The following is a 57,671-nucleotide window of genomic DNA, read 5'->3' on the forward strand; positions in this document are numbered from 1 at the left end:
AAGGCTTATTTGCTGCTAGCTGAGAAGATGGAGGAAAAAGGGCTGGCGGGAGAAGCCTTTAACTTTAGTAACGAGATTCAGCTGACAGTGCTAGAGCTTGTGGATAAGATTTTAAAGGCAATGGGAAGTGAACTGAAGCCTCGTATTCTCAACCAAGGAACACATGAAATTAAGCATCAATATTTGTCAGCAGAGAAAGCGAGAAAGCTGCTTGATTGGAAGCCTGATTACTCCATTGATGAAGGCTTAGAGAAGACGATTGAATGGTACCGCGAATTCTTTCAAAAATAGAGGTGTAAAAAGATGAACAGCATATATTGTACGGTTCTTTCAAGTGGAAGACTTTATCAAGCCATTGCGTTTTTCTTATCGTTGAAGCAAGTAGAAGATGATGCTGTCATCAAGACGTTATGCATGGATGATGCTGCATTTGATTTGCTTCATCAAATGAATTTTCCGCATGTGGATCTTGTTCATGTACGGGAGCTCGAAACACCAGAGCTGCTGAAGAAAAAAGAGGAACGGGATGCATCGGAATATTGCTGGACCTTAAAGCCGATTTGGATTGAGTGGTTATTTGAACAGGAGCAGGCAGAGAGCGTGACCTATCTTGATGCGGATTTGTTCTTTTATGAGAGCCCACAGGTGATTTTTCAACATCAGCCGAATGCTTCTGTTTTAATTTCGAGAGGGGATATTGTCATTCCAAGCTTTGATGCAGAGGAAGTGAAGATGCTTCAGAAGCTTTTAGGACGCTATAACTCAGGCTTTCTGCATTTTAAAGGAGATGAAGCCGGACGAAAATGCCTCAGCTGGTGGAAAGAAGAATGCTTAAAAGAATGTAAAAATGCACCGGGAGAAGGCAAGTTTGGCGATCAAGGATATCTAGATCATATGCCGAGACTGTTTGACAAAGTAGAAGATATTGAGACAAAAGGCGTGAATATTGGTCATTGGAACTATGGGCAGCATTCTTATCGGGAGGAGAATGGACGTATTCTTCTGGAGGATGGGCACCCGCTCATTTGCTATCATTACAGCGGCTTTCGGATTGTGAGCAAGGATGAGATGCAGCAAATTCATGAAAAAGGACGAAATGACCTGCCGTTTTTCCAAGAAGCCTATCGGCAAGTGCTTCGCCATGTGATTGAATCTGTGGAGCAGGTCGATCCGCTGTTTAACGGCTATGCCAAACGGGAGGAGGATGACGCATGAACGAAAAGCCAAAGGTAAGCGTCATTATTCCAAGCTATAATGCCAAAGAGCGTTTAGAAGGAAGCCTTTTTTCATTAACGCTTCAGGAAACAGATATTCCATTTGAGGTCATTGTTGCCGATAATGGCTCAACGGATGGCACGATGGAAATGCTCGAGAATATTGAGGTGAACTTCCCATTTAAAAAGGTGCGTATTCCTGTCAATCAAGGGATTGCAAAGGGGCGTAATCATGCCATTCGCGAGGCGGAGGGAGATCTGCTCATTTTTCATGACAGTGATATGCTGGCAGAACCGAGATTTATTCAAAAGCATGCAGAGGCTCATGCTGACAGGGAGGATCTTGTCATTTGCGGTGTGTGCTGGAAGCGGATTTATCGCTATTTTTACAAAGCGTTTGATAAGGATCATATGAAGCGGTTGAAAAAGCAAGGACTGTATAAACGGAAAATGGAGGACAAAACACCTCTTTTATCATTGGAAGAAGTCGAAAATGGTGCGTTTTTAGAGAAAAGCTTCGATTTGCAGTCTGAGTTTATTGATATTCTGAAAGACATTTTGGAAACGTACCACTATGATTTAGGTTCTTATGAGCTGCCATGGCGATTTTTTATTACAAATAACTCCTCTGTTAAACGTAAGCATGTCACGGCATTAGGGATGTTTGATGAAAATATCGTTCGGTACGGATTTGAGGATTATGATTTAGGGATTCGATTGAATCAGCTTGGTCTCTCCTTTGAATTGCGAGAGGATATCATGAGTGTGCATCAAGAGCATCCAAGTAATTTAACGTCATTTGATGACATCAAATACAACATTTTGTATATGTGTGAGAAGTATAACAATATTGATTCCATTGATGTCCACTTGGCTTTCTCTGGTCCGTTTTCTCACACTGTGACAAATGATATTGTGAAAGAAGTTCGGCAGCTGCGTGAGAATCCAGCATTTGATGACCTGTTATCCTATTTTTTAGAGCTGCTTCATTTGATCACAGAACGGAATGTAGGCATCAAGCGGGATAAAAAAGATATGTTGACAGCCAAGCATGTTCCTTTGAAAAAGCTGGCAGAAGCGGCGCAGCTTGCACGTGAGGAGTATGGCTGCATGGTGCTTGTAGAAGCCATTCAAGGGCTGACGAAAGAGCTGTTGCGCGTTGATTTGTTCCAAGTGGATGTGTTGTAAATGGCGTCTTATCACTTTACAACCATTGTGTCGAATACCCATGTATTTAAGCTTTTGGCGCTGATTCATTCGCTTGAACAAAACGCGCATGCCTTCAAGCTGTCCGTTTTATGTGCAGACCCTTTGGCTTATAAGGTATTAAAGGAGTTCCCTCACCCGCATGTTCAATATGAACAGCTTGAGGACATTGAAGATGATACGCTGCGGAAGGCAAAAGAAGATCGAACGTTTCATGAGTATTGCTGGACATTAAAGCCTGCTTTTCTGCTCAAAATTCTTGAGTCCTCAGATGCAGATTATCTGGCCCATCTGGATACGGATTTGTATTTTTATCATGATCCGGAGGCGATTTTTGCAGAAAATCCAAGCGCTCATTTATTTTTGACGGATCATATGAATTCCAAGCGGTTCTATCATTTTTATGAGCTGTCTGGCCGCTTTAATACAGGGTTTGTAGGCTGTCGTAACACAGATGTTGCCAAACAGGCAGTCACGCAATGGAAAGAAAACTGTCTTGCCCATTGTACAGTAGAAATGGATACAGAAAAAAAGACATACGGAGATCAGCGGTATGTGGAAAGATGGGTTGATGATTTTGAAGGGGTTCATATCGTTGCATCTAAAGGAGCCAATGCGGCGATTTGGAACATTGAAAACTACAAGCTTTCAGTTGTAAAAGGAGATATGTATCTCGACGAATGTCCACTCTTGTTCTATCATTTTTCTGCCTTTACGATCATTGACGAGAATACCTTTAACCTTAATTGGTATTACTATATGAAAGAACAGAAGCTTGTGGATCATTTGTATATTCCGTATGCCGACTTGGTTCATCAAAAGATTAAGCAAGTGCAAAAGGTATTTCCAGAATTTAAGCAAGGATTTATTGCAAGGAAGCATGTTCCTGACACGCATTTTTATGAGAGATGAAAAAACCGCTCATTATTGAGCGGTTTTCTTTTTATGATTCATTCCATTTGGAGATGGTTTGGTCGCTAGGAAGTAAGAAGGCTAGGATGCCTAATATCGGTAAAAAGGCAACACCGATCATGGTAGGCGTTAAGCCAAAGGCATCAATGAATGAGCCGAGGGCAACCGATCCGATTGCGCCCATACCAAACGCAAGCCCAACAGTTAAACCAGACATTGTGCCAATTTTCCCGGGAAATAGTTCTTGGGCATAAACCACGGTGACAGAGAAGCTTGATGTCAAAATGAGCCCAATCAGCCCGAGTAAAACATAAGCAAAAACCGGTCCGGCAAATGGCAGCAGCAGGGCAAGCGGGAAGGATGCCAATAAGGAAACTAAAATGACGTTTTTCTTGCCAAAGCGGTCTGCAAGCGGCCCGCCTAAAAATGTCCCAATTGCACCTAGAATAAGAAATAAGAAGATATAAGTCTGTGATTCTTTAATCGTCAAACCGTATTGTTCAATCGCATAAAATGCATAGAAATTCGAAATGGCATTTCCATACCAAGAGCGGGCGAAGATGAGAAAGACGATAATGCCAAGTGCAATGAGTGCTGATTTACGATGAATATCAGATCTAGCAGCTTTTGCAGGTGTTTTTTTCGCTTGGGCCCGAATGGTTTGAAGCCTTCCTGCGTACCATCTTGAAATATAAAGAAGGAAACCAACCGCCAACATTCCAACAATCGTAAACCAAGCCACGCCTGTCTGACCGAGCGGGACGAGCATTAATGCAGCGATAAGCGGAGCAAAGGCTTGACCTGTATTCCCGCCTACTTGATAGATGGACTGGGCAAGACCTCGTCTTGAACCGGCTGCCATGTTGGCAACACGGGAGCCCTCTGGATGGAAGATCGCAGAGCCGAGTCCGATGAAGACAACGCAAAGCAGAATGGTGGCAAACGACGGAGCAAACGCGAGTCCGAATATACCGACAGCACTTGAAAATAAAGCAATCGGAAGTGCATAAGGCATCGGCCGTTTATCTGTGTACCACCCAATAGCTGGCTGCATCACGGAGGAGACCATATTTAATGTAAAAGCAATCAGCCCTAATTGTGTAAAGGTCAGCCCCATTGAGCGTTCCAAAATAGGGAACATCGCAGGAATAACGGCTTGTAATGTGTCGTTCAGCATATGACAAATACCAATAATCAATAAGATGGGATAAACCGTTGAGCCGGTAACAGAATGTTGAGGTTTATCCTTTGTACGAGCAGCAATGGCCAATGAGACTTCCTCCCTTCATTTATCTGTTTTCTGATTTTTTCATTCTTCTCATTTTATTCATAAGGTGAACTATAAAACAATAGCAAATTGTCATGATTTAGAAAAAAAGAGACACAAGCATTTGATTGAGCTTGTGTCTCTAAAGAGTTATTTGTAAAAAGAAGCAATGACAGGCTTCATTTTTTGAACGACGAGTCCGCTGCCGCCGCGGTTTTTCACCCCTTCGATCATGCCGACGAGGACGTAATCTTCTTTTTTAGGATTAAACGCAAGTAAAAATCCATTTTCAGTGCCGTCTGTTGCACCTTGTTTGCTTTTTAATTCTGCCGTTCCCGTTTTAGCGGCAATATCCGCTCCTTCGATTTGTAAGGAGTGGGCTGTTCCGTTTGGACTGGTCACGACCTTAGTCAATGCGTCTTTCACTGTGTTTGCCGAGCCTTCTTTGATGATTTGTTTTGGTGATGCTGTTTTTTCATCTTGAATCACTCGAGGGTAGACAAGCTTGCCTCCTGTAGCAAATGGAGAATAGGCATGTACTTGTTCAATCGGTGACATGAGTAATTCGCCTTGGCCATACGCCGAGTCAGCCAGTAAGATATCCGATTGAATACCATCGTTCGATACTTGTGCAGGCTTCATTGTAAATGGCATGTGTAAGTCTTCGCCAAACCCAAATGCTTTCACTTTTTTCTCGTAAGTGTCTTTGCCGATTTCGAGTGCTTCCTGTCCAAAATAAATATTGTCTGAGTACACAAGGGCATCGACCATATTTACTTTTTCTTTATCGTGAACACGTGTGATGCGATAATTTCCCCAGGATTGATCCTTTTGCCATTTCAGTCCGTGAATGGTGCGCACTTTGTCAGGCTTTGTGACACCTGTTTCCAGCCCAATGGCGGCTGTAATGGTTTTGAATGTGGATCCTGGTGCATACCGGCTCGCATATCGAGCTTGGAATGGAAGGTCTGGATTTTCACTGTATGCCTGATATTGCTTAGGTGTAATCCCGTTTGTCATGAGATTGACATCGTAGGAAGGGGCGCTGACAAGCGCTAATAGATCACCTGTTGATGGATTCATGATTGTGACGGCCCCTTTTTCACCTTTCAGCTGATCATAGGCTTTTTTCTGTAAAGAAGCATCAATCGTCAGCTTCACTGTTTTTCCATCTTTTCGAGCTGATTTTTGTAATGTTTCTTCAATGCCTGTTTCATCATGGACGATGAGAATGCTTCCGCCATCTTGTCCCCGTAAGTTTTTGTCAAATGTGAATTCAAGGCCGGTTTTGCCGATGATTTGATCCGCCTTTAATGCTGGATTTCTTTTGATATCATCCGCATTTGCTTTTCCGACATATCCGGTGAGATGAGCGGCGGCTTTGTTATATGGATAGTAGCGCATTTCCTTCGTTTGATAGGTAACGCCATTTACGTCCTTTGGAATTGGCTTTTGTTTTAACATCGATTTGAGCGGGACAAACGTGTCGTCTGTGACCCATGCTTGTTTCAACTGATTGTTGATTAGTTCTTCCTCTATATCAAAAGCTTTGCTGATCTTTTTGATATTGCGTTCTTTTTCTTCTCCTGTTCCGAGCTTACCTGGGATGATGCCAAGTGCGTTTCCACCAGTTGTTTCTGCGAGCGTACGTCCTTTTCGGTCGACAATGTTTCCGCGGACAGCAGGGTCAGATTTGACCTTGATGGTATCTCCTTTTTCCATTTGCGGGAAGATGAGATTTGGTTTCCAGTCCACTTTCCACTTGTCATCTTCTTCGGAAAGAACGCCCTTGTAAGACAGCTTGTGCAGCTTGCCAAGAGACGTTTTCATCGTTACATCATAGGAAAATTGATACCCATTTCCTTTGTCCTGTTTTTCAACGTTGAGCTTTGATATGTTCAGGTCATAAGCACCAATACCGTTGAAAATATTGTCGTATTTTTCGGCTAGTTGTTTTTTTGAAAAGTCATTGGCTTTCAAAGATGCACTTGTCACCTCATCTGCCAGCTTCGTAAAGTCTTTCTTCTCCATATGTTTCGTAAAGCTTTGAGCGGCTTTTAAAGCCTCTTTTTCTTTTGAGAAAAGAGTATCTTTTAATAAAAAGAAAGCAGCAGCAACGACGATGATGCTAAGGAGAGGGATGATGACTTTTTTCTGTTTCCAAAATGATTTTTTTTGATCCGTATACAATGAAAACACCTCAATTTTTTGATTAGATCCTCTATATTTTACAGTGATTGGTCGTGATTTGTATAGTTTCTCCTATGAAAATAGACCAAGGGATCATGTCATGGTTTGGGTAACGGGAGTAAAATAACAGCTATTCATCATGAAAGATATCTTCATTTTTTCTTATGATTTAAAGGATTTCTTAAAAGATCATCGAATGTTAGAAAAAATATGACAAGCGCTTTCAATAGGGGGGAATTGTTATCGTTTATAAAAAGGTGAATTTGATTGGACTTGTTCTTGGACCGACACTCTTTTTGCTCGTTCTTTTTCTCATACCTGAAGATGAATTGACCTATGCTGCGAGGGTAGTCTTGGGTATTACGGCTTGGACGGCCACATGGTGGGTGACTGAAGCACTGCCCATTCCTGCTACATCTTTATTGCCCATCATCTTGCTGCCGACACTTGGCGGGCTTTCTATGGAACAGGCATCAAGGTCTTATGGAGATCCGATCGTCTTTATGTACATGGGAGGATTTATGATCGCAATTGCCATTGAAAAATGGAAATTACATAGAAGAATGGCTTTACACATTTTAAGGGTGATTGGCACAAGAAGTGACCGCATTGTCTTAGGTGTCATGATTGCGACTGCATTTTTATCTATGTGGATTTCGAATGCAGCGACAGCACTCATGATGCTGCCAGTGGCCCTTGCAGTGATTAAAGAGGTCAAGACAAATGAAATCTTATCTGGTCCATCTCTTGATCGATTTAGTAAAAGCATTTTATTGTCGGTAGCGTATTCTGCGTCAATTGGAGGTTTGGCGACACTTGTCGGGTCTGTGCCGAATGCGGTGTTTGCTGCGATGTCAAAAAAACTGCTAGATCGAGAGATTATGTTTTTCGAATGGTTTTTGTTTGGTTTTCCTGTTGCGATGATTTTGCTTATTCTCTTATTTTTGTATTTGACGAGGGTACAGTTCAAGGTAGAACACAAAGGTGAAATGAGTGCAGCGTTCATTCAAAAGGGATTAGAGGATTTAGGAAAAATGAAAAGAGAGGAAAAATGGGTATTTGTTGTTTTTCTCATGACGGCGTTCTTATGGATTTTTAAGCTCTTTTTGTTTGGAGGGGTGACCGTATCTGATACGTCTATCGCCATTTTCGGTGCCATGCTGTTATTTCTCATCCCAGCAACAAATGGAGAGAGAATATTAGAATGGCAGGATATGAAAGAACTGCCGTGGGGGCTTTTGCTTTTGTTTGGAGGAGGGCTTTCGCTCGCTACGGGATTTGCAGAAACCAATCTAACAGGATGGATCGGAGAAAATTTACAGCATTTAAACGGGCTTTCGTATATCATGCTGTTGATTATTTTAACGGGAGCGATTCTGTTTATGACTGAAATTATGTCTAATACGGCTGTCGCCAATATGATTATTCCGATAACGGTAGGGCTTGGTCTTGCGATTGGAATCGAGCCATATGGGTTAATGGCCGCGGCTGCTTTGGCTTCCTCCTGTGCGTTTATGCTGCCGATTTCCACACCGCCAAACGCCGCTGTCTTTAGTGCGGACGTGCTGAAAATATCTGATATGGTCAGGGCGGGTTTTTGGTTAAATATCATCAGTATTGTGGTGATTGTTCTTGCGGTCTATTTCTGGCTGCCGGTCGTGCTGAAAAGCTGAGCGCTTTAAGAAGATGAAGGCTTTGATCGAATCGAGACAACCGGTGTTTTTGTTTCTTTTGGCTTCGGTGTTTGTGCGGATTTTTTGATGCATGTGTCCTTTGGCGTGTAATAGGTTGCCCCAATATTGAGCCTGCCTTGAAGCTGGTCAATAGAAAGCTCCCCAAATTCTAAATGATAATCAATTTTGTCCACGCGCAGGGATTCAATATGGATGTGTGTATCCTCTGAGACAGGAGCAGCTGGTGCAGACATTTTTTGCTCAAGAGCGGCGAGCCTTTTTTCTAGCTCAATGACAGATGGGGATGGATTGGATTCAGTTTTTTTTAAGAGTGATTGAATGAAATGTTTCAAGTAGACCACAACCTTTTCTTCCGCCTTACTCTAGTCTATGGAAAAGCTATCTGATATATACTTATAGAGATGACAAGAAAGGGGAGACGCACATGCTGCCTACTCAGATTCACATTGCTCATATGAAAACGAATTCGATTGGCACAGGATCATCTATGACGTTTGGCTCGACGTTTGTTCGCAATCATTGCAGTACGATCAAACGAAACAATGGCTTTGGGGAACAGAATGCTGATGGCGTGATCACGATCCTGCCAATTGAAACAATTGATGATCGTGATCAAATAGACGCAGTGAGTATCAATATTCGTCATCTATGATGATAGCCGTTGCTTTTCCTTCATCTTTTTGCAGGCGGATGTAAAGTACACCGTCTTTAAAGGCAGCATTCATTTGACCAAGAATCATTTCTGGAAGGCGGATTTTCTTTTCAAACGGCCCATACTTCCCTTGCTTTTGGCGAAAGTCCTGCTCGTTAAAAAAGGAAAAACGCTGTCCTTTCACAACCAAATATTCACCATATGATAACACCTGAACATCTTCCTTTCGGTAGCCAGGCAAGTAAATTAAGTATTGAATTTCTGCATGGGTTTCCACCATGTCGATTGGAGGAAACGACGCATCTGATCCCCGCTGATCCTGCTGTGTGAATGTAAATGGAGATGGACCGTTTGCCATAAAGGGGGATCTTTGCTCATCATCGAAGATCATTTTCCAAAAATCATCTCCATGCATTTGCTGGGCAATATCCATCCACTGCTTCATTTTTTCGAAGTCCATGTGAAGACCTCCCGTTAACATACTTGATGGGTGCTTGCATATACCTATAAAAAGGAGGTTTATCTGTGGTTCAACCAACTCCGTATATCAATATTAATATTTTCATGTTAAAAATTAATTCCTTTGAAAATGCGTCGGCGGTGAATGTCGGACAAAATTTGTTAGCAGAGTGGCAAAACTCAGATAAAAAAAATCAGGGTTACGGACAGAATTTTGGAGATGCCAGCGGTTTTGTCGGTACAAAAAGCCATGTAGATGATCGAGATCAAGTGGACTCACCTGCCTCTTTTTCGCCAGCAGCTAAACCCATTCAAAGGAAGTGACGTGTGATGTTATTCTCACCCTCAGTCGTCAATGTCGGTGCTTTTAAAATCAATGCAATGGATCGGGGTGCATCACTGACGCTAGGACCTTATCAGCAGATTGATTATTTTCTCTCGATGAAATTGAATCAAGGTTTTGGTGAGGACAATGGAGATTGTTCACCGCTTGTCATTCCGATTTCAAACGTGTTAGATCCAGATATGGTTGACTCAAATTCAGTCAAAAACAGCGTGATTTAAGCAAAAAAAAAGAGACCGGGAACCCCGTGTCTCTTTTCTAATGTGTTTCATTAAGATGGCTTTTTCGTCTTGCATAGGTGAAATAGACAACAACACCGATGACGATCCAGATGAGGAAGGCTCTCCATGTTTCCCATTTCAGTGTGAAAGCCAAGATCATACAAATGACCGCACTAATTATAGGAAGGACAGGGACAAAGGGTACTTTAAACGCTGTATTCATATTCGGATGTTTTTTCCGGAGTACGATCACAGCGATAGAGATCACCGTAAAGGCCGCAAGTGTACCGATGCTGACTAAATTAGCAAGTGTTGATAAGTTGACGAATCCAACGATACATGACGCAACAGCGCCTGTCAGCCAAGTGTTGGCAACCGGTGTCTTAGATTTTGGATGAACGTTTGAAAAGATTTTCGGCATAAGTCCATCTCGGCTCATGGCAAAGGTTAAACGAACCTGAGCGTAGACAAGTGCAATTAACACTGTCGTAATCCCGATAATAGCACCTGCGGATATAATGCCAGCGACACTATTCAGGCCAACCACTTGAAGAGCAAAAGCGACAGGATCACTGACATTCAGCTTCGTATAGTGAACCATGCCTGTTAAGACGAATGAAACCCCGATGTATAAAATCGTACAAACACCGAGCGCACCGATGATTCCAATTGGCATCGCTTTTTGCGGGTTTTTGACTTCTTCAGAAGCATTAGCGATTGCATCAAATCCAAGGTAAGCAAAAAAGACAGTTGCCGCTCCAGCAATCACGCCATGGAAGCCCATTGGCATAAACGGTGTCCAGTTTTCAGGTTTGACGTAAGCAAAGCCTGAGATGATAAAGAGCAGGACGATGGCAATTTTGATCAGCACAATAATGTTATTCAGCTTTGTGCTTTCTTTGACGCCTCTTGAGACGATAAAGGTGATGAGCAAAATAATGAGTGCGCCTGGAAGGTTAAAGACGGCCCCGTCAGCGGCTCCAGGTGCAGCTGATAAAGCCTTCGGTATGTGCAGGCCAAATCCGCTGAGCAGTGATTGAAAATAGGACGACCATCCACTTGCTACAGCAGAGAGCGCAATAACATATTCCAGCATGAGATCCCAGCCCATTAAGAAGGCGAGAAATTCCCCAAGTGTTGCGTAGGAATACGTATAGACGCTTCCTGACACAGGAATGGATGAGGAGAATTCAGCGTAGCAAAAAGCAGCAAGGGCGCATGCGATCGCAGCCAAAATAAAAGATATAATAATCGCAGGTCCCGCATCATTTGCCGCAGCAACCCCCGTAATGACAAAGATTCCAGTCCCGACCACACAGCCAATGCCAAGCAAGATTAAATCAAACGTATTCAACGAACGGCTGAGCCGCTTTGTTTGACTTTCAAGCATGAGCTGGTCGAGAGATTTTTTTCGAAATAAAGAACTCATGTTGACCTCCTAATGGATAAATCTTTTCGTAAGACGAATGTTAGTATATGCGCAAATGACAATTTAGTCAATTGGTTGAAAAACGCTTTAAATCACTAAAGTGTTAAACGTCACAACCGAATAAGTGTATAAAAAGAGACATCCGCCGGGAAATCGAAGGCGGATGTGGTGACAGACGATCTATGTCTGTTCAGCAAATATTTTTTCATTGTACAGCACACTTGGATGAGTGGGATGATGGGCGAAGGAGGCATGGTGATGTATTTTGGCTTTTTCCAGGTCGCCGAGCTGATAATAACAGTAGCAAAGCTGAAGGTGAGGATACCACGTTTTATATTGTGTAAGTGTGAAGGCTGTTTCGTTTTCAGGCGCCTTCAGCGCCTGCTCATACCAAAAGATGGCCGCCTGATGTTTATTTTGTATTTTTAGATGATCTCCGATCCGGCAGCAAAACTCTGGCCGGGGCTGATCATATAAGAAGGATCGTAATAATGAGGATAAGGCCGATTCCTCGAAACCTACCGCATAATAGCAGTCCGCTAAATATTGGCATGTGCGAATTTCGTCCTCAATCCAGCACTGTTTTGTGTTTAAAAATTCATGATAAAAACGAATCGCCCTGACATGCTGCCCGTTGTCTCTTAATTCATTGGCAAAATAAAAGAGATCACGGGGTGTCATATCCTCTCCTTTTGCCAGCATGTCTTCATAAATTCGCAAGTTGCGCCCAGGCTCACCAGCAGTTGTTTTCTTGCGCTTTTGATGTGTGACAGCGATATCGGCTGAGAAAATGTTTCCATACACTTGAAGAAACTCATGAACGGCCCCGTACCACTGAAAGTTCAACGAACGCTTCACAAGGCGATTTCTTCTATATTTGAAATTGACTTGACCGTTTTCATCGAATCCCACATGATAAAACATTGAGACAGCATCCACCGAAGGATCAAGTGTTTTCTTAAGCTGAAGCAATTTTTGGCGGTCTTCTTCAAGCAGAACATCGTCAGCATCGAGCCATAAAACATACTCTTTCGCTGCATGTGAGAAAGCAAAGTTGCGTGCTTTTGCAAAATGCTGCACCCATTCAAAATCCAGTACCTTTGCTGAAAAAGAATGAGCGATCTCCTTCGTTTGATCTGTTGATCCCGTATCAACGATAATCATCTCATCGACAATGTCTTGAACAGAAGAAAGACAGTCCGCCAGCACTTCCTCTTCATTTTTCACAATCATACATAAGCTAATGGTTATCATCTTTAGATCACCTCTTCATAGTGTATCGAGCATCAAAAGGAAACATTCTTTTCAGCATCGGGTTTTTTAAAACTAGTTTTCTGCTACTGGCTGATTTAAAATAAAGGAAGAATCTATGTAAGGGCTGATAAAATGAGTTTATTGAATGTTGAAGGATTATATAAAACCTATGGCGAGAAAACGCTGTTTGATCATATTTCGTTTCATATAGAACCGAAGGAGCGCATCGGATTGATTGGACCAAATGGTACAGGGAAGTCAACGCTTCTAAAAGTCATCGCGGGACTTGAATCGTTTGAGGAAGGTGACATCACGAAAGCAGGGACACTTGATATCGAATTTCTTGAGCAAGATCCTGAAATGAGCGGAACTGAAACGATTCTTGACTACATTTTTTCTGGAACGGCACCAATGATTCAAACGATGAAGGCGTATGAACAGGCACTCGCTGATTTAGACCATGACCCGCAAAATGAGGCAAAACAAGAGGCGCTGATGCGCATGCAAAACCGAATGGATCAGGAAGACGCTTGGGATGCGAACCTTTCAGCAAAAATGATTTTGACAAAACTTGGCGTGAAAGATGTGAGCCGCTCTGTCCATGCATTATCAGGCGGACAGAAAAAACGTGTCGCCATTGCTAAAAATTTAATTCAGCCTGCAGGTTTGTTGATTTTAGATGAGCCAACCAACCATCTTGATAATGCCACCATTGAATGGCTTGAAGGATATTTAAGCCAATATAGCGGTGCTGTCATTCTCGTGACGCACGATCGTTATTTCTTAAACCGGGTGGCCAATCGGATTTATGAGTTAAATCAAGGTCAGCTTTATACGTATAAAGGAAATTATGAAGTCTTTTTAGAAAAAAGAGCGGAGCGGGAAGCAGAAGCTCAGGTGAAAGAAACGAAGCGTCAAAACTTGCTTAGACGAGAGCTTGCATGGCTGAGACGAGGGGCAAAAGCAAGAACGACAAAGCAGAAAGCACGTATCGGCAGAGTCGAAGAGCTGAAAGATCAAAAAGGACCTGATGAGAAGGGAGAGCTTGATTTTGCCATCGGCTCGCACCGCTTGGGAAAACAAGTGATCGAGGCAGAAGACTTATCGATTTCATTTGCTGGCCAGACCCTTGTGGAGCGGTTTACAGATTTAGTCGTGCCGGGAGATCGTATCGGATTCATCGGACCGAATGGAGTCGGCAAAACCACTCTGCTGAACTGTCTAGCGGGTAAAATCGAACCGACTTCTGGACAATTGACCATTGGACAAACCGTTCGTATTGGCTATTACACGCAGGATCACAAGGAAATGAATGATGAGCTGACCATCATTGAGTATATCAAGGAAACAGCGGAGATCGTCAAGACGTCTGAGGGCGCCATTGTCACAGCAGAGCAGATGCTGGAGCGCTTCCTTTTCCCAAGATCGATGCAGCGGACGTTTATCCGTAAGCTGTCAGGGGGAGAACGCCGCAGATTGTATTTATTGAAGGTCTTAATGGAAGAACCGAATGTTCTCTTTTTAGATGAGCCGACGAACGACCTTGATACAGAAACCCTCAGTATTTTAGAGGATTATTTAGAACAGTTCCCTGGCGTCGTCATCACTGTGTCTCATGATCGTTATTTCTTAGACCGAGTGGTTCACCGCCTGCTTGTCTTTGAAGGAAATGGCCGCATTTCACACTTCCAAGGTGCTTACAGCGATTATATGGAACAGGAAAAAGAGCAGAAACGGACAGAGACAAAGCCTGCTGAAAAACAAGTAGAAGCTGCGCCGAAAAAGAGAAAAAAACTTTCTTATAAAGACCAGCTTGAATGGGACGGGATTGAAGACCGGATACAGGCATTAGAAGAAAAACATCAGCAGCTCGAAGCCGGCATTGCGGAAGCAGGCAGTGATTTTGGGAAAATTCAAGAGCTGATGGACGAACAAAAAGCCGTTGCGGAAGAACTAGAACAAGCAATGGACCGCTGGACAGAACTGTCGCTTATGATTGAGGAATTAAATGAATAAAGAAAAAAACCTGTAGAGCGATCTACAGGTTTTTTTCATAGGAGCATTTGGCATACGCATCATGCTGGTGAATGGATTCCTCATTACGGCACTCGATTTGAAAGCTTTTAATCCATGGCTGCTCATATAGTTCGATGGCAATTAATCTTGTGATATCTTCTACAAAGCGCGGATTTTCATAAGCCTTTTCCGTCACTTTCTTTTCATCAGGTCTTTTGAGCACGGGATAAAGCGGTGCGCTCGCATTGGACTCAATGATATGTAAAAGAGCGGCCTTGATGTCGTCAGGATGCGATGCTTGTTCAAACAACCCTACTTGAATGGAAACAGATCCGCGCTGATTATGTGCACCATATTCACTGATTTCCTTGGAACAGGGACACAATGTCGTGACCTGTGCATCACAGCCGACGTAACAGGTCCATCCGTCCTTTTCATGAAAATGGACGTCATATTTGATAGTCGCATGCATCAAGCCTGACTGACCGGTGACTGGGCTCTGTTTTTCCATGTACCATGGAAAGGCAACTTGAACGGAAGCAGAGGGCTGATTCATTTCCCGGGCGAGCGCTGCTGTCAATTCTTTTAGGCTATTCACATCAAGCGGCTTGCTGCTCTCATAAAACGAGTGCAACTGTTCAGTGAGCCGGCTCATATGAATGCCTTTTTGATGAGCTGGCAGGGATGTACTTAGTGAAAATTCAGCTGTAGTTGACTGGCGCTGTGGTGCTGTTTTAGATACGATATGCACCGGATAGGACATGCGGCAGATCCCGACTTGTTCAAGATGAAAATAAAAGTCCTGCTCTGTTTTTTGAATGTCCGTCATGTTCTCTTTTTGCCAAGGCTTTGTGCCAAGACTTGGCGGTACAGATCCGAATAGCTGGTGCCGTTCTTCTTTAGATAGAAATGAGCGCATATAGTACCTCCTTTAAATCGTAATAATTACTATTTATTTTGCGATAAAACAGGAAGGAAATCAAGGGTTAAAACTTTAACGTTTACGTTAAGGTTATAAAGGTGTATAATAAAACATGAATTGATGAGCAGGAGGCACTGGTGATGGAATGGATGAAAATTGATCAAGTGGCGAAAAGAAGCGGACTGACAAAACGGACGATTCGTTTCTATGAAGAGATTGGTTTATTATCAGCACCAAAGCGGACAGAGGGCGGAGTCAGACTTTATTCAGAGGACGACATGGAAGAGCTAGAGAAAGTCATGCAGGCAAAAGAGGTACTCGGCTTTTCTTTACAGGAGCTTCAATCGTTTATGGAAATCGGAAAGCAGCTAGAGCTGAATAAAGAAGGCTACTTGCTGTCGCTTGATCCGAAGGAACGATTAGAGAAGCTGTTAGATATTGAGGCGCAGCTGACTGTGCAGCATCAATTGATTTCAAAAAAGCTTGAAACCATTCAATCCTTTAAAAAGGATCTTGAAGCGATGAAAGAAAGAGCGGCTCATGCAATTGAGCAATTACAAAAATAAACACCTCTGCGTGTTTATTTTATTTTGTCAACATTTGAAGGAAAGGTTCTGATGGAATGAAGGAAGAAGAAGTGTTGAAACAGCGTACAAGTCTGCTTAGGCAGCCAAAAGCCGTTTGGGCTGTTGCCTTTGCGTGTGTGATTTCGTTTATGGGAATAGGACTCGTGGATCCGATTCTGCCAGCCATTGCATCGCAATTACATGCATCTCCAAGCCAGGTGTCTCTTTTATTTACAAGCTACTTACTTGTCACCGGCTTTGTGATGTTTTTCACCGGCTTTATTTCTAGCCGGATTGGTGCGAAATGGACATTATTAGTAGGACTCATTTTTATTATTGTTTTTTCTGCTTTAGGAGGTACTTCTTCAACGATTAATGAATTGATTGGCTTTAGAGGCGGATGGGGCATTGGGAATGCTTTATTTATTTCAACTGCACTCTCTGTCATTGTCGGTGTATCTGTTGGAGGAAGTGCGAAGGCCATTATTTTATACGAGGCAGCATTAGGTCTTGGGATATCGGTTGGACCGCTGCTTGGCGGTGAGCTTGGAACAATTTCTTGGCGCGGGCCTTTCTTTGGCGTTGCCGTGTTAATGCTCATTGCTCTTTTAGCGATTACCTTTATGCTTCCACCTATGCAAAAGCCGCAGAAAAAAGTGAAATTTTTCGAGGCTGTCGGGGCGTTAAAATATAAAGGACTTTTAACGATGGCATCTGCCGCTTTCTTATACAATTTCGGTTTCTTTGTGCTTTTAGCGTATTCACCATTTGTGCTCCATCTTGATGAGCATGGACTTGGTTATGTCTTTTTTGGTTGGGGGCTATTTTTGGCTGTGACCTCCGTCTTCTCAGCGCCGGTCATTCATCGCAAACTTGGGACATTGACCTCACTTGTGGTTCTGTTTGCTTCGTTTGCTGTAATCTTATTCGGCATTGGGGTATGGACGGCTCATGTTGTGGTCGTGATCTGCGGAATTGTCATTGCTGGGGGAATTCTCGGTATGATCAATACAGTGCTCACAACAGCAGTGATGGGGTCAGCACCGGTTGAACGTTCAATTGCTTCATCCTCTTACAGTGCTGTACGGTTTATTGGGGGCGCGATCGCTCCTTGGATTGCCGGAGTTCTCGCTGAATCGTATACAGCAAGTACACCTTATTATGTCGGGGCTGCTGTTGTTCTTCTAGGCATGATTATTCTGCTCCTTGGACGTAAGCATTTGGTGAATATCCAAGCAGGTCATTAATTAGAAAAAAGCCTTATATCTGCAAAAGATATAAGGCTTTTTTGTCGTTATAATACTTTTGTCGTCCAAGATTCGCAATTCCAAGTTTCGGTTGCCACATCTTGATAAAATTCAGGTTCGTGAGAAATCAATAAGACGCTGCCTTTATATTCTTTTAACGCGCGTTTTAGTTCTTCTTTTGCATCGACATCTAAATGGTTTGTCGGCTCATCGAGAACAAGTAAGTTGGTTTCTTCGTTGATCAGCTTGCAAAGACGGACCTTTGCTTTTTCTCCTCCGCTTAATACAGACACACGGCTTTCAATATGTTTTGTCGTTAATCCGCATTTTGCAAGAGCGGCTCTGACTTCATATTGCGTGTAAGAAGGGAAGGTGCTCCATACTTCTTCAATACAAGTATTGCTGTTTTGCTCTTTAACTTCTTGCTCAAAGTAGCCAATATGCAAGAATTCTCCACGTTCCACCTCACCAGAAATAGGTGTGATTTCCCCAAGAAGACTTCGGAGCAGCGTCGTTTTTCCGATACCGTTAGCACCGTACAACGCAATTTTTTGCCCGCGTTCCATTTTCAAATTCAATGGGCGAGAGAGCGGTTCATCATAACCGATGACCAAATCTTTCGTTTCAAAAATCAGTTTCCCAGACGTACGTGCCGGTTTAAAGTGGAATTCTGGTTTTGGTTTTTCTGCTGCCAGTTCAATCATATCCATCTTATCCAGTTTCTTTTGACGGGACATCGCCATATTTCTTGTGCTGACACGTGCTTTGTTTCTTGCGACAAAATCCTTTAGTTCAGCCACTTCCTGCTGCTGTCTTTTATAGGCTGCTTCAAGCTGCTGCTTCTTAACTTCGTACACTTGTTTAAATTGATCATAATCACCAACATAGCGCGTGAGCTCTTGATTTTCAACATGATAAATCAAGTTGATGACACTGTTTAAAAACGGAATATCATGTGAAATGAGGATAAACGCATTTTCATATTCCTGTAAATAACGCTTCAGCCATTCAATATGCTGCTCATCCAAATAGTTGGTCGGCTCATCGAGAAGGAGAATTTCTGGCTTCTCTAACAGCAATTTCGCTAGCAGGACCTTCGTACGCTGACCGCCGCTGAGCTCCGTCACATCACGGTCCAGCCCAAGATCCGTTAAGCCAAGACCTCTTGCAATCTCCTCGACCTTAGAATCAATGATATAGAAATCATTGTTTGTCAGTGCGTCCTGAATGACGCCAACTTCCTCTAACAGCTTTTCCAGCTCATCAGGATCGGCTTCACCCATTTTGCCATAAATGTCATTCATCGCGGCTTCCATTGAAAATAAATAATGGAATGCATCCTGAAGGACTTCACGGATCGTTCTTCCTTTTTCTAGCACGGTATGCTGATCAAGGTAGCCGACACGGACATTTTTCGCCCATTCGACTTTTCCTGCATCTGGCTCCAGCTTGCCAGTAATAATATTCATAAACGTTGACTTTCCTTCACCGTTGGCGCCGATTAAGCCGACATGCTCGCCTTTTAATAAACGGAAGGACACTTCGTGGAAAATGGCTCTGTCGCCAAAGCCATGACTTAAATCTTTAACAGATAATATCATTTTTTACACCTCAAATAGATTCAAAACGGCTAGTGCCTCTCATGATTATATCGAACTGTCCGGCTCGATAAAAGCATCAAAAGAAAAATTGCGTTTCAAAGCTGATTTTGAGATACTAAAGGATAGATTGAATGAGGATAAAGGAGATCGACATGACGGAAAATTGGGCATTTTTGAAAGAAGCAAAGCCATTTATTCAGGAAAATTTTCAAGCGGCTGGCTTCGAAAAACCAACAGCTATACAAGAAAAAACAGCAGAGTGGATTACGGAGAAGCGTGATGTGATCGCAGAATCGCCAACTGGGACGGGGAAGACACTTGCGTATGTACTGCCGCTTTTAAATAAAATTGATGTCAATATCAAGCATCCCCAAGTCTTAATCTTGGCACCTTCAAGAGAGCTTGTGATGCAAATCTTTGATGTCGTGCAAGAGTTCAAACAAGGATCAGACATCAAAGCGGTTTCCTTGATTGGTGGAGCGAACATCAAGAAGCAGCAAGAAAAACTAAAGAAACATCCGAACATCGTTGTGGCGACACCGGGCCGAGTACAAGAATTAATCAAAATCAAGAAACTGAAAATGCATGAAGTCAAAACGATTGTATTAGACGAAGCAGATCAGCTTCTTGTGCCAGAGCATATGAAAACGATCCAAGGGATCATTAAGTCCACATTAAAAGAAAGACAAATCCTTTGTTTTTCTGCAACGTTGAAAGAAGAAACCGTTCAGCTGATCAAAGAAATGACATCTGAACCAGAAGTATTGAAAATTGCTAGAAGCGAGGAAGAAGCGCAGAAAGTGGGTCACTATTATCTGTTATGTGATCAGCGTGACAAAGTGAAACTGCTGCAAAAGCTATCACGGCTTGAGGACATGCAGGCGCTCGTTTTTGTGCGTGACATTACGAACTTAAGCATTTATGCAGAGAAATTAGCGTACCATCATGTCGACCTTGGTGTCCTTCATAGTGAAGCAAAAAAAGCTGAACGTGCTGTGATTTTAAAATCATTTGAACAGCGTGAATTCCCGCTCCTCCTTGCAACAGATATTGCAGCAAGAGGAATCGATATTGATGATCTCCCATATGTGATTCATGCAGATATGCCAAATGAAGAGGGCTACATCCACCGTTCAGGCAGAACCGGGCGCGCAGGAAAAGAAGGCGCAGTCATCAGTCTTGTCACACCTCAAGAGCAATCAATGCTGAAAAAAATGGCGAAAAAGCTGAATCTTTCGCTTGACGAAATTGTGTATAAGCAAGGTAGAATTTTTTCTATATAAAAAAATACAGGAAAAAACGATTACTTAAGATCAATGATCTCGGAATCGTTTTTTTTTTTTTTTTGGTTAAAAATAATTTTTTTGGAATATATATTGATATGTAGAAAAAAATGTATTAATCTATAAATGTATAAAATATAGGAGGTAGGAAAATTGAAAAAACATTTTAAAAAAATAACTGCACTTGTGGTAATTGGATTTGTTACTATTTTTAGTTTTGCTCATCTAGGAGAAGCAAGTAGCCAAAGGTTTGTTATAGGAGGAAAAAACGATATAGTAAGAGCAGAAGTAAAAGGACCAGTAAAATATAAGCTTAAAAATAAAGCTACAAAGATTTATTCAAATGCTAGAATATATAATAAAATCACAGGGAATTACAGTAATAGCGTACACCGTTATAGTGTGGCTGTTCAGAAAAAGAATTTTATTGGTTTCGGTAAGAAATACATTGCTGAAAACTTTAAAACCCCTAATAAAAGTACAAAATCAATTGGCAAGGTTCAAGAAGGAAATTATAGAGTTATTGTAACGAAACATACTCAAACAAAAGATGGAGTTGGCCTAAATGGGTCTGGAGAAATTAGACAGTAATTTCTAAAGAAGTGAGTATATTAGGCATAACAAAAGAAGCATGGGTTCGCCTCAATTTATTGATTGAGAAGATCTCTCGCTTCTTTTCATTTGTATGTATAATTTATTAGCTTAATAACAAGAAGCTCAATTTATAAACTAGTTATATATTCATACTTTAAATGTAAGAGATTACATTTAAAGTATGAATGTGATAAGGTATGAATGATTGTTTTTATACTATAACTAATATAGTATTTCATTGACATGATGTTATTTATTCGAGGTGCATAGAATGATATTCAAGCTAGCTTTTAAAGCAATTTTATCGAGAAAATGGTTTTCAGCGTCGGTAATCATTTTAATGACATTATCTATGTTTATAATAACCTTCGGTGAGGCAGAAGCAAATAAATTAATTGAAAAGTTGGAAAGGAATACAACTAATAAGTATGGAGCCTTTCATGCAGTGGTCAATGGTATTAAACAAAATGAAGAAGATTATATAAAATCTCAAAAGAGTATTAAGCATTACGGTATTATAAAAAACATGGGCTATACAAATTCTTTTAACAATACTAAATTGCCTGCAACTTTCGGTACCATGGATTTTCAGGCTAAAGAAATGGGCCATATAATAATTGAAAAGGGAAGATATCCAGAAAGGAATAACGAAGTAACTATTGAATCATATCTACAAGAGGCGTTTAATGGAAATGCAATTGGAGAAAAAGTTAAAATAAAAATAAACAACTCAGAAAAATACTATAAAATAGTAGGCGTTATAAAAAATTACTCCTCAAATTGGACAACTCCAAATAACTATAAAATAGGAAAAACAAGCTATCCTAATGTTATATTTAACAATAATTTAATGAATAAAACGCAGCTTAACACTAGTGCACTGATAGAGCTAAATGAATATCATGACTTTGATGAAGCAGTTAAGGTTATAAATGATCTTTTTGATAAGTCAGAAAATGTGTATCTGAATACTAAATTTTTTGAGGAAGAATTTATTTATAAACAATCCATCCCTACTTTGCGACTTTCCTTTATTATAATTTCATTATTTATAATTTTAATTAGTTTAATTTATACGAAGAGTGTTCATTTTAGGAAGCAAGAGAATGAAATTGAAGAAATATTTAAATCATATGGCTTTAACAAAAAAAAGATTATATTTTATTTATTAAGCCAAGCTATTCTATTAACAGGTTTTGGTGCTATTATATTCTTTTTGACAAATATTTTTATTAATGGTTTTTTTCAAGTCGATTTTTTAGGTATCTTATCTTGGTTAATAATATTATTCTGTGTTGATATTATTTATATTATGAAACAATCTACTTCTTTCTTCAATAGGAAATATGGTGGTAAAGAAAGTGTCAATATTCCAAAGAAGTTTGTAGAAGATAATACATTTTCCTGGAAAGGAAATTTAATAATTATTGTTATTGTGGCGATTTTTATACCGGTATATTATATTTCGAACCTAATAGTAGAAGAAAACACTCCTAAAAAACTTAAAAATGAGCCGGACTTTAGTCTTTTTGCAAAACAAACAGTAGCATATGATTTAGTTAACAATTACGTTATTGAAGATCAAAAAGCAAACACGTTTAAATTTAGAGATGTTGAAAAGTTAGAGAAGGATGATACCATAAATTATATAGAAAAGGTTCCTTATACAATTGGAACTTCTCTATCTGTAAATGAGAGAAATCTATCTCGATATTTAAAAAGTTGGGTTAGTAATATGAGTGAAAAAGATGATACATATCAAACACCTATTGACCTCGAAAATAAAATAAAAAAATTACCGATAAAAAAGAAGCTGACGCAAATACCTAATGTGAACTACTATGTTTTAAATAAAAAAGAGTGGACTAGTTTAACAAGTAAATATAAGTTGAAAAATAAGTATCAAAGTGACTCCATTCTTATGTTCTTCCCTTCAATTAATGGAATGAAAGAGGACAAAATTAAAGATGGAGATAGTATAAAGTTAGAGAGAATAGATTTAGATGAAAAAAACGAAATTAAATATAAAGATTGGGATTTGAAAGTTGGAAAAGTTATTAATAAAAGTTATACTTTAAACTTTAATGGTATACATATAGAGAACAGTGGTTTGTCTATTGCTATACCGGAAAGGCTAGTGAAAAAGGAAAAGATATTCGAAGGTTATTTAGAATTATACATTTATCTAAAAGAAAAAGTAAGTGCCAAAGCATATGAAAAGACACAATTATCTATTAAGAAAATGTATGATAATAATCAGGAGAGTAACCACGAAAATAAACATGAACAAATTGAAAAACAACTTTCACTACTAAGTTTTATTAATAAACTGAATAACATTCTAATTTTCAGTATTATTGTTAATCTAGTTATCGTGTTAATGACTAAATTGTATTTCAAATTAAGAGAAAAACAACAATTCAATTCTGTGAATAAACCATCATCATTGAAACCACCTAATTGGACATTATGGGGTTTATTTAAAGAATTAATTATATGTTTCATGTATTCTTTTTTTATAGGTTTGCTCTTTATATATCTGATTGAAGTGAATTATAGTTCAGATTTGCTGCTTTCTACAAAAATATCCTTTTTGTTGGAAAGTTATGCCATTGTCAGCGCAATTCTAGTTGGTTTAGCTTTTCTTTTATTTTTTCAAGATAAGAAATCCAAAAAAAATACCGGTTGTTAATAAATGTATATGGAATAAAAAAAGACCCCGCCAAATGGCAGGGTCCTTTTTTATTATGAAATTTTGACAAGCTGTTTTCCGACATTTTCCCCTTTGAATAGTCCAAGGAATGCGTCAGGAATGTTGTCAAAGCCTTCTATGATTGTTTCTTTATATGTGAGTTTGTCTTCTTTTACCCATTGTGCGAGATCCTTCGCTGCCTCTCCAAAACGATCTGAATAGTTGGCAACGATGAAGCCTTGCATCAATGCGCTTGTTTTGATGAGTTTTGTTTGCACACGCGGCCCGATGTCCTCGCTTGTGCTAATATTATAAGAAGAAATGGCGCCGCACACTGGAATGCGTGCAAAACGGTTTAAATGATTCATCACCGCATCTGAAATCTCGCCGCCAACATTGTCAAAGTACACATCAACGCCGTTAGGGCAGGCTTTTTCAATGGCATCATTTAAATCATTTGTTGTTTTATAATTAATCGTTTCATCAAAGCCCAATTCTTTTAAATAAGCGAGTTTATCATCAGATCCGGCAATTCCAACGACGTGTGCGCCTTTGATCTTAGCGATTTGTCCTACAACAGAACCAACAGCTCCTGCGGCTCCAGAGATGACAACTGTCTCGCCTTCTTTTGGCTGGCCAATCGCAAGCAGGCCGAAGTAAGCGGTTTGCCCTGGCATGCCCAAAATCCCTAAATAATAGGACAATGGCGCAATGGACGGATCAATTTTAGTCAGAGATTCAGCTTTGGCAGTGGAATATTCTTGCCATCCAAGGAATCCAAGGACAAAATCACCTTTTTCAAATTGAGGCGATTTCGACTCAACGACTTCTCCGACAACACCGCCCTGAATCACTTCATTTAGCTTGAACGGAGGTGTATAGGATTTTGTATCCTGCATTCGCCCTCTCATATAAGGATCTACAGAAACATATTTCGTTTGAATCAAGACCTCTCCATCTTGCGGCACAGGTATATCTACTGTTTCAAAATGAAAAACATCTTTTGTAGGTAATCCTTTTGGACGTTTAGCTAATTGAATTTGCTTTTGTTGACTCATGTCAAATCCTCCCTTTCACTTACTGCCTAGATTTACATTAACATGATGCTTCTTTTCGTTCAAAACATACGGTCTTTTCAAAACCCACATAAAAAAGCAGCCGCCATCTTATCGAAGGGACTACTTTTTCTGAAAAGATACAGAGAGGAGCGGCGGGAGACAGCCAAACAGCTGATACACATCCGCATCACGTTCTTTTAACAAATATTCGTTTGCATTTTGCATGGAGGCTTTCATCATATCGCGCGTCACAAAAGGGAAAAGGATATTCAAGTATGAGGACAACAGGTCTTGTGGATCTTGTTCAATTGACTCGATATCTCCAATGTTAATAATGATGGAAAAGAGATAATCAATGGAGATGTGAAAGTGCTGTTCGGCAAACAATGTAAGCGGCTTTGTATTTGCTTCTTCAGGATTCCACTTTTGAAAAAGCTGTTTCACCAAATCACTGACAACCCAAGCATTAAACTGCTGCTCCGCTGAAAAGTAATACATCAGCTCTCCCTCATTTCTAGCCTCCAGTATAAGAATTGTACAACAAATCAACAGGATTGAACATAATAATTCAGAAAATTTAGTCATTTTTACAGGCTTTTTGTCAAAAATAAGTCGATAGACATGGTACGTCGATCAAGCAAATTGGATGTGCTCGTGGAAGGTTTAATGTCAAAAGTGACGGGTAAAAGATTCGTAAGACGTTAAAGGAGGAATATAAAATGAAACCTGTTGTAAGAGAGTATTCAAATGATGAAACACTTCAAAAAGATGTAGAGCAATTAAAGGCACTCGGTGTTGCAAGAGAGGACATTTATGTTCTGTCCCATGACGATGATCGAACAGAGCGTATTGCAAATAATGCAGATGCCAATACGATTGGCTCAAGAGAAGTTGGACTCAAACATGCGGTTGGGAACATCTTTAGTAAAAAGGGCGATGAGCTCCGCAATAAAATTCATGAAATTGGTTTCTCAAAAGAAGAAGCTGAGACATTTGAAGAACATTTAGACGAAGGGAAAGTCCTTCTCTTTGTCACAGATCATGAAAAAGTGAAAAACTGGGCGTAATCGCCAACCGAAAAAGCCTCTTACTTTTGTAAGGGGCTTTTTTTCATGCTTCCATGTCTGAAAGAGAGACATATATCTTTTTTACGATAATAAGTAAATACAGAAGTATGGAATAAATAGTAAACTCTCTAATTGAAAATGCCGTTATACCAATGAAAATCATGAAGAATCAGAAAAAATAGTCGAAATATCACAAAAAATCATTCGGGAAATAATTATTGTATCTTTCTATTTTGATTTAAAATTAAATAAAAAACTTGTGTAATTTAGTAGATAAATTTCTTAGTTCTATTGGTTTAAGTTGTATTTTTGTGTAGAAATAAGTGTTTTAAGGTCAAAAAACCACGAAAACTACCTGTATTTTCAATTAGAAAATTCATTTTAATGTTTAGGAAATAATTTGTTGACAAAATAAACTAAAAACAATATATTTGGCTTAATCCAGTCATTATGGAATTAGTTGTTAAATTTCCGGCGGGTTTATTCGAAGCATAATCTAGTGAAAGGGGGTGGCAAGAACCAAAGCGTAAGCGCCTCTTAGATATAAAAATGTCTACTAGAACTGAACAAATCGTCGTTTACTTGAAGAAAAAATGATCGCCATTCTAAACAGTAGATTGATCTTTCTACTAAAAGCACAGTGTAAGAGATTGTTCAAAAGACGTTAAGTCCTTATAAAAAAGAGAAAGCGGTTTCAATAAGAAATGTGAGTTGATCGAACGGTAAAGGAGGTGAACTCATATGAAAAAAAGAGAGAACAAGCTGAGGCGATGCGGCCTTCGAATGGCTGCATATGAGGATGAATGCTGAAAAAGAAGAGTGAACATGTGGGGTGCTTCTCTCCTTTTTCAGAAAAACAGATTTTCCTAAAAAATCCATCTTTCATTTTAACATAAGGTTTTTGGCTTGAAAACCACCTTTGCCCGAAAAGAAGATTGTGAATTGAAGGAGGTTTCATGATGAAAAAGGCTTTGTACCATGAAGACAGTGGATTGTATTTAGAAAAGATGCGCATGGCATTCCAAGAGCATTATGAGCAAAGAACAGATATGTGGTCTACTGATCCATCCTTAACAGACGCAGCAGTGATGTCATTAAAGGCATGGCGTTCAAGGGAAAAGAATGCACTTGCTTCTGTGCTGGATATCGGGTGCGGCAACGGCCGTGCACTAGAACATTTAAGCGGGCTTTCCGCATATGTCGGTATCGACCTGTATGAGCATGAGGAGTGGGAAGGGTTACAGAAAAGAGAAACAGTTCCTGTTCATTTTGTTCATCAAGATTTTATGTCATGGTCCATGGATCAGGGACGCGGGATGCAGTTTGATTTAATTTTAGATCATGGCTGCTTTCATCATCAACATCCTGATGATCATGAACGTTATTTAAAACAGGTCTCTTCTTTACTTCATGAAGGCGGTGTCTTTTCACTTGTTGTCTGGGGAGAACAGTGGAAAACAGGATTAATCGGAGAAGATGGCCGTTTCCATTTTTCATTTTCAGATTCTCAGCTTGGCGAAAAAATTTGTACATCAGGCCTTGAGCTTGTATCCATATCACCGTTACAAGCGAAGGCTGGAATAAGCCAGCACCATGTCATTGCCGTCAAAATCTAGTACAAAGGTGAGTGATTCAAAGCTAGCAGAGGAGTTCATGGGAAGAAAGAGAGTCTGCCAAACAAGAGCGTTTGCTGCTCTGACAGAAATAAAGCATATGAACCAAAATTTCTGCTCCTTTGTACTGGAAAAGGACAAGGTCTAAAGCGATGAGAGACATCGCACATCCATTTCCTTCTGCGTGAGCACACAAGCTGAGGAGTGCGTACACATATTCATCACTCCATCACTGCGCTGTGGGATTCGATTTGGGTGCAGTGATGAATAGGGGGGAGACTAATGAACAAGTTTGTAGATGAATTACAATCAATGATTCATCATTTTACCTTTCAAGATAAACACTATTTGCTCGTGGGGCCTGTGAATCTGCCAATTTCCATTCAACATGAAGAAGTGCCATTTAAGTGGTATGCCTTCGCACCTGTTGAACGGGATACAAAACCAACGATCGAATCTATTGTCCAAATGAGTACCGCGCAGCAAACCTTTTCCTCTTGTCTCTTATTTGGCGACTTTGAAAATGAACGGCCGCCGCTTGTGCGAATCCATAGTGTCTGCCAAACAGGGGATGTGTTTGGGTCACTGAAATGTGATTGTGGTCCACAGCTTGCATTATCGCTGAAGAAAATCACTGATTACGGAAAAGGCATGCTTGTGTATATGGCCAATCAAGAAGGTCGGTCTATTGGGCTGATGGCAAAAGCGTTGACGTATAAATTACAGGAGATGCAGCTGGATACTTTTGAAGCCAACCGCCTGATCGGCTGCGGGGATGATGATCGGCATTACGAGGAAGCAGCAGCTGTTTTGCACTATTTAAACAAAGGGAAACCATTGCATTTACTAACGAACAATCCAGATAAAGTCGATTCTATTGCAGCTTATGGTCTTCCTGTTTTGCGGTTTGATCATACGGTCGAAGCCTCTCTCTACAATGAAGCCTATTTAAAGGCAAAAGCAGCCTCAGGGCATATGGTCGATGAGAAGAAATTAATTAATCAATAGACGAGTATATTGAAAGAAGGCGGGAGAAAAGCGTGAAACCTGATATCAATTGGATTCAAATCCCAAGCGGCTATGCAACGATTGGAAGTAATGAAGAAGATATGAAAAAGGCAGCAGAATTCTGGAAGGACAAGCTGCTCAATCCAACCTACGGCCGTGAGAAAAAATTTCAAAAGTGGCTGTACAAAGAATTTCCATCCTATCAGCCGTATATCAACGAATTTTTTATCTCAGATACGGTCGTCAGCAATGAACTGTATCAAAGCTATTGTGATGAAACAGGCCAGACATACCCGGAGAGTTTAACGAACGAAGAGCTTGGCGGGGGAAAAGATCATCCAGCTTGGGGCATGGACATTGAGGATGCCTTCTCGTTCTGTCAGTGGCTGAGCGGGAAACTTGGGATTGATGTTTCGATTCCTACTGAAGAAGAATGGGAGTATGCTGCCCGGGGAAACACGAGAAATCAATACCCGTGGGGAGATGAGTTTGATCCTTCTTACTGCAATACGCACGAATCAAATATTGAAAAAACGACGCCTGTCCGTCATTACGAAAAGGGCCGATCCTTATTTGGTCTTTATGATATGGGGGGCAACGTCGAGGAATGGGTCAACACCAAATATCACGTTTATGAAGGCGGCATCGAGGTCGTCGATGATTTAACGGAAACACTCGGAAATGATTACTATATTTTAAAAGGCGGCTCTTTCGCAAGAGGTGGAGATTTATGCAGAGTCGCAAGAAGACACGGGAAGCACCCAGATCCCGTTTTTCGATTTACTGGTTTTCGTTTAGTGACTCGTCAAAAACAACATATAAAGGTGGGAGTGTAAAACTATGCATAGAGGACCAATTACATCTGTTTTATCAACTCAGCACGACCAAATTGTTTACACTGGCGGCTATGACCGCTGTATTTATCAGTGGAACCGGGCGACGGGAGAAGGAACGTTTATTGGCAGTCACGAGCATATCATTAACTCTTTATCTCTTTCTGAAAACGGAAAGTATTTAGCGAGTGCATCGTCAGACTATACGATTCAATTGTATGATACAGGCACAAATACCCGAATCCGCACGTTGTTTGGTCATGCAGATGATGTAGAAGCCGTCGCTTTTGCGAAGCAGGATACTTTGCTTGTATCCGTGTCCAGAGATAGAAGATGCTTAGTCTGGGATATCGAAACGGGTGCTATTTTAAGAGAATTCCATGGCCATAGCAAAGATGTATTAGCTGTATGGATACATGGTGATAAAGCTTATACAACAGGTGATGATGGATATGTCCTTGTATGGCTGTATGAAACCGGAGAAATTGTAGGGGAAATCGGCCCGTTTGATTATGAGCTCGATACAATCAGCGGCAGCAATCAAAAAGAAGTATTCGCACTTGGCAGAGATGATGGCACCGTTATTATTTACGATGCAGCGACTTTACAGGAGAAGAAAATCATCAAAGCCCATTTACAGGGCGTCAAGCGCGTGAATTTTTCTCCAAGCGGCAATTACTTGCTGACAGCAGGCTACGACCATTTAATTAAGCTGTGGAATTATGAAACAGGTGATTTAGTCGATACACTGCTGCCTCATAAATATCAGTGGGAGCGCTCGCTTGTCTGGACAGAGGATGAGAAGTCAATACTAGGAGCCAGCTTTGGAAAAACATATTGTGAATGGTCGATCGAAAAGGGCAAAGTCATATCAGATGAGATCGAAATGGCGACACCATCTATCAATGATATTGCGCTGACTGATGCGGGTGATATTATTACCGCATCAGATGATGGAAAATTCAGAAAAAATGGGATTGAAATTGCCAAATCGACGGGCGTTTTAACAAATGGAGTAGCTGTTGCACGGGATGGAAGCTATTATGCGTGGGGAGACCATGCAAGTCAAGTGCATATTGTTCATGAGTCATTACAGCAAATGGTTTCGTTTGATCTTAACACAGGTCCGGTCAACAGCGTGTATTTTCACGAGGAGGATCGTCAATTTTATATTGGAACTTACGGCGGTTATGTCCATGTCATTTCGACAGAACACTTAAAAGAAATCGGCCGTTCCAAAGCACACGATTGTGCAGTTAAAGCATTAAAGGTAGAAGGAGATCTTATCATCACAGCAGCAGTTGAAGGAACCATCTGTCTTTTAGATAAAAAGAGTTTGTCCTTAAAAGCGGAATACATTGGTGCGACAGAGCTGTTAAATGATGTCTTTATTGATAGTAAACGAGACCGTATCGCCATTGTCAGCCGCGACAAGAATGTGAGATTGTTTGATTTGCATACAGGAAGAATTTTAGACCAGCATAACGAACACCAGTATTCGATTAAATCGGTCACAGTCACAGACTCAGGCTATATTGTAAGCGGTGATTATTGGGGCTATATCGTTGTGTGGAATCCAGAGCTGGATGTCAACACCGGCCCAATTAGAATTGCCCAAAATGGGATTAGTGCCATCAGACAATTAGGCAATGATGTATATGCAAGCTCATATGACGGCGGGATTTATCACGTTCGAGAAGATGGGACGCATACCGAAGTATTACGCTTATTTGAACAATTTCCGAAAGAAGTAATCTCTCATTAAGAAAAAGAATGTAAGCGGGGGATTCTCATGATAAGTGTTTGCAAGGAACATATGAAAAAAGGTCTGTCTGTACTCAATTGTCCGCATGTGCTCCTCATTAATAAATATGAATGTCGCAAATGCTGTTTTTGTAAACAACGAGCATCTTATAAACTTTTTTATTCCTTGCCTTACTATGATCGATCTGAAAAGAAACGGATGGAAAAAATATAGCACATGAGAATAGAACTCCTTCATTCCCTGAAGGAGTTCTTTCCCTTGAAAGAGAGGAAAGGAGACTTACATGAAAGACGATGTTTTTTATATGAAGCTAGCGATTGCCAACGCAAAGGCCATGAAAGGACAAACCTCGCCAAATCCGCTTGTCGGGGCAGTGGTAGTCAAAAAAGGAGAGATCGTTGGAATTGGTGCTCACATGAAGGCGGGCGAGCCGCATGCTGAAATTCATGCGCTGCAAATGGCAGGAGATAAGGCGAAGGGGGCTCATATGTATGTGACGCTCGAACCTTGTTCGCATCATGGAAAAACAGGTCCTTGCTCAGAAGCCATTATAAAGAGCGGGGTGAAACGTGTGGTCATTGCCACTGGGGACCCAAATCCACTTGTAGCAGGTAAAGGGGTCACGATGTTGAAACAAGCAGGGATAGAAGTAGAAGAAGGGATATGTAAGCGGGAAGCGGACAGCTTAAATCTTCCTTTTTTTCATTCGATACAATCAGACCTCCCGTATGTCATATTAAAAACAGCCATTTCATTAGATGGGAAAATTGCAACAGCTCATCAAGAAAGCAAATGGATTACAGGGACAGAAGCGAGGAATGAAGTGCAGCAATTACGTCAAGAAGCAGATGCTGTCATAACAGGCGTCGAAACCATTATTCAAGATGATGCAGGTCTTATTGTAAAAGATTCATTCGTGACACAGCCCATTCGTGTCATTTTAGATTCCACCTTAAGGATTCCTCTTCATGCGAAATGTTTAAATGATCATATGGCAGAAACCATCATTTGTACCTCAAACAAGTACGATCAAAAAAAATACCATCAACTGGTGCAAAAAGGACATCAAGTGTTTGTCACAAGCGGAGAAAATCGGACAGATCTTCATGCGGTGTTACGTATGCTGAAAAGGCGCTCTGTGATGTCGGTGCTTGTAGAGGCGGGAGGCAGTGTGAGCGCATCCTTTTTAGAAGCGTCCCTTGTGAACGAAGTCATTATTTATATGGCACCATTATTAATTGGGGGGAAAGATGCACCTACTTTCTTTGAAGGAGAAGGTACGAAAACATTAAAAGAAGCCATCCGGCCGGTAGATATGGATTATAGTATGGTAGGAAAAGATTTGAAAATGACGATGAGACTTTAATGAAAGAAGGACCTTGTGCATAAAGTGCAAGGTCTTTTGATTATTTTAAAAAAATAAAAGTGTACATACACCTTTCCCAGTCATGATGAATACGATGGATGGGGGTGATTCCATGAAAAGATGTAGGCAATGTGGTAAGACATATCCAACTCATTCGACAGACCACTACCAAAAAGGAAGCTGGTATGATGCGTATAAGGATGATGGCTGGGAATGTGATAGTTGTAAAAAAGGGATATCAGAAAAGCCAAGGAAACCAGTGAAAAATCCTTGCTGCGGAAAAGATCCTTGTGTTTGTGTGATTCAAGGTCCGCCAGGCGGGAGAGGAAGAAGAGGCCCAGCAGGTCCAGCGGGTGCAGTGGGTCCAGCGGGTCCGGCAGGCCCAGCAGGTCCAGCAGGTCCAATCGGTCCAACAGGCGTAGGTTTAACAGGCATCTTGGTATTTGATCCAGCAGTAGCACCAACCTACCCAGTAGGGCAAGTGGTGACATACGATGGCAGTACGTACGTCGTCAATTCAGTACCGCCATTAGGTACACCGGATACGTCGGCAGATTATACATTATTAGCTGCAGCGGGGGAAACAGGTACAGGGCCAACAGGTGTCACAGGAGATCCAGGTCCAACGGGAGCCACAGGAGCCACCGGTGTGGGTTTAACTGGGGTTGTACCGTATGATGCTGCAGCAGCACCAGGATATCCATTGGGGCAAGTGGTGACATATGAAGGAGGAACTTACCTCGTCAATACGGCGCCGCCAACAGGTACACCAGATACATCACCAGATTATACGTTATTAGCCGCTGTAGGCGCGACTGGCGTTACAGGCGCTACCGGTACGGGTGCAACAGGAGCAACGGGAGCAACCGGCGTCACGGGTGCAACAGGAGAAATTGGTCCAACCGGAGCCACCGGCGTCACGGGTGCAACCGGTGCAACTGGAGATACAGGAGCCACCGGCGTCACGGGAGCAACAGGAGAAATTGGCCCAACCGGAGCCACTGGTGTTACGGGAGCGACGGGAGAAATTGGCCCAACCGGAACTACTGGTGTTACGGGAGCGACGGGAGAAATTGGCCCAACCGGAACTACTGGCACAGGAGTCACAGGAGCAACGGGTACTACCGGTGCAACAGGAGCAACTGGTAATACGGGAGCAACCGGTGCCACAGGGATTACAGGAGCGACGGGAGTAGGTCTAGCCGGCGTCACAGCGTTTGATCCAGCGGCAGCGCCGACATATCCAGTAGGTCAAGTGGTGACATATGAAGGAGGAACTTACCTCGTCAATACGGCGCCGCCAACAGGTACACCTGATACGTCACCAGATTATACGTTATTGGCCGCTGCAGGAGCGACTGGCGTTACGGGTGCAACCGGTACAGGAGTCACGGGTTCCACCGGCGCAACAGGAGTGACAGGACCAACCGGGGAAGTTGGCCCAACCGGAGCTACCGGAGCCACTGGAGTTACGGGAGAAATTGGCCCAACCGGAGCCACTGGTGTTACGGGAGCGACCGGGGAAATTGGCCCAACCGGAGCTACTGGCACAGGAGCAACAGGGATCACAGGAGCGACAGGAGAAACTGGTGCAACCGGCGTCACAGGACCAACAGGTGCAACTGGGGTAACTGGTGAAACAGGGGCAACAGGAGTAACCGGAGCGACGGGAGTCGGTTTATCCGGAGTCGCAGCGTTTGATCCAGCAGTAGCGCCAACCTATCCAGTAGGTCAAGTAGTGACATATGAAGGAGGAACATATCTGGTCAATACAGCGCCGCCAACAGGCACACCGGATACTTCTCCAGACTATACGTTATTAGCAGCCGCAGGCGCGACAGGTGTCACGGGAGCGACAGGAGCAACCGGCGTCACAGGAGTAACCGGCGTCACAGGAGTAACTGGAGCAACCGGGGTAACAGGAGATACGGGTGCAACTGGAGATACAGGAGCAACCGGTGCGACTGGAGTCACAGGAGCTACAGGTCTCACCGGAGCAACTGGATTAACCGGAGCCACGGGAGAAACCGGAGTCACCGGAGCTACAGGAGTGACAGGAGCCACGGGAGAGACCGGTGCAACTGGAGTAACCGGAGCGACAGGAGTGACAGGAGCCACGGGAGAGACCGGCACAACTGGATTAACAGGAGTCACCGGTGTCACAGGAGCCACAGGCTTAACCGGCGCAACCGGAGCAACTGGATTAACAGGAGCCACCGGAGCCACAGGTCTAACCGGAGCCACCGGAGCAACTGGATTAACTGGAGTCACCGGAGCCACGGGAGTGACCGGAGCCACGGGGGTAACCGGTGCAACAGGCGTAACGGGAGTGACCGGAGCAACGGGGATAACCGGTGCAACAGGAGCCACGGGAGTCACAGGTACAGGAGCAACAGGCGCCACCGGTCCAACAGGAGTGACAGGATCGAGTGCGATCATTCCGTTTGCTTCAGGTACACCTGCTGTCCTGACAACAATTGCAGGCGGTCTCGTTGGAACATCCAGCTTGATCGGATTTGGTAACTCAGCGACAGGTGTCAGTATTTTAGGCGGAGTGATTGATTTAACCGGCGCTGCAGGCACTTTACTCAACATGGCGTTCTCAGTTCCTAGAGCCGGAACAATCACATCATTTGCCGGCTATTTCAGTACGACAGCTGCTCTTTCTTTGCTTGGCACAAGTATTACGGTCACAGCTAGTTTGTTTGCTTCACCAACACCAAATAACAGTTTCACTCAAGTAGCGAGTGTCACTTTAGCACCAGCTTTAACCGGTGTTTTAACGCTGGGTGCAATTGCAAATGGTATTGCGACTGGTCTAAATGTACCAGTCACACCTGAAACACGATTGCTTGTTGTATTCTCCGCATCAGCTACAGGTCTATCCTTAGTGAATACCGTAGCAGGCTATGCGAGTGCTGGTTTATCGATCACGTAATAGGCATACAGGGACGACTCGATTTTGAGTCGTCTTTTTTGTTTGAAAGAATTTTCTCTTAACTTAGTAAGAAAAAATGATATCATTTTCTTAGAGTCTATTCGGGTGAATCTACTGAATTAGGGGTTGTAGCGGTGAGAATGGGCAAAAGGAAAGTCACTTTACAAACGAAAATTTTGGGATTAATTATCGGGCTTTTGCTTGTTGTCATTGCATTATTAACTATTTGTTTTGGTTTTTTGCAGACATCAGAAAGGCAGGCACAAGCTGAACAGCTGGCGGTGCAGACCGCTAGAACGATATCATATATGCCGCCCATTAAAGCATCGGTGGCTCTATCAGCGTCCCAAAATGAAGAACAGGCAGTGCTTGAGCAAATGAAGGAGCAAGTAAGAGCTCATGCCATCTTCATTACCAATCGAAAAGGAAAGGTCCTTGTTCATACGAATCATGAGGACGTAGGAAAAACCATCAGTGTATCGGAAGGAAGAAGTACCCTCTTATTTGGAGGAACTTCCATATCAACTGATGATTCTAATGGTGAAACCGTTGTCAGAGGCAGTGCGCCCATTATGAAAGAAACAGAAGGGCATGAAGAAATTATCGGGACAGTCACCGTCGAATTTTTAAAAAAGGAAATTGATCAAGCGACAGCTCATCAGCTATTAAAGCTTAGCTATATTGCCCTTCTTGTGCTCTTGCCGGGCATATTCGGTGCGATTTTTTTAACGAAGAGTATTCGCAAAGATACATTAGGGCTTGAGCCGCATGAAATTGCTTCGTTGTATCGAGAAAGAGAAGCGATGCTGCTCGCTATAAAAGAAGGGATCATTGCGTTTGACCAGAAAGGCGCGATTACGATGATGAATACATCAGCTGAGCACATGCTGCGCGTCTCATCAAAGCTGCCCCTTCATATTGATCAAGTCTTGCCAAATGCCAAACTTCTTCTCTATTTAAAGGCAGAGACGATTGAACCTAACATCGAAACCGTCGTCAATGATAAAACCTATGTCTTAAATGTGAAAAAAGTAATGCAGGATCATCGAGTATTCGGAGGGATTGTGAGCTTCAGAGAGAAAACAGAGCTGACGAAGCTGCTGGATACATTAACAGAGGTCAGCCAATATTCAGAAGACCTAAGAGCCCAAACGCACGAATTCTCAAATAAGCTGTACGCCATTTTAGGCCTGCTTGAGCTGAAGCAAGTCGATGAAGCCATCGACTTAATTAAAGAAGAATATCATCTGCAAAACCGTCAGCACGATTTACTCATGAAGCAGATTCGGTCTCCTAAAATACAAGCCATCTTACTTGGCAAGTTAGGGAAAGCATCTGAGAAGAAAGTCCATTTCCACATTGATGAAAATAGCTCACTTGAGCCGCTCCCAGCTCATTTAAGTTTATCTCACTTTATCACCATCATTGGCAATCTCGTAGACAATGCTTTTGAAGCTGTATTAAATAAGGAGAAGCGCGAGGTAGACCTGTTCATCACAGATATTGGGTTTGATATTATCATAGAAGTGTCAGATTCAGGTGATGGGGTGAATGAAGAAGAACTGTCACAGATTTTCACAAGAGGCCATTCGTCAAAGGGAGAAGGACGAGGCTATGGGCTTGCGAATGTGAAAGAAGTATTGGACGAGCTTGGGGGCTGGATTGAAGTTGCGAACCAAAAAGAAGGCGGTGCCATCTTCACTGTATACATACCGAAAGGCACAAAGGGGGAATAGATGGTGATTAAGGTACTCATTGCGGAGGATGATTTTCGAATCGCTGCCATTCATGAATCTTATATACAAAAGATAGAAGGATTTAAGGTCGCTGGAAAGGCAAAGAGTGCAAAAGATATGTGGGAGGCGCTCCAAAGGGAACAAGTGGATCTCATTTTGCTTGATGTGTATATGCCTGATGAGCTCGGCACAAACCTGCTGCCGCTTTTAAGAGAACGCTGTCCTGAAGTAGATGTGATCATTATCACGGCTGCAACGGAAACGACGCTTTTAAGAGATGCGCTTCATTACGGAGTGGTTCATTATTTAATCAAACCGGTGACCGCACAAAAGTTTGCACAAGTTTTAACCGAATATAAAGAGAAGAAAGACATCATCAATTCAAAGGATGAAGTCAATCAAACGATGATCGATCTGTTTTTTGGACAGATGCAGGAAGAGCCAAAACAAAGGGATGACAGAGATCTCCCCACAGGCATCAATTCACTGACCTTGGATAAAGTGAAAACATTGATGGCATCAGAGAATAGCGGTATTACAGCAGAAGAACTCGGGGAAAAGATGGGCGCATCACGTACAACTGCGAGACGGTATGTAGAGTATCTCGTGACAACAGGGGAATGCCGGGCAGAGCTTGCATACGGAATTATTGGCAGACCTGAACGTAAATATTACCCTGCCAAACAAGCGGAGTCTTAAAAGATGAAAAAAGGAATACTTTTTGTGATCGTGCTCTGCCTTTGTATAACACTCACCTTTAATGAAAAAAAAGCCGGAGACTCTTTCCTGCAGCAAAGCTCCTTATATATTGTGGTGTCGGGTGTACCAGAGGGGGGATTTGACCAAACGGCTCAGGTGATGAAATCAGTGCTTGAACAAGAGAAGCTGGTGAACCGGCCTGTGAACATTCTTTATCAAAGAGGCGGAACGGTGGATAAAGGATGGACATACATGATGGAGCGGGAAGCCAACTATATCAGTTTAAATTCAAGTTTATTGTTAAGCCGTAATTTACTTGGCAGCAGTAACGTGACGATGAATGATGTGACACCGCTGGCAATCCTTGCAGAAGAGTGGCAGGTCGTCGCAGTCCCGATGGATTCTCCTTTTGCAAATGGGAAGGAGCTGTTACACGCCCTCAAGAAAAAACCAGATTCCTTAAAAATTGGGTTTGCGCCTGACTTTGGAAATGATGATCAAATCTCATTCGCCCGGGCAGCAGAAATGGCAGGGATTGATCCATACCGCATTCAATTTTTGAAATTTGACAGTGCAGATGATTTATTTCAGGCGCTCATCAACCATGAAGTGGATGCAGCAACGACTACCATTACAGAGGTTCGTCATGATTATGAAAAAAAGAGGCTGAAGCTCGTAGCGACGACAACCAGCCAGCGCTTAGATGGATTTGAAGATGTGCCGACATGGAAAGAGCAGGGCATTCCGCTCATCTTTTCCCATTGGCGCGGTGTGATGGGCCCTAAACAAATGAGTCAGCATGACATTCGTGAATGGGATCAGCTTCTTCAAAAAATGACGAAAACGAAGTCCTGGAAAAAGCGATTAAAGCAAAAGGGCTGGACAAGTCGTTATATGAACAGCAAAGAGGCAAAGATCTTTATGGAAAATCAATTAAGGCAATATGAGCAATTGATACAAGGAGAACAAGCGGTCGAGTGAGACCGCTTCCAGCGTGTAGACAAACCCTTGCATTCGCCCGCATTCCTGCGTGCCGGTGCTCACCAATCTCATATCGCTCCAGTACTCGTCTTTCCTAGACTTCAAAGGTTTTCTATCACGCTGAAAAGAAAACAAAGGGCTAAAATAAACCCTTTGTTTTTTTCATGGAATTAAAAAGCTCAATGTTTGAACAAAATGAACAAAAAGCATTTATCGACCGAAAAAGAATTAAAATTCATAATATTTACTTCAATTCTCACCTCAGATATGATGACAAAAAGGGTTGGAAATGGGATACCAACACATTAATGAAAGCGTATACAACATAAGGGGTGAACAATATGCTAGCAATCTTAGGATTTCTTATGATGATTGTATTTATGGTTTTGATTATGACGAAACGTATGTCTGTTTTAACGGCATTGGTGTTAACACCGATTGCATTTGCTCTTATTGCAGGTTTTCATTTTACTGAAATTTCAGACATGATTGTCAAAGGCGTGCAGCAAGTCGCACCGACAGCGGTCATGATCATGTTTGCGATTTTGTACTTTGGCATTATGATTGATGCGGGTTTATTTGATCCAATGGTGGCGAAAATTTTAAAAATCGTTAAAGGCGATCCATTAAAAATCGTGGTCGGAACAGCTGTCCTGACGATGCTTGTTGCACTTGATGGTGATGGAACAACAACGTATATGATTACAACAACAGCGATGCTTCCACTATTTACGCTGCTTGGCATCCGTCCAATTATTTTAGCGGGTATTGCCGGGGTTGGCATGGGGATTATGAATACAATTCCATGGGGAGGCGCTACACCTAGAGCGGCGAGTGCACTTGGCGTTGACCCTTCACTTTTATTTGGACCGATGATTCCAGTCATTGGTGCAGGGGTTCTCAGTATGATTATTGTTGCTTATTTTCTTGGAAAAGCTGAAAGAAAACGCCTTGGTGTGATTGAACTTGACCAGCCGATTCATGCAAATGAAATGGCAGCGGCACTGCAAGATGACATCAAACGGCCAAAGCTTTGGTGGTTTAACCTGGCATTGACTTTGTTATTAGTGCTGCTGCTTGTATCAGGTAAAGTCAGCTTAACTGTTCTATTTGTTCTTGCTTTCTGTGTGGCAATTATCGTGAACTATCCGAACTTAGATCAGCAGCGTGAGCGAATTGCCGCTCACTCAACAAACGTTTTAGCCATTGCTTCGATGATTTTTGCGGCAGGTGTTTTTACAGGTATTCTAACTGGAACGAAAATGGTCGATGAAATGGCGATTTCGATTGTATCTGCAATTCCAGAGCAGCTTGGCGGCTTTATTCCAGTCATTGTCGCATTAACAAGCGGGATCTTTACTTTCTTTATGCCGAATGATGCATACTTTTATGGCGTACTGCCGATCCTATCAGAAACAGCGGCAGCATACGGTGTCGATAAAATTGAGATTGCCAGAGCCTCTATTATTGGTCAGCCGATTCATATGTTAAGTCCACTTGTTCCATCGACTCATTTACTTGTTGGACTTGTTGGCGTATCACTGGATCAGCATCAGAAATTTGGGATGAAATGGGCGGTACTGGCAGTCGTCGCTATGACTGTCGTGGCGGTTCTCATTGGGGCCATTTCCATCTGGTAAATAAAAAAGTGTCTGCTGCGGGCAGGCACTTTTTTTAGGTCATATTGCCGGGCAGGCTCCATTCATTTGCCCTAGACAAAGATATGCCTGTTCCTCCAAAAGGTTTATTTTTGAAAAATACTGACACTTTTTCTGTTTTTTTCTTTATAATGCAAATCAACGAAGGGAGAGGATAGCATGTCCAAACGAAAAGGCACGATTCTTTTTGCTGCTGCATGCCTCTTGGCAGGCAGTTTGTCGATGGTGAGCCCAGCTTCAGCTCATGCAGAAACCCCTTATTATGGAAAGAATTATGAACAACCGGCTTCAGTGAAAAAGCTATACCCTAAGCCTGACGAGACGTTTGATACCCCTGCCTTTCAGAAAGAAGGAGAAGCATTTACGACACAAGAAGAGCTTCAAGCTTTCTTAAAAAACATTGTCCGCAAAAGCCCATATGCCACTCAGAAACAGATTGGAACATCCATTGAAGGTAGATCCATTCCGGCCCTGTACTTTACAAAGGATCGTTCCATCACGCCACTTTCAAAAAAGCCAACCATCTGGCTCCAAGCACAAATACATGGAAATGAACCAGCCTCCGGTGAATCTGCTCTCGTCATTGCAAAACGATTAGCAGGTGAAGAAGGAGAGCGTATACTCAATCATGTCAATATCATCATTGTTCCAAGAATCAATCCTGATGGTTCTTATGCGTTTGACCGCAGACTGGCAAACGGATTAGACGGAAACCGTGATCATATGACATTAGAATCTCCAGAACTGGCAGCCCTGCATCAAGAATTTAATCGGTATGCGCCAGAGGTAGTTATTGATGCCCATGAATACGATGTGGGTCAAAAGCAGTTTGAAAATATCGGTTCATCAGGCGCTCTCAAATATCATGATTTGCTTATTCTTTCAGGGAAGAATTTAAACATTCCTGAAAGCATCCGGCTGACATCAAATGAGTTATACGTTAACGGAGTTCGTGAAACGCTGACGAATAAAGGGTTTTCTAACGATTTGTATTATACAAACACAAGAGGAAAGGATGGAAAGATCGACATCTATGAAGGTGGAACGGATGCGCGAATTGGCCGTAATGCCCTTGCACTTTCGCCAGCCCTGTCATTTCTTGTAGAAAGCAGAGGGATTGGGATTGGAAGAGAGGATTTTGCCCGCCGCGTCGCTGCGCAAGTAGCCACCCATGAAAAAATCATTGAGACCACGGTGAAACATGCCAAACAGGTGAAGCGGCAAATGGTGACGGAGCGGCTGAAGCTGGTCAAAAAAGGACTGCAGCCAAATGATGATGATCAAGTGGTCATTCAAGATGATTTCCAAGCACCTGTCAATGACTCGCTGGAAATGGTTGATATTGAGAAGGGACAAACGACTCAAGTTCCTGTACGCTTTCATAGTGCGAGCGATGCTGTTCCTGTCTTAACAAGAGAACGGCCGACAGCTTATCTCATTCTTCCGGGGCATGAAGGTGTAGAAAAGAAACTCAGAACATTAGGATTTAAAAGTGTCACATTGCCGGCTGGCATGAAAGTGCCGGTACAAGCCTATCAGGTGACAAAGCGAGAGGAAAAGAGCAAAACAGATATTCAGCTTGAAACAAAACTCGTTGACAAGAAACGTCAGCTGCCAAAAGGAACAAAGGTATATGTCACGGCACAGCCGCAAACCAATTTGCTCTCACTTGCCCTTGAACCAGAATCAAAGGACAGCTATATGTCATCAGGGTTTATTGCTTCAAAAACAGGTGATGAACTGCCAGTCTATCGTTTCGTACTTCCTCAAAAGACGCTCGGCATTCAATAAAAAAGGACTAAAATGATTTTAGTCCTTTGTCTTCTTTTCAGCGTGATAGAAAACCTTTGCAGCCCTAGGAAGGGCGAGTACCGGAGCGGAGCGAATTGTACATTCGTGAGCACCGGCACGCAGGACTGACAAAGAATGCGAGGGTTTGTCTACACGCTGAAAGCGGCACTAGGCGTGCCGCTTTTTTATTTTCGTCCAGCTCTTATTTCATCTGTCATGCCTTCATATGGTGCTTCTGCGATAATGGTTTCGTCATTCACACCTGCATGATGGATATACGTAATGTCCGCAAATTCTGGGACAACATATTTTGGATAGGTTTCGTATTTTTCACGAGATTCTTTCATGAGATCGATGTAGTCATTTTGATAGCAGACGGTGATGTCTGGACGTTCATGCACCCATTTCGGGAAGAAGATGACGCCATGCATGCGTTTTTCTTCAGGCATAAAGTTCAGAGAGACGTCTGTCCCAGTTGGTTCTGTCCAAGAGACTTTGTATACGCCTTTTGTCAGCTTCACAATATTTACTTCTTGATCACGGACCCAGCGTCCTCCAACCATTCCGCTATGAATGCGGTAATCAATGGTGTGATCGTTTTTAATGTAAATCTCATATTCCCAGCCATTTTCATACGTATAAATCATATGAAGTCCAACGAATTGATCCATGTTTATTCCTTCTTTCATTAGAATGATGTTTTTTCAAACATGTTGTTATTTACATGTTTATTTTAAAGTCTATGGTATACTATTGTCAAAGAATAAGCGTTGGAGGCCCATCATGAGAGTACTAAAATATGCCATTCTTGGCTTGCTGGATCAGCGTGAGCTGACGGGATACGATATCACGAAACATTTTAAGGATTCCCTTGGACAGTTTTGGAGTGCGAAGCACAGTCAGATTTACCCTGAGCTGAAGCGTCTCACAGAGGAAGGGTTTATTGAATTTGATATTCACATACAAGGAAAAAAGCTGGAGAAGAAGGTCTATCAAATCACTGAGGCAGGAAAAGAAGAATTGCGTCAGTGGTTAAGAACAAAAGATCCGATTCCGGAAACTACAAAGGATGAATTCATGCTTAAAACCTTTTTCATCTCCTCCATGGACAAAGAAGAAGCGGCTGACCTGTTTGCCTATCAACTTTTAGAGCGCACCAAGAAAGTAGATGTGCTGGAACAAAAGCTGCACGCTTTGACAGAGGAAGACCCTTCTGCTGAATCACTGCATTCAGCGCAATTTGGGCATTACTTAGTGCTGACAAGGGCAATCGAAAGGGAAAAAGGCTATGTCCGCTGGCTCCAAAAGACCCTTAAACGTATTGATTCATCTATGATCTAAGGACAATGGTCGGATGATTTGATAAAAAATGGTTTGAAACGAGTGAATTTATCAATAGAAACCGCTACAATGGATATATTCGTATTAAAGTGAGGCGAGTATGTTTGAGTAATCAAGAAGCGTTGTGGAATGAAGCAGAAGCTTTTATTTCTGTATGCTATGAAGAATTAAACAAGTCAAATGAAGAGAAAGCAGCACGTCTGCATGAAATAAAAAAAGAAATTGAGTCTGAAGGAATTTATACGCATACACTAGAGGAATTAGCTCACGGGGCGAAAATGGCATGGCGCAACAGTAACCGCTGCATTGGCCGTTTGTTTTGGTCGACCCTGCAAGTGCATGACTGCCGGCATGTAAAGACAGAGGATGAGGTGAAGGAGGCGCTCTTTCATCATATTGAGTATGCGACAAATGGCGGGAAAATCAAACCGTCCATCACGATCTTTCCCCCAGAGAAAAACAGACAGAAGGAAGTCGTCATTTATAATCATCAGCTCGTTCGTTATGCAGGCTATGAAACGGAATATGGCATCATCGGCGACGAGGCATCTCTTGAATTAACAAAATTATGTGAAGCACATGGCTGGAAAGGGGAGGGCACACATTTTGATATTCTGCCTCTCATGTTTCAGCTAAAAGGTCAGCCGCCTGTTCTGTATGAGCTTCCGAAAGAAATCGTCCAAGAGGTAGAGATCACCCATCCTGAATATGATGGATTCCGTGATTTGGGACTAAAATGGTATGCGGTCCCGATTATTGCTGATATGAAATTAGAGATTGGCGGTATTCATTACAATGCTGCACCGTTTAATGGCTGGTATATGGGCACAGAAATTGGCGCACGCAACCTAGCGGATGAAAACCGCTACAATATGCTGAAAAAAGTCGCTTCTCTTTTAGGACTGGACACAACCAAGAATGCGTCCCTTTGGAAGGATAAAGCCATTGTCGAATTGAACGTGGCGGTTCTCCATTCTTATCGCGAAGCAGGGGTAACCATTGTCGATCACCATACAGCAGCACATCAATTCAAGCAGTTTGAAAAGCAGGAAGAAAAGGCTGACCGCAAGCTGACTGGGGACTGGACATGGCTGATTCCGCCAGTATCACCAGCTGCTACCCACATATTCCACAAGCATTACGACAATACCATTGTGAAACCAAACTATTTTTATCAGGACAAGCCCTATCACAGGACAGAAAAAGCCTAGCGAGAGCTAGGTTTTTTTATGATCTTATTCGAAAATCCTGATAATGAGCAAGCTCGGTGAGCGGCTCCATTTGCATGTCGGTGACTTTTGAAAAAGGACTTCCTTTTTGGACAGTCTCTAAGAAATCAAACACTTTCTGCTGCTCACCCTCTACCTTTAACTCGACATGACCTTCATCTGTGTTGCGTACCCAGCCTTTCATTCCACGATTGACGGCTTCTCCCTGAACAAAATAACGAAAGCCGACTCCTTGCACACGTCCTTTTATAATGGCGTGATAATGAATCATGGTCATCTCTCCTTTTTTCACATCGTACCATAGCCTGCATCTGATCTTCACGCCTCGACTATGATTTGTTTGTCAAACGATGTAAAATAAAGGCCAGTAGACAACCAAAGGAGATGGCCATCGTGGGACAAAAGAGATACGACATAGAAGGAATCCAAGTGGGACAACCTATCATTACATATGCGAATGGAAAAGAAATCAAAACAGCCATCAACAAAAGGCGCATTCATGAGCCTGTGTATTTAAGTCAGGTCAATTTTGAAGGAGATGGTCAAGGGGATTTGGTTCATCATGGGGGTTATGATAAAGCCGTCTGTGTCTTTCCGTATGATCATTATGCTCACTTTGAACAATTTTTAAGGGTACCATTACAGGAAGCTGCCTTTGGCGAGAATGTAACAGTACGCCAGCTAGTCGAAACGAATGTGCATATTGGCGATGTGTTTCAGCTTGGAGATGCATTTGTTGAGGTGAGCCAGCCAAGACAGCCTTGTGTGAAATTGTCTCTTAAGCATGGCAACATGAAGCTTGTAAAGGAAGTGCAAAAAACAGGGTATACAGGCTTTTATTTACGTGTATTGAAAGAAGGCATGGTGCCGCCTGATGCATCGCTTGTACTAGTAGAAAAAGCGTCCCATCACATTACGGTCCATGAGGTCAACGAAGTCAAATATCGTCAAACAAGTCCAGAGAGACTGAAAGCTGTTCTTGAAGTAGATGCTTTAGCAGATGTGGTGAGGAAGTCTTTAGAAAAACGAATTCAGCACATTTAAAAAAAGCCGTACATCATCTTAAGATGTACGGCTTTTCAGCGTTTATGAGCTGCGTTTCTTTTGCTCAAGAAGATTTGCAAGGAAATATGTTTTTAAGCTTTGAAGCTTTCTTCCTTCATGCTTAGTCACACCAAGCTTCTTTAATTCTTCGACATACCAGCCTTTGCTACCATAATGCATGATAGAAAACTCCTTTCAATTGAAACTGCCTGCATTGTAACATCTCAAAAAAGGACGTGAAAAGCGTGCAGGTGTCAAGAAATGAAAACTGATTCTATCTGCCTATGATCCATGTATATGCTGGAAATATTGATTTATGAATTTGGCGGGTTGAGGGTAACGAGGATCATGCCGACCGTCATAATCATGATGACAACACCAAGATAGGTCATCATGGATTGTTTTTTCTTAATCCCTACAACCGTTAAGATAATACTTTCGATGAAAAAGATAACACCTATGATGATGAACCACATATCAAATAAGACCCCTTTCACATATCTTTGCCTATTTTACCACAGGCTTTTTTGTTTAGTCGTGACAGATTCGTGAAACGGGCATGAAAAAATCCCCTCTCAGTGAAGGAGGGGACCCGCTGCTTACAGCTTTGTTAAAATAATCGGTTCGTCTTTTGTGATCACAATCGTATGTTCAATCTGTGCGACTAGACTTTTATCTGGTGTTTTAAATGTCCAGCCATCATCAGCCTGATAAATCGATTCAGCATTTGTTGAAATGAAAGGTTCAAAGGCAATGACTGTGCCATTTTTAAACAAAGCATTATCGAATGGATCATAGTAGTTCAAGATATGGTTGGGTGCTTCATGCAGGTTCTTCCCAATGCCGTGTCCTGTCAGGTTTTTAATGACGGTAAATCCTTGTTCTTTCGCTGTATTGTAGACCGCACGGCCAATTTGGTTTTGTCTTTTACCGGCTTTTGCATGCTTTAATCCTTCAAGGAACGCATCTTCCGCACACTTACATAATGCTTCAAGACGAGCATCACCTGTACCTAAAACAAATGAAATGCCCGTATCTGAATAATAGCCGTCCAGTTCTGCTGAGATATCAATGTTCACGAGGTCGCCCTCTTGTAAAATGGTTTTTTCACTTGGGATACCGTGTGCAACTTCATCATTCACGCTGATACAAGTGGTACCAGGGAAGTCATATTCCTTTTCAGGTGCTGAATTGGCACCATGTTCTTCTAATATTTTTTTCCCAATTAAATCTAATTCTTTTGTAGACATGCCTGGTTTCGCTTGGCTTTTCATTTCTTCTCTTGCCAAAGCGACAATTCGACCGACTTTTTTTAAGGCTTCTAACTCATGATCATGTTTGACAATCACTGTTCATTCCCGCTTTCTATATCTTCATTCTATTCAATAGCTTACCACATTTTACGCAAAAAGAGTAAAGAGCGGAATTCAAATGGATGTGGACAAATTGGTATAGATAACTAGACGTGCATATGATATATTTTTTATGAACATCATGAATGCTTTGGTCATGATGATGACAAAGGGGGGAAATCAGATGGTGTTTCAGTTTTTTCAAAAGCTAGGAAAATCATTTATGCTTCCAATCGCTGTACTTCCAGCAGCAGGGATTATTTTGGCCATTGGGCGGGAGGATGTATTCAATATCCCGTTTATTCATGCGGCAGGGAATGCAATTTTTGCGAACTTGGCTTTAATTTTTGCGATGGGTGTAGCGATTGGAATTTCAAAGGATGGGAACGGGGCAGCGGCATTATCAGGAGCGATCTCTTATTTTATTTTGTCAGCCGGTACAACGTCGATTAACTCAACCAACAATATGGGGGTATTGGGCGGTATTTTATGCGGGCTTTTGGCAGGTTATGTTTACAATAAATTTAAGGATACGAAACTGCCGGAATACTTAGGTTTCTTTAGCGGAAGGCGGCTTGTGCCTATTATGACCGCACTTTTCACCATTCTATTAGCAGCCGTTTTCGGATATGTATGGCCGCCGATTCAAAGTGTAATCAATGATTTAGGAGAATGGATTTTAAGCCTTGGTGCAACAGGTGCAGGGCTGTTTGGTTTCTTTAACCGATTGCTCATTCCATTAGGACTTCACCATGTCTTGAATAACTTATTTTGGTTTCAATTCGGTGAATTCAGCGGGGCAACAGGGGATTTAGCGCGATTCTTTAAAGGAGATCCAAGTGCAGGTGTCTTTATGACTGGATTCTTCCCAGTGATGATGTTTGGTCTGCCAGCGGCATGTCTAGCCATGGTTGTAACTGCAAAACCTGAGAAACGAAAAGCAACAGCGGGTCTGATGATTGGGATGGCACTTACATCATTTATAACAGGGATCACTGAACCAATTGAATTTTCTTTTATGTTTTTATCACCACTTTTATATGGTGTCCATGCTATTTTGACGGGGCTTTCGCTTTTTATTGTGAACACTCTTGGGATTCATAGCGGCTTTGCCTTTTCAGCAGGTGCGATTGATTACGTCTTAAGCTTCGGTATTGCACAAAAACCGATCTTGCTTCTTGTAGTAGGAATCATTTATGGCGTCGTGTACTTTGTCGTTTTCTATTTCCTCATTAAACTATTAAAGCTGAAAACACCAGGCAGGGAAGATGATGACATGGAAGATATCGCAACGGATGATGCGGTGACGGCAGGTGGGGCGAGTATGCTCGTAGAGGGGCTTGGCGGCAAAGACAATATCACCAACATTGATCATTGTGCCACACGTCTTCGCTTAACAGTAGAGGATACTAATTTATTAAATGAAGGTACATTGAAAAAAGCAGGTGCCAAAGGGGTGCTGACTTCTGGAAAAACATCCGTACAAATTATTATTGGAACGAATGTAGAATTTGTCGCAGATGATCTCCGTAAGGAAGTCGATCGAGATTAAAAAAAACGTTCAGCCAGGTCAAATGGGCTGAACGTTTTTTTGTTTACGCTGTTCGATCACTAGCACAATACTGATCACAACGAGTAAGAACCATGAGCTAATTTTCCCTAGATGAACAATGGACCAAGCATGCTGCTGATTTGGATATTGCCATGCGCCTAAAAAGGTGGTGACATTTTCGGCAATCCAAATAAAAAAGCCAATCAGGAGAAATGAAACAATAAGCGGCATTCGAAAGGAAGATGGACCAACCTGAAACGAAACCGATGTTTTCCGAAACACAACAACAAGCAGACATGTCAGCCACCATCTGACATCATAGAGCCAGTGATGCGTAAAGAAATTGAGATAAATGCACAAACTGATGCCAATTGAAAGAAATGGATGAGGCCAGTCGGCCACTTTTACATGAAGTCGTGAAAATGCCTGATAAATATAACTAGCCACACTCGCATACATAAAGCCGCTATAAAGTGGAACCCCAAATATTTTTGTATAAGCTTCTTCTGGGTAGGACCAAGAGCCCATATGTACTTTATACACTTCTAAACAGATTCCTATGAGATGAAATAGACAAATGACCTTTAGCTCCGCCCAAGTCTCCAGCCGCAGCGTCAGCATCAGGATCTGAGCCGCGAGGCAAAGCAGTAGAATGAAATCATACCGGTGAAGAAAAGGAATAGACACCGTCTTTGATAGGGCAAGCGCCGCAAAGATCATGACGGGGAATAGACATGAGATGGCCTGTAAATAAGCAAAATGAAATAGTGTTTTCATACAAAATTAAACCCCTTTTTACGGTCTGAAATGACTTAGACGGTTTTCGCAAGGGAAAAGTTTACCTCAACTAGATATTCATGAACAATTTGTGAATATATATGTGAAAAAGATCACAAATTAGATATAGCATAGTATAATAAGATCATAAAGAAAATGTGAAATATTTCACATAGTTTAAAAGGAGGCATCATCATGTTTACAAAATTCTTACAAACGAATGTATGGGCAGCCGTTATCCTTTTGGCAGCAAGACTTTATATCGGATGGACTTGGCTGACATCTGGTATTGGAAAACTAACAGGTGGATTTGATGCATCAGGCTATTTGCAATTTGCGATATCTGAACCTGTCGTCAAAGATGGTCATCTTGTGTATCCGTTATATGTATGGTTTTTAGAAAATGTCGCTTTGCCGAATGCCGGATTATTTAGTGCCATGGTCATGTGGGGAGAAATCTTAGTAGGCCTAGGATTAATTGTCGGATTATTTACAACAACGGCAGCCTTTTTTGGAAGCGTGATGAATGTCTCTTTCTTACTAGCTGGAACCGTCTCTGTGAACCCGCTACTTCTTTTGATCGCAGTCTTCATCATGGCAGCGAAAGGAAATGCCGGAAAACTTGGTCTTGATTATGTAGCAGGTCCAGTCCTCAAACGAAAACTGAAAAGAAAGCCGCAGTTAGAAGTGGCATCATAATAAAAGAAAAGCATCCTGAGTAAACGCTCAGGATGCTTTTTTATTTAAGAATTGGCTTTTATCAAGTTGATATGCAGCACGGTGAGTTCATGCTGGCTGATATCAGGATCATGTCCAACGATAAATTCAAGCTCATAATCACCGGTTCGATACACATATTTTTTCTCTTTTGTCTGCGGAATGGTGCTCACTGAATCCGCTGGTCCAAGCTGTTTCTTTAGTAACGAAGGGGTCATACCGCCGATATTTGTTTCTTTTTCTACATTTGTACCGAAATAACGGATTTCATCAATTTTGCCTTTTGCATCATAGTGAAAAGCAAATCCGGGATTCCCCATTTCCGCATGATACAAATCAAAGCTGCTTTGACCTGTTTCTGGATATGGATTTCCGAGCTGATGATGAACGTCTTTTTTGGTTTGAACGCCAATTTTCAATCCTTTAGCATAGTAGGGCATTTGTCCTTTATGTGCCAGCTCATAAATGCTGGTAAGCGCGGCTTTTGGACCTTGAGGAACGGATTGTTCTGCTGCCGGTTTGGTCATGGCGTGTGCTGAGACAGCAGGGCTGAAACCGAAAAGGGCAGACGAAGCAAGTGAGGCAGTCACGACAAAAGCTGCTGATTTCTTCATGATATATCCCTCCTTCTTCTCCTATACCCGGAGTAATCATGATCAAACGTAAAAAGAACCAGCTGATCAAGGATCGGCTGGTTCTTAGCATGAGAACGTTATTTTGAAGAAGAGCTGGATTCATCTTTGGCGGAAGAGGAATCCTTTTCATCCTGTACTTTCTTTGTATAGTCATAATCATTGCGGTCAATCGGTGTAAAGCCTTTAGGCTTGTAGAAACGGAGTAAATCTTCGGTGACAATCTTATCAGATGTCTCCAGCATCTTTTTCACCGTTTCATTTTCTTGGGATGCCTTGTCAGTTGGCTCGATTTTCTCGCCTGTTTTGTTGCTGTAATAGTTATTGCCTACTTTCGTGTAGTCCTTAGACACGAAGTCACCATTTCTAAATGGCACAAGCTCTTTAAAGTTCTTCGATAAGATATCAGAACCAGACATTAAATAGTTCTTCGTATCATCGCCAAGCAGGTGCAGAAGAGTTGGTGCGACATCAACTTCACCAGAGTATTTATGAATCTGTCCGCCTTTTACGCCAGGAACATGGATAAAGAGCGGCACACGCATGAGCTGCGCATTTTCATAATCTCCAATTTTTTGTCCTGTCACTTTTTCCATCGCTTCATTATGGTTTTCAGAAATACCGTAATGATCTCCGTACATAATGACGACTGTGTTGTCATAAAGACCTGACTTTTTTAGATCATTGAAGAACTGTTCAATCGCTTCATCTAAATAATGAGCCGATTGGAAGTAGTTATCGACGACAGAGTCACCGAAATCACCAGGTTCGAAATCAGTATCACCTTCGTCCATTCCAAATGGGAAATGATTCGATAAGGTAATGAACTTCGAATAAAACGGCTGCTTCAAGTTTTCAAGCATTGGCATCGATTCTTTGAAGAACGGTTTGTCTTTCAGTCCATAGTTCTTCGTATCCTGCTCGTTCATATCATAGTACTCAGAATCGTAAAATCTGTCATATCCAAAGGACTTAAACATTTCATTACGGTTCCAGAAGGTTTTCGTGTTGCCATGGAATTCTGCTGACGTATATTGATCCTTCTTCAAAATACCAGGAAGTGCTTGATATGTGTTTTGCGCTTTGTTAATAAAAACAGATCCCTGTGATAATGGGAATAACCCAGTATCCATCATAAATTCAGCATCAGACGTTTTTCCCTGTCCTGTTTGATGGAAGAAGTTATCAAAGTAAAACGTTTTGTTGTCGTGTGCCAATGAATTAAGGAATGGCGTTACTTCTTTTCCATTCACCTTATAATCAATGACAAAGTTTTGCAGAGATTCAAGAGAAATTGTAATGACGTTCATGCCTTTCGCTTTCCCGTAATAAGCAGGGTTAGGATCAGCGCTGTTCGCTTTTAAATAGTTCTCTACATCTGTCACGTCATTTGAATTTGCCAGAGCACGCTGGCTGTTTGATTTCACATTTTGAATGGCATCAAACACAGTAAAGTTATAAGCACCTAAATATTTAACTAAATAATTGCGGTCGAACGATCTTGATAAAAGCTCTGGACGATCGATCTCTGCAGCAACTAAGTTTAAAACAAAGATCACAACAGAGGACACAAGGACGAGTCTAAACGATTTTGACTTTTGAACAGGTACAGTGGCTGTACTTGTTTGCTGCTGCCTTTTCATGCGGACTGCAAGTACAATCAAAATGATTGTATCAATAAAGTAAAACACATCAGTCCAACGCATGAGTGAAAATGCACTATCACCTAATTGTCCGCCATTCGTTCCTGCCTGCATCACTGTAGGCAGCGTGATAAAGTCATTGAAGAATCGATAGTACACGATGTTTGCGTATAGTAAAAAAGACATGAAAAAGTGAATCACAATGATAGCGGCAGGCTGCCATTTTTTCTTGAACAATAAAGCAAAGCCAAGAAAGAACAAGCTGGAGCTAATAGGATTCACGAAAAGCAAAATATGCTGAAGCACATTTGATATACCAAGTTTAAATTCGATTAAATACGCTGAATACGTTTTGAGCCATAGTAAGATGGCTGCAATCAGAAAGAAGCCGAGACCTCTTTTTTGAATAAATGTTTTCATATAAACACTCCTTTTCTCCGTTAAACGGAAGAGGCGGAACGAAAGAAAACGAACCATTAGAATATACCACGAAATGCACAAATAGAAAAGTCATAACCAGTGAAGAGCCTTTGCAAGCCTGTCCGAGCAATAAAAGGAGAGGAAATGAAAATATTCGCCCATCGAAAAACTTTTTATGAAAATTGACCTATTATTGACAGAAAATTCAGCAATTTTCCAGTTGCTATATCAATAAAACAGGTAAAAAGATACAAGTCTAAAGAATTAATTTAATTTCTACAATGGTCATTTAGAGAGTATTTCCATTGTTTATTAATGTTTATGCAGGTTAAACAAAAAAAATGAGCCATGTAATAGAATAAGACGATGGATAAAAATTCCTCCTATACAATATATCAATATATTTTTGTGTTTCGTGAACATAATGGTTTTCATGTGTTTTTTAAGGGTTTCATTTATTTTAATAAGTGAACAAATTATCTAAATATACTTAAGTGAACATATCGAGACTATAAACTTCTGAATTGGGGTCGATATAGACAGTGACAGGAAATCTTCCATTGAAAGGATTGATAGTATATGACTGTACGAGCAGAGAACCTCGTTCAGAACTGGTTTCCGAGTGAGGACGGAAATGCAGGAGAGCGTAAAGAACTCATCAAATTGATGGAGCAGATCATTTCAGGGGTCGATGACCTGAAAGATCCCAACCGTGCACACCTTAAAGGTGAAAAGAATCGTGGGGAGGACTTTTACAAAAAGCTCACCGAAACAAGTCAAATTCCGATGAACGGCCAGCAAGCGGAACTTGTGAATGAAGAATTACTGAAGCTTTTACATAACCATCCATACCACACCAAGTATTTCTTCACGAACATTTTGCCAATGGCAAGTACACCAGGAATTTTAGGCATGCTGACAGCTATGCTGGTAAACGGAAACAACCTTTGGGATGTTTATGGACCAGCAGGTGCGGAAGCTGAGGTCAGAGTGGTTTCAATGATGTCTAAGCTCATCGGATATGATCCAAATATGAGCGGGGGATACACAACATGGGGAGGTCAAGGAGCGATTTTTTCAGGACTTCGTTTAGCGATCGCAAAAGCTGCGCCGGAGTCACTGCGAAAAGGAGTTCCACAAAATCTTTATGCGTTTTGTTCTGATGCTGCACATTACAGCTTATTTAAGTCAATGGAAGCAACAGGACTAGGCACAAACAACTTAATCAGAATTAAGACGAATAAAGATCATTCAATGGATATGGAAGATTTGCGTTGTCAAATGGAACGTGTTGCACAGGGTGGCGGAATTCCCGTTTATATTGTGGCAACAACCGGAACAACAGATGCCATTGCAATTGATGATGTCAAAGGGGTACGTGAAACAGCAGAAGCGATTGCTGAAAAGTATGATCTGAAGGTGCCGCATATTCATGCAGATTCGGCGCTGGGTGGATTCTTTGCTTTCTTTAATGAGTATGATGTATCAGAAAACCCGCTGCAATTCTCAGTCGGTGTTCTTCGTATGCTAAAAGAAATCAAAGCGAAATTCCAGCATCTTTCTCTTGCAGACTCGATGTGCTTTGATTTTCAAAAGCTCGGCCAAACACCTTACACATCCAGTTTATTCTTAGTGAAAAACGCTGCTGACTTAAAGCGTTTGGACCTGGAGGAACAAGAGACACCATATGTTGGCCATAGAGGCTACGGTGAATACCATACGGGTTATACACTTGAGTGTTCAAGAATGGGAAGCTCAATCAGCATGCTGAGTGTGCTCTTAACGTTTGGGGTTGAAGGCTATCAGCGCTTGCTCGGTCAATTCTTAGAAGTGAACCTTGCCTTCAGAGAAGCACTTAGTCGAGAAATTCCGCAAGCAGAAGTCGTGAATGATGACAACGTCGGAATGGCTACATTATTTAGAATTTACCTAGACGGCTCACCGCGTTTTCAAGAAGAGATTTCTGGCGAAGCGACTTCAATGGAAATTGAGCGAAACAATGAATTGAACAAAATGCTGTTTGAAAAACTTGGAGAGAAAAGAGATGAGATGTTCTTTGGCGATACAACGAAGTTTTTACTTGTCAACTCAAAAGAAGGTCAAGAATTCTATCTAAGTGTTAGTAAGTTTTTTGTCATCTCACCTTATACGTTACCAGAGCATATCCCTCATATCGTATCTTATTTAAAAGATGTGATTGCATCTGTTTGTGGTCAATTTGAAAATGTACATGCTTAAATCAAATCTGAGAGTGGAGATGTAGGAAAAAATGGCGAAACAAAGGAAATTTGGAGGATACACGATATCCTCTAAAATCATGTCAGTCGTTACCGTAACATTACTCGCAACCGTAGCATTATTCGTTCTAACCTTTTATCTAGTGAGCCAGGATTTATCATCCCAGTTATTAAAGCAATTTGATTATCGATTAACAACAGATATTGATACCGCCAAAAAAGAAATCGATAACATCGATGGAAACGTACTCAGCATTAGCGGGAAGGATGATCCTATTTATGCTGAGATCAAAACGAAATTCGCAGAGCTTCAAAAAGATCATACGCTTGAGAACTTATACGTGTTATCTAATAAAGGCGGCAAAGAAAGAATTATTATACTAACCGGTGAAGAAAATGACTTTGATCAAGATTATGCTTTTTCAGAAGAGATGAAACAAGCGCTCTCTGAAGATAAAATGGTCAAAAGTGATATTTACAAAGATTCATTTGGTACACATAAATCAGTCTTTTTGCCAATTAAGGATTCAGGCGGTGAGCTGACAGGGATTTTAGGCATTGATTTAGATGCGTCTGTCGTGCCTCAAACAACGCAGAAGTTGATGATCTATATCACAGTAGCATCTGCCATTGTGCTTATCGGTGGATTACTCTTCTCATACTTCATGGGAAGGAGAATTGCAAAACCAGCACGTTCCTTGATGGAATCAGCGAATCGAATTGCTGACGGTGATTTAACTGGTATGGTAGAGGTTGAAAGTAAAGATGAGATCGGCCAGCTTGCCGCATCCTTCCAAAAGATGCAGGGACGGATTAAAGAGCTCATTTCGAAAATCTCAAACTCATCTAGTGAAGTGTCGAAAATGTCTTCACAGCTTCGTACGGTGACGACCGAATCAAGTCAAAGTGCGCAGCAAGTATCAGAAGCTATGACGAATATGAGTGAAGGAATCAATGATTCTGTCGCAAATATCACGGATTGTACGACATCCGTTGCAGAGATCGATACTCAAATCGAAGGCGTCACAAAAGAAGTCGACGAAATGAAATCTGTTTCATCTGACGTACAAAAGCAATCAGAATCTGGTCAAAAATTAGTGAACCATGTGCTTGATCATCTGAATATGCTACATGACAAGATGACCAACTCAAAGCAGGCAGCAGAAGAATTACAATCTCATTCAACGGAGATTGAAAGTGTCATCTCAATTATTACGGACATTTCAGCCCAAACGAATCTGCTTGCACTGAATGCTTCAATTGAAGCGGCACGTGTTGGAGAAGAAGGAAAAGGTTTTGCTGTTGTGGCAGATGAGGTGCGCAAGTTAGCTGAGCAATCAGCGGATGCGGCTAAAACCGTTTCAGACCTTGTCATCGGCACACAGGAAAACAGTCAGCGCGTTCTTGAAAGTGTAGAGGAAAGTAGTAAAGCAGTGGAAGAAGGACGTGAGCAAATGGAAGGCACGTCACAAAATTTCGCTTTGATTTACGACGGTGTATCTCAGTTTTCAAGAAGAACGAACAATTTGCTTGCTTCTATTAAGCAAGTTGAGCAAGCATATCAAACGATTTCTACATCGATTGAGCAAATTTCTGTTGTATCAGAAGAACATGCAGCCAGCTCTCAAGAAGTGGCGGCAGCAACAGAACAGCAAAGTGCTGGTATGCAGCAAATTTCAAGTGCCATTGAACAGCTCTCTGACATGTCAGAGGACTTAGCACAAATGGTCTCAACCTTCAAAGTCGACAATAAATAACGAGAAAGGGCTAAAATATTTTAGCCCTTTTTCTCTTTTCAGCGAACGAGCACCTGAGCGCAGGATAGACACCGAATGCGAGGGCTTGTCTAGACGCTGAAGCTGGCTCTTGTGAGAGAGCCAGCTTTTTTGCTATGCTTAATCAAATACTTGCGGCGAAAGGAGAAACGCTATGGATTTTGCGCAGAGATTATCAGAAGAACGGATCAAAAAAGCGATGGATAACGGGGCTTTTGAAGGATTATCTGGCTTTGGGAAACCTCTGCCAAAAGATGATGCTGCTCATGTACCAGAAGAACTTAGAATGGGCTACCGCATCATGAAAAATGCCGGATTTGCTGGGGAAGAAACAGCGCTGAAAAAAGAACTCATGACTGTCAAAGAATTACTTCAATCAAGCATAGATGGAGAAGAAAGAAAGAAACTGTCTCTTATCTGTGAAGAAAAACAAAAACGTCTGGATGAACTTACATCTAAGCGCCAAACTTTTGCCCGCCCAGCCTCCTCCTTTTACAAAAATAAGGTCTACGAGAAATTAACAGAGCATAAAAAAAGATGATGACACGCTGACTCTCCCTGAGCACATTGAGGGAGCTTTTTTTATGTAAGCGCTGCATTTTGTTGTTGACTACATGTATATACAAATATAAAATAATAATCAAACATGTATATACAAGTTTTTTGGTTCTTTTTTC

The 57,671-nt window shown here is 41.7% G+C and carries 52 protein-coding genes (1 of these 52 running past the window's edge); 34 read left to right on the top strand and 18 right to left on the bottom strand.

Annotated elements, in window-relative coordinates:
* The 4 genes in view from H7F25_RS01955 to H7F25_RS01970 are tightly spaced (at most 12 nt apart) and all read left to right on the top strand, a layout consistent with a single transcriptional unit that may run on beyond the window.
* On the top strand, positions 1-291 hold the end of the coding sequence (locus H7F25_RS01955; protein WP_025092661.1) for a GDP-mannose 4,6-dehydratase. 681 nt of this gene lie to the left of the window's left edge; 291 of the gene's 972 nt are visible here — the last part of the coding sequence; its start codon lies beyond the left edge, outside the window; its stop codon occupies positions 289-291.
* A gap of 12 nt (positions 292-303) precedes the next feature.
* Positions 304-1,215 (top strand): putative nucleotide-diphospho-sugar transferase, encoded by a 912-nt coding sequence (locus tag H7F25_RS01960; protein WP_149125898.1) that lies wholly within the window; start codon positions 304-306, stop codon positions 1,213-1,215.
* Positions 1,212-2,402 (top strand): glycosyltransferase family 2 protein, encoded by a 1,191-nt coding sequence (locus H7F25_RS01965; RefSeq protein WP_149125897.1) that lies wholly within the window; start codon positions 1,212-1,214, stop codon positions 2,400-2,402. Before H7F25_RS01960 ends, H7F25_RS01965 begins: the two co-directional genes overlap by 4 nt.
* Positions 2,403-3,332, top strand: coding sequence for a putative nucleotide-diphospho-sugar transferase (locus H7F25_RS01970; protein ID WP_041108624.1), 930 nt, complete (start codon positions 2,403-2,405; stop codon positions 3,330-3,332).
* 31 nt (positions 3,333-3,363) lie between these two features.
* On the opposite strand, the gene H7F25_RS01975 is transcribed toward H7F25_RS01970, so the two are convergent.
* Positions 3,364-4,602 (bottom strand): MFS transporter, encoded by a 1,239-nt coding sequence (locus tag H7F25_RS01975; RefSeq protein ID WP_044335011.1) that lies wholly within the window; start codon positions 4,600-4,602, stop codon positions 3,364-3,366.
* 147 nt (positions 4,603-4,749) lie between these two features.
* Positions 4,750-6,789, bottom strand: coding sequence for a penicillin-binding protein PBP4(5) (locus H7F25_RS01980; protein WP_185854170.1), 2,040 nt, complete (start codon positions 6,787-6,789; stop codon positions 4,750-4,752).
* 257 nt (positions 6,790-7,046) lie between these two features.
* Here H7F25_RS01980 and H7F25_RS01985 point away from each other — a divergent pair, with 257 nt between their 5' ends.
* Positions 7,047-8,462: an SLC13 family permease gene (locus tag H7F25_RS01985; RefSeq protein WP_172881029.1), complete on the top strand. Its 1,416-nt coding sequence runs from the start codon at positions 7,047-7,049 to the stop codon at positions 8,460-8,462.
* 5 nt (positions 8,463-8,467) lie between these two features.
* Here H7F25_RS01985 and H7F25_RS01990 read toward each other — a convergent pair whose 3' ends face one another.
* Complete coding sequence (locus H7F25_RS01990) at positions 8,468-8,824, bottom strand: hypothetical protein (RefSeq protein ID WP_103132308.1); 357 nt, start codon at positions 8,822-8,824, stop codon at positions 8,468-8,470.
* A gap of 83 nt (positions 8,825-8,907) precedes the next feature.
* On the opposite strand from H7F25_RS01990, the gene H7F25_RS01995 reads away from it, so the two are divergent.
* Positions 8,908-9,135 (top strand): hypothetical protein, encoded by a 228-nt coding sequence (locus H7F25_RS01995; protein WP_039177063.1) that lies wholly within the window; start codon positions 8,908-8,910, stop codon positions 9,133-9,135.
* On the opposite strand, the gene H7F25_RS02000 is transcribed toward H7F25_RS01995, so the two are convergent.
* Positions 9,116-9,595, bottom strand: coding sequence for an Hsp20/alpha crystallin family protein (locus H7F25_RS02000; protein ID WP_024424582.1), 480 nt, complete (start codon positions 9,593-9,595; stop codon positions 9,116-9,118). The genes H7F25_RS01995 and H7F25_RS02000 overlap by 20 nt on opposite strands.
* Before the next feature lie 65 nt (positions 9,596-9,660).
* Here H7F25_RS02000 and H7F25_RS02005 point away from each other — a divergent pair, with 65 nt between their 5' ends.
* A complete protein-coding gene (locus H7F25_RS02005) occupies positions 9,661-9,918 on the top strand; it encodes a hypothetical protein (protein WP_003213975.1) in 258 nt (85 codons plus the stop codon).
* Between the two features lie 6 nt (positions 9,919-9,924).
* The gene (locus H7F25_RS02010; protein ID WP_185854171.1) at positions 9,925-10,158 is read left to right on the top strand and encodes a hypothetical protein; all 234 of its coding nucleotides are present in this window, start codon (positions 9,925-9,927) and stop codon (positions 10,156-10,158) included.
* 37 nt (positions 10,159-10,195) lie between these two features.
* Here H7F25_RS02010 and H7F25_RS02015 read toward each other — a convergent pair whose 3' ends face one another.
* Together H7F25_RS02015 and H7F25_RS02020 are read right to left on the bottom strand one after the other, a co-directional pair.
* On the bottom strand, positions 10,196-11,587 hold the full coding sequence (locus tag H7F25_RS02015; RefSeq protein WP_025092665.1) for a branched-chain amino acid transporter BcaP: 1,392 nt from the start codon (positions 11,585-11,587) through the stop codon (positions 10,196-10,198).
* 180 nt (positions 11,588-11,767) lie between these two features.
* Positions 11,768-12,841, bottom strand: a complete 1,074-nt coding sequence (locus H7F25_RS02020; RefSeq protein ID WP_185854172.1) for a tetratricopeptide repeat-containing glycosyltransferase family 2 protein — start codon at positions 12,839-12,841, stop codon at positions 11,768-11,770.
* Positions 12,842-12,973: 132 nt separating this feature from the next.
* Between H7F25_RS02020 and H7F25_RS02025 the strand changes: the two genes are divergently transcribed.
* Positions 12,974-14,857 carry an ABC-F family ATP-binding cassette domain-containing protein gene (locus tag H7F25_RS02025; protein ID WP_185854173.1) on the top strand — a complete coding sequence of 628 codons (1,884 nt, stop codon included), beginning with the start codon at positions 12,974-12,976 and terminating at the stop codon, positions 14,855-14,857.
* A 22-nt stretch (positions 14,858-14,879) separates the two neighbouring features.
* Here H7F25_RS02025 and folE2 read toward each other — a convergent pair whose 3' ends face one another.
* Positions 14,880-15,776, bottom strand: a complete 897-nt coding sequence (gene folE2 / locus H7F25_RS02030; protein WP_185854174.1) for a GTP cyclohydrolase FolE2 — start codon at positions 15,774-15,776, stop codon at positions 14,880-14,882.
* Positions 15,777-15,919: 143 nt separating this feature from the next.
* On the opposite strand from folE2, the gene H7F25_RS02035 reads away from it, so the two are divergent.
* Positions 15,920-16,345, top strand: coding sequence for a MerR family transcriptional regulator (locus tag H7F25_RS02035; RefSeq protein WP_024424586.1), 426 nt, complete (start codon positions 15,920-15,922; stop codon positions 16,343-16,345).
* A gap of 56 nt (positions 16,346-16,401) precedes the next feature.
* On the top strand, positions 16,402-17,592 hold the full coding sequence (locus H7F25_RS02040; RefSeq protein ID WP_044335033.1) for an MFS transporter: 1,191 nt from the start codon (positions 16,402-16,404) through the stop codon (positions 17,590-17,592).
* Positions 17,593-17,639: 47 nt separating this feature from the next.
* Here the strand turns inward: H7F25_RS02040 and H7F25_RS02045 are convergent, their stop codons facing one another.
* Positions 17,640-19,193 (bottom strand): ABC-F family ATP-binding cassette domain-containing protein, encoded by a 1,554-nt coding sequence (locus tag H7F25_RS02045; RefSeq protein WP_024426645.1) that lies wholly within the window; start codon positions 19,191-19,193, stop codon positions 17,640-17,642.
* Between the two features lie 152 nt (positions 19,194-19,345).
* On the opposite strand from H7F25_RS02045, the gene H7F25_RS02050 reads away from it, so the two are divergent.
* The 3 genes from H7F25_RS02050 (at position 19,346) to H7F25_RS02060 (ending at position 23,762) form a co-directional block, all read left to right on the top strand.
* The gene (locus H7F25_RS02050; RefSeq protein ID WP_149125888.1) at positions 19,346-20,476 is read left to right on the top strand and encodes a DEAD/DEAH box helicase; all 1,131 of its coding nucleotides are present in this window, start codon (positions 19,346-19,348) and stop codon (positions 20,474-20,476) included.
* 153 nt (positions 20,477-20,629) lie between these two features.
* On the top strand, positions 20,630-21,067 hold the full coding sequence (locus tag H7F25_RS02055) for a hypothetical protein (RefSeq protein ID WP_039177079.1): 438 nt from the start codon (positions 20,630-20,632) through the stop codon (positions 21,065-21,067).
* Between the two features lie 274 nt (positions 21,068-21,341).
* Positions 21,342-23,762: an ABC transporter permease gene (locus tag H7F25_RS02060; RefSeq protein WP_185854175.1), complete on the top strand. Its 2,421-nt coding sequence runs from the start codon at positions 21,342-21,344 to the stop codon at positions 23,760-23,762.
* Positions 23,763-23,815: 53 nt separating this feature from the next.
* Here the strand turns inward: H7F25_RS02060 and H7F25_RS02065 are convergent, their stop codons facing one another.
* On the bottom strand, positions 23,816-24,820 hold the full coding sequence (locus tag H7F25_RS02065) for an NADP-dependent oxidoreductase (protein WP_044335996.1): 1,005 nt from the start codon (positions 24,818-24,820) through the stop codon (positions 23,816-23,818).
* 120 nt (positions 24,821-24,940) lie between these two features.
* Entirely contained in the window at positions 24,941-25,318 is a 378-nt protein-coding gene (locus H7F25_RS02070; RefSeq protein WP_024424591.1) for a YfmB family protein, read from the bottom strand.
* Between the two features lie 221 nt (positions 25,319-25,539).
* On the opposite strand from H7F25_RS02070, the gene H7F25_RS02075 reads away from it, so the two are divergent.
* From H7F25_RS02075 to H7F25_RS02130, 12 genes are all read left to right on the top strand, one after another.
* Positions 25,540-25,887 carry a YflT domain-containing protein gene (locus H7F25_RS02075; protein ID WP_034282732.1) on the top strand — a complete coding sequence of 116 codons (348 nt, stop codon included), beginning with the start codon at positions 25,540-25,542 and terminating at the stop codon, positions 25,885-25,887.
* 959 nt (positions 25,888-26,846) lie between these two features.
* Entirely contained in the window at positions 26,847-27,503 is a 657-nt protein-coding gene (locus H7F25_RS02080) for a class I SAM-dependent methyltransferase (RefSeq protein WP_024424594.1), read from the top strand.
* A gap of 279 nt (positions 27,504-27,782) precedes the next feature.
* Positions 27,783-28,508, top strand: coding sequence for a GTP cyclohydrolase II (locus H7F25_RS02085; RefSeq protein WP_024424596.1), 726 nt, complete (start codon positions 27,783-27,785; stop codon positions 28,506-28,508).
* 32 nt (positions 28,509-28,540) lie between these two features.
* A complete protein-coding gene (locus H7F25_RS02090; protein ID WP_044335455.1) occupies positions 28,541-29,344 on the top strand; it encodes a formylglycine-generating enzyme family protein in 804 nt (267 codons plus the stop codon).
* 4 nt (positions 29,345-29,348) lie between these two features.
* Entirely contained in the window at positions 29,349-31,106 is a 1,758-nt protein-coding gene (locus tag H7F25_RS02095; protein ID WP_044335453.1) for a WD40 repeat domain-containing protein, read from the top strand.
* A 283-nt stretch (positions 31,107-31,389) separates the two neighbouring features.
* A complete protein-coding gene (gene ribD, locus H7F25_RS02100) occupies positions 31,390-32,472 on the top strand; it encodes a bifunctional diaminohydroxyphosphoribosylaminopyrimidine deaminase/5-amino-6-(5-phosphoribosylamino)uracil reductase RibD (protein ID WP_056767639.1) in 1,083 nt (360 codons plus the stop codon).
* Between the two features lie 112 nt (positions 32,473-32,584).
* Positions 32,585-35,410 (top strand): exosporium glycoprotein BclB-related protein, encoded by a 2,826-nt coding sequence (locus tag H7F25_RS02105; RefSeq protein ID WP_080780854.1) that lies wholly within the window; start codon positions 32,585-32,587, stop codon positions 35,408-35,410.
* Positions 35,411-35,550: 140 nt separating this feature from the next.
* A complete protein-coding gene (locus H7F25_RS02110) occupies positions 35,551-37,146 on the top strand; it encodes a sensor histidine kinase (protein WP_044335448.1) in 1,596 nt (531 codons plus the stop codon).
* A 3-nt stretch (positions 37,147-37,149) separates the two neighbouring features.
* A complete protein-coding gene (locus H7F25_RS02115; RefSeq protein ID WP_025092679.1) occupies positions 37,150-37,845 on the top strand; it encodes a response regulator in 696 nt (231 codons plus the stop codon).
* A gap of 3 nt (positions 37,846-37,848) precedes the next feature.
* A complete protein-coding gene (locus tag H7F25_RS02120) occupies positions 37,849-38,826 on the top strand; it encodes a tripartite tricarboxylate transporter substrate-binding protein (protein ID WP_024426632.1) in 978 nt (325 codons plus the stop codon).
* A 341-nt stretch (positions 38,827-39,167) separates the two neighbouring features.
* Complete coding sequence (locus H7F25_RS02125; protein WP_024426631.1) at positions 39,168-40,466, top strand: Mg(2+)/citrate complex secondary transporter CitM; 1,299 nt, start codon at positions 39,168-39,170, stop codon at positions 40,464-40,466.
* Between the two features lie 177 nt (positions 40,467-40,643).
* The gene (locus H7F25_RS02130) at positions 40,644-42,275 is read left to right on the top strand and encodes a M14 family metallopeptidase (RefSeq protein ID WP_044335446.1); all 1,632 of its coding nucleotides are present in this window, start codon (positions 40,644-40,646) and stop codon (positions 42,273-42,275) included.
* 185 nt (positions 42,276-42,460) lie between these two features.
* Here the strand turns inward: H7F25_RS02130 and H7F25_RS02135 are convergent, their stop codons facing one another.
* Positions 42,461-42,946, bottom strand: a complete 486-nt coding sequence (locus tag H7F25_RS02135) for a phenolic acid decarboxylase (RefSeq protein WP_008341777.1) — start codon at positions 42,944-42,946, stop codon at positions 42,461-42,463.
* 112 nt (positions 42,947-43,058) lie between these two features.
* Here H7F25_RS02135 and H7F25_RS02140 point away from each other — a divergent pair, with 112 nt between their 5' ends.
* Both H7F25_RS02140 and H7F25_RS02145 read left to right on the top strand, forming a co-directional pair.
* Positions 43,059-43,616 carry a PadR family transcriptional regulator gene (locus tag H7F25_RS02140; protein WP_044335443.1) on the top strand — a complete coding sequence of 186 codons (558 nt, stop codon included), beginning with the start codon at positions 43,059-43,061 and terminating at the stop codon, positions 43,614-43,616.
* Positions 43,617-43,720: 104 nt separating this feature from the next.
* Positions 43,721-44,827, top strand: coding sequence for a nitric oxide synthase oxygenase (locus H7F25_RS02145; protein ID WP_044335441.1), 1,107 nt, complete (start codon positions 43,721-43,723; stop codon positions 44,825-44,827).
* Between the two features lie 16 nt (positions 44,828-44,843).
* Here H7F25_RS02145 and H7F25_RS02150 read toward each other — a convergent pair whose 3' ends face one another.
* Complete coding sequence (locus H7F25_RS02150) at positions 44,844-45,116, bottom strand: acylphosphatase (protein WP_044335439.1); 273 nt, start codon at positions 45,114-45,116, stop codon at positions 44,844-44,846.
* Positions 45,117-45,238: 122 nt separating this feature from the next.
* On the opposite strand from H7F25_RS02150, the gene H7F25_RS02155 reads away from it, so the two are divergent.
* The gene (locus tag H7F25_RS02155) at positions 45,239-45,889 is read left to right on the top strand and encodes an MOSC domain-containing protein (protein WP_133744862.1); all 651 of its coding nucleotides are present in this window, start codon (positions 45,239-45,241) and stop codon (positions 45,887-45,889) included.
* 42 nt (positions 45,890-45,931) lie between these two features.
* Here the strand turns inward: H7F25_RS02155 and H7F25_RS02160 are convergent, their stop codons facing one another.
* The 3 genes from H7F25_RS02160 to map form a co-directional block, all read right to left on the bottom strand.
* Entirely contained in the window at positions 45,932-46,069 is a 138-nt protein-coding gene (locus H7F25_RS02160) for a YflJ family protein (protein ID WP_064497716.1), read from the bottom strand.
* Positions 46,070-46,203: 134 nt separating this feature from the next.
* Complete coding sequence (locus H7F25_RS02165) at positions 46,204-46,365, bottom strand: hypothetical protein (protein ID WP_087978305.1); 162 nt, start codon at positions 46,363-46,365, stop codon at positions 46,204-46,206.
* A 123-nt stretch (positions 46,366-46,488) separates the two neighbouring features.
* On the bottom strand, positions 46,489-47,238 hold the full coding sequence (gene map, locus H7F25_RS02170; RefSeq protein WP_024424611.1) for a type I methionyl aminopeptidase: 750 nt from the start codon (positions 47,236-47,238) through the stop codon (positions 46,489-46,491).
* A 187-nt stretch (positions 47,239-47,425) separates the two neighbouring features.
* On the opposite strand from map, the gene nagE reads away from it, so the two are divergent.
* On the top strand, positions 47,426-48,793 hold the full coding sequence (nagE, locus tag H7F25_RS02175; RefSeq protein WP_042968202.1) for an N-acetylglucosamine-specific PTS transporter subunit IIBC: 1,368 nt from the start codon (positions 47,426-47,428) through the stop codon (positions 48,791-48,793).
* Between the two features lie 18 nt (positions 48,794-48,811).
* Here the strand turns inward: nagE and H7F25_RS02180 are convergent, their stop codons facing one another.
* On the bottom strand, positions 48,812-49,570 hold the full coding sequence (locus H7F25_RS02180) for a DUF817 domain-containing protein (RefSeq protein ID WP_044335436.1): 759 nt from the start codon (positions 49,568-49,570) through the stop codon (positions 48,812-48,814).
* A 195-nt stretch (positions 49,571-49,765) separates the two neighbouring features.
* Here H7F25_RS02180 and H7F25_RS02185 point away from each other — a divergent pair, with 195 nt between their 5' ends.
* Positions 49,766-50,269, top strand: a complete 504-nt coding sequence (locus H7F25_RS02185; RefSeq protein WP_024424614.1) for a DoxX family protein — start codon at positions 49,766-49,768, stop codon at positions 50,267-50,269.
* A gap of 44 nt (positions 50,270-50,313) precedes the next feature.
* On the opposite strand, the gene H7F25_RS02190 is transcribed toward H7F25_RS02185, so the two are convergent.
* Complete coding sequence (locus H7F25_RS02190) at positions 50,314-50,901, bottom strand: YjgB family protein (protein WP_103132783.1); 588 nt, start codon at positions 50,899-50,901, stop codon at positions 50,314-50,316.
* Positions 50,902-50,999: 98 nt separating this feature from the next.
* Entirely contained in the window at positions 51,000-52,982 is a 1,983-nt protein-coding gene (locus H7F25_RS02195) for a lipoteichoic acid synthase (RefSeq protein WP_103132784.1), read from the bottom strand.
* A 579-nt stretch (positions 52,983-53,561) separates the two neighbouring features.
* Here H7F25_RS02195 and H7F25_RS02200 point away from each other — a divergent pair.
* The 3 genes from H7F25_RS02200 (at position 53,562) to H7F25_RS02210 (ending at position 57,535) form a co-directional block, all read left to right on the top strand.
* A complete protein-coding gene (locus H7F25_RS02200) occupies positions 53,562-55,220 on the top strand; it encodes a pyridoxal phosphate-dependent decarboxylase family protein (protein WP_044334637.1) in 1,659 nt (552 codons plus the stop codon).
* A gap of 31 nt (positions 55,221-55,251) precedes the next feature.
* Positions 55,252-56,976, top strand: a complete 1,725-nt coding sequence (locus tag H7F25_RS02205; RefSeq protein ID WP_133744867.1) for a methyl-accepting chemotaxis protein — start codon at positions 55,252-55,254, stop codon at positions 56,974-56,976.
* A gap of 172 nt (positions 56,977-57,148) precedes the next feature.
* Positions 57,149-57,535 carry a DnaJ family domain-containing protein gene (locus tag H7F25_RS02210; RefSeq protein ID WP_024425857.1) on the top strand — a complete coding sequence of 129 codons (387 nt, stop codon included), beginning with the start codon at positions 57,149-57,151 and terminating at the stop codon, positions 57,533-57,535.
* Positions 57,536-57,671 lie beyond the last annotated feature (136 nt).

Origin of the sequence: Bacillus sp. PAMC28571 (assembly GCF_014250435.1) — a bacterium.
In the GTDB taxonomy this organism is placed as follows: Bacteria; Bacillota; Bacilli; order Bacillales; family Bacillaceae; genus Bacillus; species Bacillus safensis.

What these genes read in the sequence shown, in the direction of transcription:
- H7F25_RS01960 (WP_149125898.1), top strand. Translation starts at nt 304, where the DNA reads ATGAACAGCATATATTGTACGGTTCTTTCAAGTGGAAGACTTTATCAA.
- H7F25_RS01965 (WP_149125897.1), top strand. Translation starts at nt 1,212, where the DNA reads ATGAACGAAAAGCCAAAGGTAAGCGTCATTATTCCAAGCTATAATGCC.
- H7F25_RS01970 (WP_041108624.1), top strand. Translation starts at nt 2,403, where the DNA reads ATGGCGTCTTATCACTTTACAACCATTGTGTCGAATACCCATGTATTT.
- H7F25_RS01995 (WP_039177063.1), top strand. Translation starts at nt 8,908, where the DNA reads ATGCTGCCTACTCAGATTCACATTGCTCATATGAAAACGAATTCGATT.
- H7F25_RS02000 (WP_024424582.1), bottom strand. Translation starts at nt 9,595, where the DNA reads ATGGACTTCGAAAAAATGAAGCAGTGGATGGATATTGCCCAGCAAATG.
- H7F25_RS02010 (WP_185854171.1), top strand. Translation starts at nt 9,925, where the DNA reads ATGTTATTCTCACCCTCAGTCGTCAATGTCGGTGCTTTTAAAATCAAT.
- H7F25_RS02015 (WP_025092665.1), bottom strand. Translation starts at nt 11,587, where the DNA reads ATGAGTTCTTTATTTCGAAAAAAATCTCTCGACCAGCTCATGCTTGAA.
- H7F25_RS02020 (WP_185854172.1), bottom strand. Translation starts at nt 12,841, where the DNA reads ATGATAACCATTAGCTTATGTATGATTGTGAAAAATGAAGAGGAAGTG.
- H7F25_RS02025 (WP_185854173.1), top strand. Translation starts at nt 12,974, where the DNA reads ATGAGTTTATTGAATGTTGAAGGATTATATAAAACCTATGGCGAGAAA.
- folE2 (WP_185854174.1), bottom strand. Translation starts at nt 15,776, where the DNA reads ATGCGCTCATTTCTATCTAAAGAAGAACGGCACCAGCTATTCGGATCT.
- H7F25_RS02035 (WP_024424586.1), top strand. Translation starts at nt 15,920, where the DNA reads ATGGAATGGATGAAAATTGATCAAGTGGCGAAAAGAAGCGGACTGACA.
- H7F25_RS02040 (WP_044335033.1), top strand. Translation starts at nt 16,402, where the DNA reads ATGAAGGAAGAAGAAGTGTTGAAACAGCGTACAAGTCTGCTTAGGCAG.
- H7F25_RS02045 (WP_024426645.1), bottom strand. Translation starts at nt 19,193, where the DNA reads ATGATATTATCTGTTAAAGATTTAAGTCATGGCTTTGGCGACAGAGCC.
- H7F25_RS02050 (WP_149125888.1), top strand. Translation starts at nt 19,346, where the DNA reads ATGACGGAAAATTGGGCATTTTTGAAAGAAGCAAAGCCATTTATTCAG.
- H7F25_RS02060 (WP_185854175.1), top strand. Translation starts at nt 21,342, where the DNA reads ATGATATTCAAGCTAGCTTTTAAAGCAATTTTATCGAGAAAATGGTTT.
- H7F25_RS02065 (WP_044335996.1), bottom strand. Translation starts at nt 24,820, where the DNA reads ATGAGTCAACAAAAGCAAATTCAATTAGCTAAACGTCCAAAAGGATTA.
- H7F25_RS02070 (WP_024424591.1), bottom strand. Translation starts at nt 25,318, where the DNA reads ATGTATTACTTTTCAGCGGAGCAGCAGTTTAATGCTTGGGTTGTCAGT.
- H7F25_RS02075 (WP_034282732.1), top strand. Translation starts at nt 25,540, where the DNA reads ATGAAACCTGTTGTAAGAGAGTATTCAAATGATGAAACACTTCAAAAA.
- H7F25_RS02080 (WP_024424594.1), top strand. Translation starts at nt 26,847, where the DNA reads ATGAAAAAGGCTTTGTACCATGAAGACAGTGGATTGTATTTAGAAAAG.
- H7F25_RS02085 (WP_024424596.1), top strand. Translation starts at nt 27,783, where the DNA reads ATGAACAAGTTTGTAGATGAATTACAATCAATGATTCATCATTTTACC.
- H7F25_RS02095 (WP_044335453.1), top strand. Translation starts at nt 29,349, where the DNA reads ATGCATAGAGGACCAATTACATCTGTTTTATCAACTCAGCACGACCAA.
- ribD (WP_056767639.1), top strand. Translation starts at nt 31,390, where the DNA reads ATGAAAGACGATGTTTTTTATATGAAGCTAGCGATTGCCAACGCAAAG.
- H7F25_RS02105 (WP_080780854.1), top strand. Translation starts at nt 32,585, where the DNA reads ATGAAAAGATGTAGGCAATGTGGTAAGACATATCCAACTCATTCGACA.
- H7F25_RS02110 (WP_044335448.1), top strand. Translation starts at nt 35,551, where the DNA reads ATGGGCAAAAGGAAAGTCACTTTACAAACGAAAATTTTGGGATTAATT.
- H7F25_RS02120 (WP_024426632.1), top strand. Translation starts at nt 37,849, where the DNA reads ATGAAAAAAGGAATACTTTTTGTGATCGTGCTCTGCCTTTGTATAACA.
- H7F25_RS02125 (WP_024426631.1), top strand. Translation starts at nt 39,168, where the DNA reads ATGCTAGCAATCTTAGGATTTCTTATGATGATTGTATTTATGGTTTTG.
- H7F25_RS02130 (WP_044335446.1), top strand. Translation starts at nt 40,644, where the DNA reads ATGTCCAAACGAAAAGGCACGATTCTTTTTGCTGCTGCATGCCTCTTG.
- H7F25_RS02135 (WP_008341777.1), bottom strand. Translation starts at nt 42,946, where the DNA reads ATGGATCAATTCGTTGGACTTCATATGATTTATACGTATGAAAATGGC.
- H7F25_RS02140 (WP_044335443.1), top strand. Translation starts at nt 43,059, where the DNA reads ATGAGAGTACTAAAATATGCCATTCTTGGCTTGCTGGATCAGCGTGAG.
- H7F25_RS02150 (WP_044335439.1), bottom strand. Translation starts at nt 45,116, where the DNA reads ATGATTCATTATCACGCCATTATAAAAGGACGTGTGCAAGGAGTCGGC.
- H7F25_RS02160 (WP_064497716.1), bottom strand. Translation starts at nt 46,069, where the DNA reads ATGCATTATGGTAGCAAAGGCTGGTATGTCGAAGAATTAAAGAAGCTT.
- H7F25_RS02165 (WP_087978305.1), bottom strand. Translation starts at nt 46,365, where the DNA reads ATGTGGTTCATCATCATAGGTGTTATCTTTTTCATCGAAAGTATTATC.
- nagE (WP_042968202.1), top strand. Translation starts at nt 47,426, where the DNA reads ATGGTGTTTCAGTTTTTTCAAAAGCTAGGAAAATCATTTATGCTTCCA.
- H7F25_RS02180 (WP_044335436.1), bottom strand. Translation starts at nt 49,570, where the DNA reads ATGAAAACACTATTTCATTTTGCTTATTTACAGGCCATCTCATGTCTA.
- H7F25_RS02185 (WP_024424614.1), top strand. Translation starts at nt 49,766, where the DNA reads ATGTTTACAAAATTCTTACAAACGAATGTATGGGCAGCCGTTATCCTT.
- H7F25_RS02190 (WP_103132783.1), bottom strand. Translation starts at nt 50,901, where the DNA reads ATGAAGAAATCAGCAGCTTTTGTCGTGACTGCCTCACTTGCTTCGTCT.
- H7F25_RS02195 (WP_103132784.1), bottom strand. Translation starts at nt 52,982, where the DNA reads ATGAAAACATTTATTCAAAAAAGAGGTCTCGGCTTCTTTCTGATTGCA.
- H7F25_RS02200 (WP_044334637.1), top strand. Translation starts at nt 53,562, where the DNA reads ATGACTGTACGAGCAGAGAACCTCGTTCAGAACTGGTTTCCGAGTGAG.
- H7F25_RS02205 (WP_133744867.1), top strand. Translation starts at nt 55,252, where the DNA reads ATGGCGAAACAAAGGAAATTTGGAGGATACACGATATCCTCTAAAATC.
- H7F25_RS02210 (WP_024425857.1), top strand. Translation starts at nt 57,149, where the DNA reads ATGGATTTTGCGCAGAGATTATCAGAAGAACGGATCAAAAAAGCGATG.